This is a genomic window from Cytobacillus purgationiresistens, from assembly GCF_030813235.1.
Lineage (GTDB): Bacteria > Bacillota > Bacilli > Bacillales > Cytobacillaceae > Cytobacillus > Cytobacillus purgationiresistens.
This window is the reverse complement of sequence record NZ_JAUSUB010000020.1, coordinates 57,672-102,960: the sequence shown is the minus strand read 5'-3', so window position 1 is coordinate 102,960 and position 45,289 is coordinate 57,672. Positions and strand designations below refer to the sequence as shown.

The window sequence follows — 45,289 nt, the reverse complement described above, 5'->3', positions numbered from 1 at the left end:
CGAAGGTTGGCTAGTTTCCTGCGCTTATTTTCTTCGTAAACTGCTAAATTGAGTTCTATTCGTTCTAACCAAAACTGTAAAGTTAAACAAGTTAGATAGTAATATGGAGAAAAACTGCGTATTTTAGAGATAAGTGTTTGTTTATTGAGGGAGGTTAGTTCAACAAGGGATTTACCCATATTTGTATAATGTTATTTGTTACAAACAATTTTAGGGGGGTAACTTGAACAAAAACACAATAGGATGGTTGTTTTTAGAGCTTGCAGGTTGCTTCGGCTTATTATTTATTGCGATGGTAAGGCAAGGTTACGGCTTATTAAATAGTCAATTACACGGGAATTTGTAGTTGAATTTTATGGGGATAAAAATCGCTGACGGGATTACAACAACCACAAGATGGAACCAGTATGGAATATATTTTTATCTATGGAGTTTAGTACCATTAACATTTACTATTTTCTGTTATAGCAAATTTTCAAAACTCGTACCAACTATTTCAAACTAATATAATTTGAATAGCTGTCTTTTAGGACGGCTTTTTATCTATTGTTTAGATTGTGAAAGAATGTTCTTAAACTAACGGGTGCGTTAGCTGAAGATCGGAGCTGTCTTTAAGGCAGCTTCTTCTTTATGCAACTAACGGGGCAGGTTAGCATTTCTGTAGAGCGTTAAATATTAACTTTGATAAAAAAAGAGCCCCTCAGTATGATGAGAGTACACACAAACACAACACTCATCTTAAGGAGGAAGCTCTACTATGAAGTATAAAATGCAACAAAAACAAAATCAACTCATTGAACGAATTTCTGATCGACATCTCGTTGTTGGCGTGGATATTGCCCAACAATTTCACGTTGCTCGAGCTGTAAATTATCGAGGAATCGTGGTAGGTGATCCTCTTACTTTTGAAAATAACGAAGAAGGCTTTAACAGATTTCTAGAATGGATTAATAAACTAAAAGGTAAAAACAGCTTAGACACAACTATTGTCGGTATGGAACCTACAGGTCATTACTGGATTAATCTATCGAAATGGTTATCTAACGAAAAGATTGATGTCGTAACAGTCAATCCTCACCTTGTAAAAAGAAATAAAGAAAATCGAGATAACACTCAGTCCAAAAGTGATAAAAAAGACGCTCTCGTGATTGCGGATATGGTCAAGAATGGATACTATTCTTTTGTTCATGTGGCTTCAGAGTCTTTCGAAAAACTTCGAGTTCTTATGTCCAACCGTGATGTAATCGTAAGACGTCTCGTTAGTTCTATTAATCAATTAAATCGATGGGTAGATGTTGTCTTTCCTGAGCTACGACAAGTGTTTAAAGATGTGAAAGGAAAAGGGGCAATCGCAACTCTACGTTTGTTTCCGACACCAATCGAGTTACGATCGATGCAACCTCAAGATATTGTAGCCAAATGGAAATCGGTAATGAAGCGTCAGCCTGGGTTGAAAAAAGCTTATCAACTTATAAATTAGCTAAACGCTCTATCGGATCCCACCAAGCACATGCTTATTCCGAAACGAAAAAGAGACGTTTCTGCCATTGAAGATAAGGTATTAGCTATGTATGCACGCGGGATGTCCCAACGTGATATTTCCTCCACGATTAAAGAGATCTATGGATTTTCTATTTCCCATGACACGATGATTTCGGATATGACTGATCAAATTCTACTCGACCTAGAAGAATGGCAATCCAGGTCCGTGTTACGCCTTCTTATTTGTGGATTGTATGTTCACTACGATTCGTAATCAATATGAGACGAAGAAATATGCCGTGTACACCATTTTAGGATATACAATGGATGGGAAGAAAGAAATCCTTGGGTTATGGTTAAATGAAACAGAGAGTACCCATATGTGGATGCAAATATTTGATGAAATCAAAGCCCGTGGGGTAGAAGACATCTTTTTCTTATCCTCTGATGGAGTATCTGGTCTAGCAGAAGAAGCACGCACGACCTTTCCCCATGTGATTGTACAACGGTGTATTGTACACTTAATTAGAAATTCAATTAAATATGTCCTAACGAAAGAATATAAAGCATTTACTGCTTCGTTAAAAAAGTGTATGGAGCTCCAAGTCAAAAGGCTAGCCAAAGTGCATTCGATTCATTTTGCCAACAGTGGTCAGCCTATCCTGGGGCAGTAGACGTATGGATTCGAAATAGGAATCATGTAGAACAGCTTTTTGATTATGGGAGTGCGATAAGAAAAATTATGTATACGACTAATGCAGTGGAAAGCATTCATGCCAGCTTTCGAAAAGTAACCAAAAAAGGAGTATTCCCCCATGAGAATGCCCTATTCAAGTTACTCTATTTACGTATTCAAGAACTAGAAACGAAATGGGAAGGTGGACATATTCAAAATTGGTCAATGGTCATGAATCAATTCTTACTCCACGAAAAGCTGAAAGAACGTGCCCTTACCTACCTAGAATAATTTACACACTTAATTTTAGAAACCCTCTTTTATAGTTTTCCTAAACTTTTATTAATTTTAATTTGTTTTTTCATTTCTTCTTGCTGTTCTTTAGTTAAAATTTTTTGCCCCGTAAAGTGTTTTAAAAGATCTTTACTGCTTACTTTAGGATTTATATTGTAAACGCTCGCTTCATTCAAATCTTTATCTAGAACAGAACCAGTTTTTAACCCTTTTACTATTCCTTTTGCAATATCTTTCGTAACATTTACTTTTTTATTTTCATTTTCTTTACTGTTCATAATCTCTTCTTCTTTATAATTACTACTACATATCAAGTATTTTTTAACCAATTAACCTACCATGCTAAAACTTATTCTCAATTTTAAACATTCCTTTAGTTTTTGTATTTATCTAAGAAAATGCTGTAGAATGCTTATATTAACTCAGACAAAATACGGTCACAAAGAGACATTGTATGAACGTTGTCACGTCCATTGGACGTTGGTTTTCTTTTATTTTTGCAACAGTCTATAAAATGAGTCATTTCTCCAACAAAGCCACGTAAATAAAGATCTCTGTAAGTTCCAGACATAGGGGATGCAGATGGAGTAAATACAGTGTCAGCCTCTTCAAGAGATTTCCATGGCAAATCACTAAATGTTTGTGATTTATGGATAGTAAGTGAATTCACTTCATCTGCAAAAGCAAATCCATTATCAAATGTAACAAGAATGTTTTCACTTTCACGAGACCAAGCTGTCATTCCTGTAAAGTAAAGGCTACCAACAACACCATTTTCAAACTTTAGTGAGATGCTGTGAGAAATAAACCCATTATCACTATTCTTAAAACCTGATACGTATAAAACTTCTCCAAATAGGTAGCGTACTAAATCAACGATATGTATCGCAGCAAACTTGATAAACTGCTCATCATCTTTACAAAATGGCGTGCTGTCTGCTGCAAATCTTGCTTGAAACGAACGGGCATTTCCAAGACTACCATTTTCAATAATTTCTTTTAACTTAGTATAACAAGGAGCATAACGTTTCATAAATCCAACCATTACCGTCACTCCAGCTCCATCAGCAGCATCTGCAATTTCACCAGCTTCATCAGCACTCATTCCAAGAGGCTTATCCACAAATACATTCTTTCCAGCCTTGATACAATCCATCACGAGAGAGGGCTGATCTTCAGGCTGAGCGACTACAACAACACCATCGCACTCTTCATACTGTAACATTTTTTTATAGTCGTCATAGGGCGTCCCTTCGCTTCCAAAACGCTGAAGGGCAGCTTTAGAACGCTCAATATTCCTTGTAGCAACAGCCTGTATTGCTGCACCTGCTTCAATAGCAGAAGGATAAATATTAGTAGATGCATGAAATCCAGCACCTATAAAACAGAGATTAGCTTTTTTCATTTTCATCGCTCCTTTTCTCTAAAGACATTTACGATTAGAACTGCAATTGTATCATAATGTTAGCCCTTTAATAAGTAGGCAGATTATATTGCAAAGGTTATATGAGTACCATCACAGTCTTGTTCATCCAGTGCACTAACTGCTACTAATCGAATCGTCTGGATAGACTTTGGCAGAAGATTAATCACGTACGCACATGAGGAGATGGAGTACAATTTACGGTAAGGTAGAAAGGCTCCCTTCTACTCGACTAATTTAATAAAAAGGAAAGCACATATTACCTGAACTAATATGTGCTCTCCTTATTTCATAATGAAAGATATAGATATTATTTTTAGCTCTTGGTTAGCCAGCTGACTTATATAGTGATTCAATCAGCTTCTATATTCCCGAAGATTTATTATTGCACCAGAACCGTATAATTGATAAAAGAAATTATAAAAACATGACATGTGTCCTTTTTTATCTTTTGAAAGGGCTTTAAAATTCTCAATAGAAGGTGATTCGATGAGCAAAGGTATATTAGAACAATTCATTGACAAACATGATTGGTTTCGAGATATGTTTAGAAACATGCCAGAGGATATTCGCTTGCACTGGAAAGTCAGAAATTACAATATTGGAGACCAGGTGTGCGGGCAGGACACGGAGGTGACGCATTTTTATATTTTGGTTACAGGCGAATTAGCCGTGGAACGACAATTGTCCGATGGCAAAGCGTATACTTTGTCGACAATGCAGCCAGGGTTTGTGGTTGGTGACATTGAGATTTCTCTGAACACGCCTTTCATCAATCGGGTATACGCCTTTCAACAATCTACCTTACTACTTATTGAAACTAAAATTTATAAAAATTGGGTTATGAACGATCCGTACTTTTTGAGAAGAATCAATTACCAGTTAGCAAAGAAGCTATATGTAGTTGGTCAAAAAATGATTTCAAGTAACTTTCACACAGTTCGTAAAAAAATCCTTGTCTATTTCTACGAATTTATCCAGTCTTTCTGTTCCACAGTACAAGACTCCTACGTCCTAGTTGCTTCTCGTGAAGATATTGCCAAACATTTAGGTGTGTCGGTCAGAAGTATAAACAGGGTCATTAAAGATTTGAAAGACGAAAAAATTGTTAGCGTAAGACATAAACGTCTCATTTTTAATGAGTATAGTGTGAAACAGATAGCACAAGAATTAGCTGAATAGGTTTCAACATTAAACTGCAGTCATATGCTTTAACCTATATGATACTTGTGATTTAGGAAGTTTAAAATAGAGACGGTGATGATGAGTAACCGGTCACAGAGCATCAGTTGTAACCCAAACTAAGCTTAGATGGTTGCTCAAAAATAAATTAGATATCTAAAGGAGAGAGAATTTACATGAATAAAGAAATTACGACTACTGAAATGATTTCCGCAGGTGAAAAATCGATTCATTGGACTGAAATGCACATGAACTTGCTACAAGACATAAAAGAAAGCTTTCTTAAGACAAAACCTTTACAAGGTTTAACAATTGGCATGTGCCTACATGTGGAACCAAAAACAGCTGTTTTGTGTAAAACTCTGAAAGCCGGAGGTGCCAATGTCGTAATAACTGGCAGTCCGGGAACCACAAAGGACGATGTGGCGGCAGTATTGATGGACGAAGGTATCAAGGTTTACGGTCAAAGAAACGATGGCCGCGAGGAACATTTACAAAATATTCATAGCGTATTGAAACACCAGCCGCAGATTTTAATGGACAATGGTGCTGACTTAACAAGAGAGTATATTAAGAATTATAATGCAGAAGGATTGATCGGCTGCACAGAGGAAACTACGACGGGAGCAAATCTGTTGAGAGAAGATTTGAAGGGGGAATTTCCGGTTCCCATCATTGTTATTAACGATAGTCCATTAAAGCAAGTTATTGAGAACGAACATGGCGTTGGTCAAACGATAGTCCAAGGCTTTATGCGGACGACTAATTTAATCGTTCCAACAAAGCGATTCGTGGTTGTAGGATATGGAACTTGCGGTCGGGGTATCGCTAGATATTTACGAAACCTTGGAGCCCAAGTTATAGTGGTCGATCAGAATCCTATTGCTGGTTTAGAGGCCGCACTGGATGGCTTCAGAGTTGCCCGTTTGGAGGATACATTGGAATATGGACAAGTGTTTATCACCGTTACGGGACGTCCTAACATTATTCTAAAAGAACATATCAAGAAGATGAACGACGGTGTCATTCTTGCTAATGCAGGTCATTTCTCATGGGAGATTGATTTGGAATATTTAGAGAGTAAAGCTGATTCCATTGAGAGATTAAGCCCTGATATCGAACAGTTTACGATGAAGGACGGTCGTCGACTTATGTTGCTCACGAAGGGTGAGATGTTGAATCTTGCTCAGGCTGGAGGCGGTGGAAATCCGGTGGAAACGATGGATTTGGGCTTTGCTTTACAGGCGTCTTCTGTATTGTATTTGGTGAAGCAACACGCCCAAATGGTAACGGGACCGCAGCCAGTTCCTCACGAGGTGAACATCGAAGTGGCTAGCAACATGCTAAAGCAGTTAAATCTTCCAGAGTGAAAAAAGGCATATATTCACTTTACGATATCAACTTAAATCAATTGTATGAAAAAGACGTGTAATCTATTATGTTTAATATAATTTGAGTACTTATTGAAAGCATATCCGTAAAGGGTGAGTAGAGTAAGATCTCCTTTTGTTTCGCATCCTACTATTTCTTCGCCGAGAAAGTAACGAAGAAATGAACGTTCATCAATAATTGATGCGTTATAGTTGAATAAATCATTCAAAAATAGGCAGAAACATTGACTATCATTACTTTTGCTTAAATAGTCAATGTTTCCGTCCTGTTAAAATTTATAAACGGACAAGTGGGGATGAGAAGTGAAAGTAATATTTTGGTTACAGGACTATTGTTAGTGTTCGGATTACGTTTATAGTTTGTAAAGATAAAAAAGAAATTAAAATCAGACCCATTGCGAGTATGTTGATCCTTCAGTTAGTCTTGGGATTTTTATTAATGAATACACAGATAGGAATTACGATTGTAAGCTATATCGCTAAAGCGTTTACAAATTTAATGGGCATGACGCTCGTCTTTTTTTATAAAAATCTCCTAATAGTACCATGTTTTGATACCATTCTATCATATACTTAAGGTATCAAAAATAAAGGTGTGAAAGAATTATGAAACAGTACTCTAATGCTGAAGAATTAATTGAATCAATCGATAGAGCCTATAAGAAATTTATTGAAGAATTTAAGGGGATTCCTGAAGAGTTGAGAGGTAAACATATCTCTGAAGTGGATAAATCTCCTTCTGAAATACTTTCTTATCAACTGGGGTGGATTAACTTGTTGTTGTCATGGGAAAAAGACGAACAATGTGGACTTGATGTACAAACGCCCACTCCAGACTACAAATGGAATAACTTAGGTGGACTATATCAATCTTTTTATGAGCAATACGGTATTTTAACCTTAAAACAGCAGGAGGAAGAATTGACAAAGTTAGTCCAAATGTTAGTCGATTGGATAAATGAACTTTCTGAAGCAGAATTATTCCAACCAGAACAAAGAAAATGGGCCACAACAAAAGCAATGTGGCCTGTTTGGAAATGGGTGCATATCAATACAGTTGCTCCATTTACGAATTTTAGAACTAAAATACGCAAATGGAAAAAAATAGTTTTATAAGTGATTTAAGAAAAGTAAGTATCCAGACAGTTAGACAAAAGACAATAAAGCCTATTTCTTATAAATTAAAAGAAATAGACTTTATTTATTTGAATTTTCTTAGTGTGCAAAATTCACGCTTTGTTGAAAGAACCTTGGACCCCTATTAGTGTTAGTTTAAGAATTAAAGTTGGTTTCAATCAATCTTTATTTTGAATCTACAAGTATGGGTAGAGTCACAAAGTAGGAAATAAAACTACCATATATGTTAGCCGATACCGAATACTGGTTAAATGTCAGCACATAGTTGACAAATCTGAGAAGAAAACTGACTTCCACGAGACATGGCAGATGCGACAAATGTCAGCGTACTCTCGAGTAAGTCGGATGCATTCTGCTACTATTTTGACATCCTCTTGTTTTAAACATGCATCATAACAATGATTACACTCTGTTAAACAAGCAAGACATTCTTCAATACACTTTTTAAAATTGTTCATGCATTTTCATATTCCTCCTAAGTTATGGTACAATCATATCGTACCCCAGTTACGTATACTTAAACATTTAATTTATAAAATATTTTTAAGAAATGAAGGTGACGCTTGTATGAACAACGCTGAAGAAATAAAGGTAACACAGAGATCAACAAAAGAAAAAGATCAGTTAATTACCCGATTAAAACGGATAGAGGGTCAAGTACGTGGTATTCAAAGTATGATTGAAAATGAGCGATATTGTGTGGATATTCTTACCCAAATCTCTGCTATCAATGCAGCCATGAATAAAGTAGGCCTTCATTTATTGGAAAAGCATACACAGCATTGTGTATCTGATGCGATAAAGGATGGGGATGGAGAAGAAGCGATTCAAGAATTAATGGAAGTTTTTAAACGGTTTTCTAAGTCCACATAGCATAAAGCCAGACATTGTATGCTGGCTTTATATTTTAGGTGTTGACATACCCAACATAGGTATAGTATAGTGAATTTATGTTAACGAGCCGATATGTTAGGCAGTTAATTCTACTTCGAAAGGGGGTATAAGATTGGGAGACAATAATAATTTCTGATGAAACATGTTGTAGCAAACAAGAAAAAGAAAGTGGAAACTATCCAAGTGACTTACAAGACAAACTCATTAAGGGATGAACAGAATTGAGGGTCAAATTAAAGGAAAAAAATATGATGACGAGAAAAACTTATTGTGATGATATTTTACACCAAATCTCAGCAGCTCAAGCAGCATTAGAGTCATATTAACACTTGCGTGATTGAACGGTTGAGACAAGATGATCCTGACATTGTAAAAGAGTTTTTAACCACCGTTTCTAAAATAACAAAATAAATTTAAAAGTTTTCATTTAATACCATACCAGGGTATAGTAATATAATAAATATAGAAAGACTAAGAAAATCAATTAAGGAGGAATTATTTATGCAACAAGTAACACTTAATGTACAAGGAATGTCTTGTGGACATTGCATTAATTCAATTGAAGGAAATGTGGGTAAATTAAATGGCGTTGAATCCGTCAAGGTACATCTTGATGAAGGGAAAGTCGATGTTACATTTGATTCAAATACAGTAAGCTTGAAAGAAATTACAGATGTTATTGAAGATCAGGGGTATGATGTAGAGCAACCTACAAAAGGTCAAAGTTGCCATTAAAGAAAACTGTAAAAAGATCGTGCTGATTTTCAGCACGATCTATTTCGGAAAAACACATACCCCACTATAGTATAGAAGTTAGGAGTGAGGAAACATGAGTCAAAAGGAAGTAACCCTTCAAATAACAGGAATGACCTGTGCTGCCTGTGCAACAAAGATTGAAAAAGGGCTGAAAAAGATTGAAGGGGTAGAAGATGCAAACGTTAATTTGGCACTTGAGAAAACAAAAATTAAATATGACCCAGATAAAACAGACGTAACGAAATTTAAGGAGAAAGTCCAATCCTTGGGGTATGGCGTTGTAAGCGATAAGGTCGAGTTTGATATCACAGGGATGACTTGTGCTGCTTGTGCAACAAAAATTGAAAAACGTTTAAATAAGCTAGATGGAGTTGAAAAAGCAGGTGTTAACTTTGCAATAGAAACTGTTCTTGTGGAATATAATCCTGATCAAGTCTCTATCCCTGATATGAAAGAGGCAATTAAAAAGCTAGGCTATACACTTGAACAAAAGAAAGAAAATGCAGGGGAAAAGGTTGACCATCGACAAAAAGAAATCGAAAAGCAACAAGGAAAGTTTCTTTTCTCTGCCATTTTATCATTCCCGTTATTGTGGGCAATGGTTAGTCACTTTGAATTTACGTCTTTCATTTGGTTACCTGACATGTTTATGAATCCTTGGGTACAATTCGCCCTCGCTACACCTGTTCAATTTATAGTAGGTAGACAATTCTATGTTGGAGCTTATAAGGCGTTAAGAAATAAGAGTGCAAACATGGATGTACTCGTTGCATTAGGTACATCAGCTGCTTATTTCTATAGTCTATATCTAAGTATTATGTCGATTGGTTCAAACGCTCATATGGTCGAGCTCTATTATGAAACTAGTGCTGTTCTTATTACCTTAATTATATTAGGTAAACTGTTCGAAGCGAAGGCAAAAGGCCGATCGTCTGAGGCAATTAAGAAATTAATGGGATTACAGGCGAAAAATGCGACGGTAGCTCGTGATGGCCAAGAGATGATCATTCCGATCGAAGAAGTCTTGGAAGGCGATATTGTTTTTGTGAAACCAGGTGAAAAAGTACCAGTAGATGGTGAAATTGTTGAAGGCAGGTCAGCGCTTGATGAATCTATGTTGACAGGGGAAAGTATTCCAGTCGATAAAACCATTGGAGACCATGTGATTGGATCAACCATTAATAAAAATGGTTTCCTAAAAATTAAAGCAACAAAAGTTGGAAAAGATACAGCTTTAGCTCAAATTATTAAGGTAGTTGAAGAAGCACAAGGTTCTAAAGCGCCGATCCAGCGTTTAGCTGACGTGATTTCAGGTATTTTCGTACCGATTGTAGTGAGTATAGCAATCGTAACCTTCCTTGTGTGGTATTTTGCCGTAAGTCCTGGAGAGTTTGCGGAGGCCCTTGAAAAATTCATTGCCGTATTAGTCATTGCTTGCCCTTGTGCACTTGGTCTTGCTACACCAACTTCCATTATGGCTGGCTCAGGTCGTGCAGCTGAATTTGGGATTTTATTTAAAGGCGGAGAGCACCTTGAAACGACTCACCGTTTAGATACGATTATTCTTGATAAAACAGGCACGGTTACAAATGGTAAACCATCTTTAACAGATGTTATTTTAGCAGAAGGTATGGATGAAACGGAATTTCTTGTGCTTGTTGGTACGTCAGAGAGAAACTCAGAACACCCACTTGCCGAAGCGATCGTTGAAGGGATTAAGGAAAAAGGAATTGAGCTAGGGTCATCGGATACATTTGAAGCCATTCCTGGTTTCGGAATCCAATCGACGGTGAATGGTAAACAATTATTCATCGGTACACGCAGACTCATGGCGAAACATAACATCGATGTGCAAAATGAATTAGCAAAAATGGAGAACTTGGAGAAGCAAGGGAAAACAGCCATGTTAGTGGCCATTGACGGCCGCTATGCGGGTATTGTTGCCGTAGCCGATACGATCAAGGAAACATCAAAAGAAGCCATTGCCCGTTTGCACAACATGGGCTTAGACGTAGTGATGATCACAGGGGATAACACCCAAACGGCTCAAGCGATTGCGGATCAAGTTGGCATTAAGCAGGTCATTGCAGAGGTTTTACCAGAAGGTAAGGCGGAAGAAGTGAAAAAGCTTCAGCAAGCTGGCAAAAAAGTGGCCATGGTAGGGGATGGAATTAATGATGCCCCAGCACTGGCAACAGCTGATATTGGGATGGCGATTGGTACAGGTACCGATGTGGCAATGGAAGCTGCAGATATTACTCTCATTCGAGGTGATTTAACAAGTATTGCAGACGCGATTTTCATGAGTAAGAAGACGATCACGAATATTAAGCAAAATCTTTTCTGGGCTCTTGCGTATAACAGTTTGGGTGTCCCAATAGCTGCAGTAGGTTTCTTAGCTCCATGGTTAGCCGGTGCAGCGATGGCGTTTAGTTCTGTATCGGTTGTTCTCAACGCCCTAAGACTACAGAGGATTAAGTTAAAGGCTTAAATGCAGAAAGGAGGAGGCACATATGAAACGAAGTATGATGATTTGGGCCATTTCGGCTATCGTGTACCTTGGGGTAGTCATCGCGGGTTACAGTGTGTATGCAAATATGAATCCAAAAACAGATGAGCAAACAAATAATGCAGCTAACGATCAGGAAGGAAAAAACATGAATAATCAAAATGGTCATTCTATGAACATGAAGGGGATGGATCACTCCTCTATGGATATGAGCCACGAATCCATTACAGAATTAAAAAGTAGTCTTGGGAAAAATGAATTAAATTTTCCAAAGGTACTAAAACCGGATCACGAGGATAACAATTCCATTTCATTTACCGTTCGAGCGCAGCATGGCACTTCCGAATTATTTGAAGGAATTGAAACAAAAACATATGGCTATAATGGGGACTTTTTAGGTCCAGTGATTCGAGTGGAAAAGGGAAAGAAGGTAACTATTCATCTAGTTAACGATTTAAAAGAAGATACTACTTTCCATTGGCATGGTCTTGAAGTACCTGGTAACGAAGACGGTGGTCCACATAAGGTGTTGAAACCTGGCGAATCTGAAACAATTAACTTTACCGTTAAACAGGATGCAGCTACACTCTGGTTTCATCCACACCCTATGCATGAAACTGGAAAACAAGTATTTAAAGGCTTAGCAGGGCTGCTTTATATCGATGATAAGAATAGTGAAAAATTAGATATTCCAAAAACTTATGGAGAAGATGATTTTCCAATTATTCTTCAAGATAAAACATTTACTGATGATAAACAACTTGATTATGACAAAGTAATGAATGAAGATGGGACAACAGGAGACACTCTTTTGATCAATGGGGGTGTCGATCCAAAACTAACAGTCGATCGTAAAAAAGTTCGCTTACGTATTTTAAATGGTTCCAATATGAGAAGTTACACTCTACACTTTGATAATGAAATGGAATTTCATCAAATCGCAAGTGATGGTGGTTTCTTGAATAAGCCAAACAGAACAAAAGAGATTGAAATTGCACCTGCTGAACGGGCCGAAATTCTTGTGGATTTAACAAAAGTGAAGGGAAATGTAGTTACACTTGTTAATGAAGAAAATACAACGATTTTGCCAATTCATTTGAAAGAATCTCTAGATAGTTCCCAAACAACCAATGAAGCAAAAACATTAAATAATCTTACCCTTACTGATGAAATAAAAAATAAAAAGGTAAAAAAAACAATCAAATTGGCTGGCATGGGCGAAGATGTGACAATTAATGATAAGAAGTTTGATGCAAATCGAATCGATTTTTCTCAAAAACAAAACGAAACAGAAGTATGGGAAATTGAAAATATAAAAGATTCAATGGGAGTCATGAATCATCCATTCCACATTCACGGTACACAATTCCAAGTTATATCAATTGATGGAAAGGAGCCTCCTGACAATTTATTAGGTTTAAAAGATACCATTTCCCTAAAACCTGGACAAAAAGCAAAAATTGCTGTTAAGTTCACTGAAAAAGGAGTTTACATGTTCCATTGTCATATTCTAGAACATGAAGATAATGGTATGATGGGTCAAATTAAGGTGGATTAATAGTCTTATTGTGGATTTAAAATAAAGTTAAATAATTGATATAGGGGTAATACCAGGGTAGCACCAACAAAGCTTTTGGTTTTTATCGTTTTGAAATTATAGCTGCATTTTTAATGGGATAACAATATTTTTCAATTACAGGATTTATCGTTTAAGAAGCTTATATCACACAACTATCAACATAGTCATCACCAGCACCATGGTACAAGCACGGTTAGCGAGGTTACACCATAGGTATCCTATGATAAAGGAGAACTCACCATTGAGTTAAAAGATAAAAATAATCATGTTCCAGAACTGGAAGTTTCCCATGAAAAATACATGCATTTTATTGTCGTCAGTTCAGAATAAAAGAGTACCATCATTTACATCCAGAGAAAAAGGGCGATGGAATCTACCAACAGAAGGTAAGTTTAGTTGGTAATTCTTATATATCGTTCGTTGACATCAAACCAAAAGGTCTTCAATATTCAGTAATACCTATTGAATTCCATGTTGGTGAAACGAATCATGAATACAATGATAACAATCTCGTTGCCGAACGGATTTTACAAAGACCATCAATGGTCAAACGGTTGAATTAACTACTGAATCCTTGGAGGTCAACAAAGAGATAACTCTTAATTTTGATGTGAAGGATGCAAAAACTGAGCCACATTTAGGCGCCTTAGGCAATGTTGTTATTTTATATGAAGATGGGGGAAAATATATCCATGTTCACCCAGTTGCGGATGATAAAACTGTGTTTGAAACTCAATTTGATAAGCCAGATATTTATAAGCTTTGGGCTGAATTTAAGTTTGGAGAACAAGTAAATGCCTATCCATTTGTTATAGAGGTAAAATAATCAAATGATAAAACCAAGTAAGGGAAAATTGGCTGAGACCATGTATATTAGTGAAAGGTGATTATTTATGGGGAAATTCCAACTTGAGCTCTATACCAGACCTACTTGCTCCGATTGCCAGGCAGGGAAAGAGTTTCTTTACAAGAATGACATATCATATATTGACTATGATTTAACCAAACACCAGTCTAAGGAAGATGAGCTAATCAAAATAACAGGTACAAGAATTGTCCCAGCTTTTGTGTTTAAAAATAAATCCTTGTTAGGATGGATGAATAAACCAAAAGTCCTGATTGGATTTGAACAAAATATAGATGAAATAAGGAAGATATTAAATATAGATAGCTGATATTATATATAACCTGCTGCTGAATGAGTCAGCTGGTGTATATTCAACCATTTTTATACCATCCCATAGTATCGTATTATTAATCAATAGCAAATAGAAAGGAGTTCATTTAATTGTCCAAATATACAATTGTTGATAAAGAAACTTGTATTGCGTGTGGGGCTTGTGGGGCAGCGGCTCCTGATATATACGATTATGATGATGAAGGAATTGCGTTTGTTGTATTAGATGATAATCAAGGAGTGATTGAAGTTCCTGAAATCTTATATGAAGATATGATGGATGCACTTGAAGGATGTCCCACAGATTCGATTAAGGTTGCAGACAGCCCATTCGACGGTGATCCTCTTAAATACGAGTAGAGCGTTTAATTAAGATTTTCTAAACGAATGAAAAAAGATGACTAGGATGTGAAACTTGGAATGAATCAAAAAGAAAAAATGGTTAAACTAGCTGTTAACGGTGGAATATCATTCGGTGCAAAATTAAATGCCAAACAATTGGCTGTAATCTCTGAGTATATGAATGATGATGATGAACTGGAGTTTACAACTTTTCAACAACTTTACATTGAGGTGCTTGAAAGTAAAGTGGAATTAGTCAAAGAAAAATTTAAGGAAGTGGGATTGTCCTGTTACCCGGTAGGGAATTTCGTTAAGAGCCTAAGAACCTGCAATTTTTGTAAAGGTGCAGAAGAAGAGGGTATGCCGGTTGCAATTGAGCTAAATAAACGAATAGCCGGAAAACCAGTTCCTTTTACGGTTCGGCCAGCCTATACCGGATGTCCAATTGGATGTGGTGAACCTCTAGTCAATGATATCGGAGTAATGAAAGTAAGAAACGGATATGATTTATATATTGGTGGAAAAGCAAAAGGAATGGATGCCCAAACGGGTACCTTATTGATGGAGCAGCTAATTCCTGAACAACTTTATGAGGTTGTCGAAAAAATCATTGATATTTATGCTGAACACGGCAAGAAGAGAGAACCATTTTTAAAATTTATTAATCGTATTGGATTAGATAACCTTAAAAATCAAATAGCCGGATAAATAAATGATGGCAAAACATAACCGTTTCTTTCGGATAGCTTAATTTGAGAGTTATCCCCAACACCATTTAAGGATTTTGCAGAAGCTGTAACGGGAATGTTATTAATCTAGAATGTTAACTTTCTATCCTGATTTCATTTCATAAGATTTGAAACCAGGATGTTTCTTCAAGAACAATGAGGACTAAGAAGTTCAAAATGATGATGAATCATATGCAGAATGGAGCAAGCTAATAGGCAGCCTCAATGGTGTATAGTAATTTATAGAGAAGCCGGAATGTTGAATTCATTCTTTTTGAAAAGTTAATAACCTCCTTCTTATCAATAAGGTACACTCTATTGATAATATTTTGGCTCCTTTATATATTAGCTTGATAGACTCTCAATAACACCTATCAAAAATACATATTAAAAGAGGACGAAATATGATCTATGGATATGCCAGGGTAAGTACACAAGATCAAAACCTTTATATTTCTATTAAGGGATATCTTGGAAAGGTTCTTTGTGTTTAAGTAAAGCGTAAATCCAATGTAAAAGCTTATTGACACAAGCGATTATGGACACTCTATAAGGTTTTCCTTCCTCACGATTCTTGTCATAGAAGGCCCTTAATTTCTTTTTCTAGGAATAAGTTCTATTAGATCCTCTTGTTTTTCTAGCGTCTCTAATCCCACATCTGACGGCTACAAATAAGGCGTGTCGCAGACGACTGGAACCTCTTTTGGTAATCCGATTCTGAGTACCTTTAAAGGTACCCGATTCGAATACACTAGGATCGACGCCCGCAAAAGCTACTAACTTCTTAGGGTTAGTAAACCGATCTATTTCAACTATTTCGGAAACAATCGTGGCAGCGATTTTCCCTCCGATTCCAGGTATAGATTGGATAATAGTATATTCCTCAACACTTTTAGCCATGGCATCTATTTCTGACTCCAATTGAGATAGATGCTTTTTGATTCTTTTAGAATGTTAATAAGCATTGTTAAGCTAATTAGATGGCTTTGATAGGTGTTTTGTTGGAATGGATTTCTTGAAGCAGCTAAGATTAACTGTTTAGCTTTATCATTTGCCCAGGCCTGTGAACGACTTTTGTAGAATTCTTTAATTTTCTGGCTAAGAACTGCATCTCCTGCTTCCAAAACATCGTGTGATATAGGGAAAGACTCTAAGACATTTAAAGAAACATCCGAATATAAATCCCCGAATAACCCTACATACTGAGGGAAAACTTGGTCTACAATGGTTTGAAACTTTAACTTAGATGTCCATTTCTTTGAGAAAAAGAATTATGTACTAATCATTATCAACCCTCTGATATCGTATCGTGCGAAAAGCTCTACTTTACGTAAGGTAAAAACAGATATTATTGATGCTCATCACCTTTGTGATTTGTTTTATAAAGATGAACTAGAACCCATGAAACAAAGAGGTATACAGCTATTAAACTTACGTATTCTCACTAGGCAAAATGAGAATTTAACAAGTATGTATGTACAATGAAGTTTGTATGCAGTCTCAAACTCCAAGATGATTCTTGGGGTCTTTTTGTAGATTTATGATCATTCAAATCGATGGGAAAAAGAATGGATGAAGGGTAAATAATAATACGCAAACAAAAGAAGAAAAGCGGAGAGGCCAAACAAATGATAAAGAAAAGAGACAGCACACATTGAACTATACCCCGGATAACGGACACTTTTTTATGTGTGTCCGTTATCCGGGGTATAGTTCATATGGAGGGTTTCTTTTTTATTTTATGTGAATATTCTATTAGCATATAGTTTTTATTAGTTGTGGTGAATTTTCCCTTATCGGGAATATCCGTATCCTTCAGTATTATATAATTGTTGAAAATGTAAATATATAAAGGCAAATTTGGATACACTACTTAAAATAAGTTCTAAAAAGGAATGTATAGAATGGTTTGGAATATTGATCGTAAATTTAAAAAACCTATTTATAAACAAATAGCTGATTATATTGAAAATGGTATTGCTGATGGTACATTTCCGTCGGATAAAAAACTCCCCTCTGAAAGAGACTTAGCTAAAGAACTAAATGTTAATAGAAGTACTGTTGTAGCAGCTTATGACGAACTAGAATCAAATGGCCTTATACAACGAAATCGGGGGAGTGGTACTACCATAAGTAAAGATATATGGGGAATAACTAAAAAGAGGATCCCTAGTTGGAACAGGTATATTGAGGCAGGTTCCTTTTTACCTAATTTACCTGTTTCTCAAAGAATACGCAAAGAGATGGAAAAGCAAAAAATAATTAATCTAGCGAGTGGTGAGCTATCCGAAGACCTTTTCCCAATTAAAGTACTAAGAGAGATTACCAATACACAGTCTTTTATTGGAAGACTAGGATATGATCACCCTCAAGGAAGTGAAGCATTAAGAACTTCTATTACAAAGCATGTTAAGGAGTTTCGAAATATTATAACGAGCCCTTCGTCTATTCTAATTACTTCTGGTGCTCAGCAAGCTTTACACCTGATTGTTCAATGCTTACTAAGACCTGGTGATTCAGTAGTGATAGACGATCCATCATATCATTATAACCTCCCAATATTCAGGTCCACAGGGCTAAAAACATATTTTTTGAAGGTAGATAAAGATGGAATTAACCCTGATGACCTTGTGAGTTTACACAAGAAACATCGAATTAAAATTATCTTTTTAACTCCAGTTTTTCAAAATCCTACGGGTATTTTAATGCACAAAAATCGCAGAAAAAAGCTTCTTGAAATATCATCTGAACTAGGAATCCCAATTATTGAAGATGATCCATACAGTTTAACCTCCTTTTCCGGGGAAAAAGTTTCAACTCTGAAATCTATGGATCTAAATGGGAACGTATTATATATTAGCTCTTTATCCAAAATCGTAGCGTCAGGATTGCGTATAGGTTGGATTATAGGACCTAGAGCAGTAATTGAAAGGTTGGCGGATGCAAAACAACAAGTTGATTTTGGACATGCAAGTTTCACACAATGGATAGCAAATGACTTTCTAGAATCGGAGGCTTTTCTTTCACACATTAAGGATTTGGTAATAAAACTAGAAAGTCGTAGAAATCAAATTGTAAAAAGTCTTCAATATCATTTAAAGGATCAGGTTGATTTTTTTACTCCACAAGGTGGAATCCACATATGGTGCAGAATAAATAAAGAATTTAATGAAATACAATTACTTGAAGAGGCAATTAAAAGAGGGGTTATATACATTCCAGGTTCAACTATGGGTTCAGAGCAAGGCCGTGTCCGTTTCACATTTGCGAGGGAGAAGGAAGAAGTGATTAACGAAGGCATAAAAAGATTTGCAGAAGCTCTACAAGTGTTGTGATTATAAAAGATACATTCGAGTCATGAATTTATTCATGACTTTTTTTTGTGGAAAGTGGATGGGTTAAAAAGTGTTAAAATGGATGATTATAAAATTTTCAAATCGATTATTATAAAAGTGTGCTTTCGAACTCCTGATTACACTTGTAGCATATCAATGAACTAACACCTTTCATGTGAATAGATTCACAATTAATTTTTCACTAGGAGCTATTTGCCTAGTAAACAGCACAAGTTCTTAATATGTTTTGGTCAGATAATAAATTAAAACTGATGGGAGAGTGAGGAGTGAACAGGATGAATCAAAACCAAATAAAGCATCGTGCTGTATTGGGAAAAATAAAGCTTTACATTCCTGGTAAGCCAGTGGAAGACGTGCAAAGGGAATTAGGAGCGGCAGCAAAGTAAAAAAATTAGCTTCTAACGAAACTCCCCTAGTCTAGGCTTCATCGGCTATCATACAAGCTATCAAGGAATGCATGGTTAGTCTTAACCGTTATTCGGATGCTGAATGCTACTGACCTGAAAAGCACGATTGAATAGCAAAAATCACTATCTTCTAATAATGTTATTATAACCAATGGTGCAGATGAATTAATTACTTTGATATCAGAAACATACCTTGAGGCAAGTGACGAGATTATTGTTCCTTTACCATCACTTAGTGAGTATGATTTATGTGCATATTTAATGGGAGCGAGGGTACCCCTTAATGGCCAATTCCAATTCGAAATAGGTGATATCCTGTCGGTTACTGAAAAGACCAAATTTAATATATATTTGTTTACCAAATAATCCAACAGGGAATTACTTATCTTAAAAAATTGAGAGGATTTTTCCACTCCCCCCAAATCATATCCTGGTTGTCTTTAATGGTCTATAAATTCATTATGCAAACAAAGAGGACTATACAGACGGTTTAGGGTTTATTCGAGCAGGATACCTGATTTTAGTTATAAAAATTTTTTCGAAAATATATGGTCTCGCAGGAATAAGAGTAGGTTTCGAAGCAGCATCGGATCCATGATACAGAGTATCAAACGTGTGAAGGATCCATTTAATGTAAATAGTCTTCACAGGTAGCAGCATCTGTCCTTCAGGAACGAGAGCATGCGATGCGAGTTAATAATGCGGGAATAGAACAAATCTAAAATGAAACGAATTAGGTATATCCTATACAGAAAGCATGTTTAATTTCATCCTAATGGAATTTGGACAACAGTCAAGGAATTGTTACGATTTTCTAATGTCTCAAATTCAAATTATAGGGCAAAAGCTGATTTTATGTTCATGTTTCTTCGTCTTAGACATGCAAGAGCTAATTCAAATTGAAACTGCTTTTAATAAACGAAATTCGCAGAATATATCATTCCATCAACATCTTACACTTCTATAGTAGAGCTAAGCAATTATCTTCTAAAGGGAGAAAATCCATAAAGCCGGCCAGAGTTAAGGAGCTGGCTGTATCCAAATGTTCCTGTTGATGACTATCTATGTTTTTATCCAATAAATAAACTTCGAGAAGGTGAAGATAACTGGTATATGCTACCGCCTGATGAACGTAATCAAATGATGAAAAGTCATAGTTTGATTGGTCGGAAATACGTCGGTAAAGTTAAACAAGTCATCTTGGGATTGGTTGGGTTTGACGATTTCGAATGGGGCGTAGCACTATTTGCAAACAATCCTGTTCATTTTAAAAAACTTGTTTATGAAATGCGCTTTGATGAAGTGAGTGCCCGATTTGGCGAGTTTGGTTCCTATTTTATAGGCAGGAATCTATCCTAAGGAACTTGTTCAAGGGTCTGAAGAACAGGAGTTAAAATCTATACGTGTTATAAAAGAACATTCTCCTGTCCGTTAAAGATACTTACATTGGAGTTGTATTCTATTTTGCCAATGAAAAAATCGATAGCTTACAAGATGATAAATTCCCACTTTTTTTGAAAAATCCACAGGAATATCTCATTAATATATATAAATTTAAAGGAGAGAAAACAATGGAATTCACTAAAATGATAGATCATACTTTACTTTCGCAAGTTACTAAGGATAAAGAAATTTTAAAATTATGTGATGAGGCAAGGCAGTATGGATTTGCCTCAGTGTGTGTAAATCCTACATGGGTGCGTCTCTCAGCAAAGCAATTACAAAGTTCGGGGGTCAATGTTTGTACTGTCATAGGTTTTCCATTAGGTGCGAATACACCTGAAACAAAAGCATTTGAAACTAAAAATGCGATTGTAAATGGTGCATTAGAGGTGGACACAGTTATTAATATAGGTGCTTTAAGGGATAAAAATGACCTTCTAGTAGAGCAGGACATTCGCAGTGTAGTAGAAGCAGCCAAAGGAAAGGCTTTAGTAAAGGTAATAATTGAGACAAGTCTTTTAACGGAAGATGAAAAGGTTCGAGCATGTGAGTTATCAGTCAAAGCCGGTGCAGATTTTGTCAAGACTTCAACAGGTTTTTCGTTATACGGAGCAACAGTTGAGGATGTAGCCTTGATGAGAAAGACGGTTGGCCAAACTGTTGGAGTTAAAGCATCCGGAGGTGTCCGTAATGTTGCTGATATAAAAGCTATGATAGAAGCAGGGGCATCAAGAATTGGTACTAGTTCTGCAGTTAAAATCTTTAAAAACAACGGCAACGCATCAACTTATTAACACTGACTTATTTTCTAGAAAGTATATTAGGCTTCAACAAAGGAGGCTTTGAAATGGGAAATACGAGTTTTACTGTCAAGGTTGCTGTTATACAAGCTGCATCTGTATTTATGGATAAGGATGCAGCGTTAAAAAAAGCTATAAGCCTCATTAAAAAAGCTGGTAATAGGGGCGCAAAAATAGCCGTTTTTCCAGAGGCATTTATTCCAGCCTATCCAAGAGGCTTTTCATTCGGAACTATAATAGGAAGCAGAACAGAGGAGGGAAGAAGAGATTGGTATCGCTACTGGGATAATTCAATTTCGGTACCGGACAAGAGACAGATGTACTTGGTGAAGCAGCCCGTAAAGCAGGTTTATACCTTGTTATTGGTGTAAGCGAGCAGGATAGCTAATTTAGCGGAGGCACTTTGTATTGCTCTCTTTTATTTTTTGGGCCTGATGGTAAGCCCTAGGAAAACATCGCAAAATAAAACCGACTGCTGCAGAACGGATTATCTGGGTCGGAGGAGATAGGAGTACATTACCTGTGTTTGATACTCCCTATGGAAAAATAGGAGCCCTTATTTGCTGGGAAAACTATATTCCGTTAGCAAGAGTAGCAATGTATGCTCAAGGTGTCCAACTTTATATTGCTCCCACAGCTGATGATAGGGAGTCATGGCAGTCAACCATCCGTCATATAGCCATGGAAGGCAGGTGCTTTGTTTTATCCTCTAATCAATATGTAACAAAGGATATGTATCTTGAGGATTTAGCTTGTTATGATGATCTTTCATCAGCCCCCGAACTGATGACTAGTGGAGGAAGTGCCATTGTTGGGCCTCTTGGTGAGTATGTAGCTGAACCAGTTTGGGGAAAAGAAGAGATAATAATTGCTGACTTAGATATGAAACAAATAGTACGAAGTCAATTTGACTTTGATCCGGTTGGACATTATTCCAGACCTGATGTATTTAAACTGAATGTAAACAGGGAAATGCAGCAAAGCATTGAGTGGAAAACTAACTTATATTTAATACAAAAGCTGGTTTCTTCATCGGGAGGGAATCGACTTTCTAACTATTTTGTAGCAGTTTATATGAGGAAGGAAGAGAGTACTGTGATATGACCTTTTTTAATTGTTTGACTTTCCTTCATTTTGGAGTCCATTTTTTCCACTTTTCTATTTATCACTCTAATAGCATTATCTTCTAGAAAAGAAAGTGGATGCTTGTCATAAATATAGTGTGAACAATAGGATGGTATGGATATGGTATGGATGGAAAGAGAGGTTATGTTTCCAAAAATAAGAGCTGATACAATTGCCACTATATATGCACGAGGTTATTTATTAGGCATATTGGTATTAGCCTTATGGATTCGAATCGTTTTTCGTTCCTTTATTAATACAATAGGATTATCTGTCGCAACGGATGTCAAAATAAATCTACATATTCTGTTATTGGATCATTTGACAACACGCCCTGTCATTTTCAATAAAAAGATACAATATGGTGAAACCGTACATCTGTGATCGTTTTATTGGCTAAAAGCAAATCATTCACATCAATTTTTTCATCCTGTTCAAAGTGGGGGTGCTCCAAATTGACATACCACCCCACAGCTAAATCTACATCCTTGTCCACCGTTACTACATTTCTCTCGTTTACAACTGAATAAGTCCCAAATAAAGATTGACCAAAAAAGTTGGTTAATTCCTCATAAATGATTGTGATGTCGGCAAGTCCCATCATCCATTATCCTTCAAAATAAATCAAAAAACTTCTTACAAACATATGGATGGCCTGACAAGCATTGGTTACACTTCCGGCCCTATTACAACATGTTCTCCTCGCTCTAAAGTCGTTACTCCATCACCAACTTTTCTACAACACTTGAACCCTCATGAACTAAAATAGCAGGAAGGGGAACCAGATATTCTTAATCTTGAGCAACCATATCAGTATGACAAATACCAGAAGCAACAATCTGAATAAGTATTTCATCTGCTTTTGGTTCATCAAGATGAATCTTGGTTTTATTTGAACGGATATTCATTTTGCCTGTGTAAATTCATCGACAATCCATGGATTACCGAAACGGCCGATTCCACTGCCTTTCATACCGCCAAATGGAATATTAGATAAGCAGTTAACCGTTTGGTCATCTACATGTGTCATACCTGCTTCAATTTCTACTGCCACTTCTTCACCAAGTGCTAAATCACTTGTGAAGACAGCAGAACTTAAACCATATTCAGTATCAATGGCAATTTGAATCGCTTCTTCATCAGTAGACGCTTTAATGAGTGACACAACTGGTGAATAGAATTCTCTTCGTGCTAAACTACTTGCATTATCGACATTACGGAAGATGAATGGTGGTAGAATATTGCCTTCACGTTTACCCTCTAATAACACTTCCACACCATCCGCTTTTGCTTCTTCGATAAAGCCTAATACTTTTTCCATTTGTGCATGGTTAATACGAGGGCCAATGACTGTGGATGAATCTTGTGGATTACCATATGTTATTTGTTTTGCACGTTCTACAAACTTACTAGCGAATTCTTCATATAAATCTTCATGAACGATGATACGGTTAATACTAATACAAATTTGACCTTGGTGTAAGTATTTACCCATGATTGCTGCATTCACTGCCTGGTCAACGTCTGCATTCTTTCAAGAATAGGTTATTTCCACCTAATTCTAATGCAGTACGTTTCAACAATTCACCAGCAACTTTCCCAATATGTTTACCAACACCAGTTAAGCATGTGAAGCTAATTAGTTTTGAATGCGGATTAGTAATCATTGTATCTCCGATTTCAGGTATATCAGTAAGAATTTGAATACACCTCCTGGAACGCCAGCTTCTTCAAATGCTTTTGCAATAACAGAGCCGCCAAGATAACAGTTTGAAGATCCGCTTTATGCACAATAGTGTTCCCTAATGCTAATGCTGGCACAATAGTACGCATAGATAAATATAGTGGGAAATTGAAAGGCGAAATAGATGCAATGACACCAAGTGGTATGCGAAATACTTTATTCATTTTATCAGGAATAGCTGACTCAACTGTTTTCACTGTGCCTACTTTGTCAACTGTTTTTAATGATTCTTCTAAATCAGCAATAACAAAGCTAACTTCTACATTACCTTTTAGTACGCTACTACCAGTTTCTCAAACTAATACATCAACAATTTCTTGCTGGTGCTCTTTAAAGTAGCGATTACTTTTTCAATAACAGGTTTACGAAGTTCGGCATTTTTTGCCCATTCTTTTTGTGCTTCACTTGCTGCTTCGAATGCAGAATCTAATTGTGCTTTTGAAGCAATTGAAATATTGGAAACTTTAGTATCATCGAATGAGTTTAAACCGTTATATATACGACCAGTTTCCCCTTCAACCCACTCACCATTAACATAACTTTTATTTAATAAAAAATATTGATTCATAGAATATCCCTTCAGATATTAAAAAAAAGATACTTTCAGTCAGTAAAAGCCAATGTCTTTTCTGTCTGTTACTGTATTTCTGGTGCAAACACCTTTTGTGAATTTCCCAGATATTTCTCGTAATCTATGCCATTTAAAACTTTTATAAATGAGCTATTGAGCTACCTTTATATTAGAAGATATAGTAGTTGAGGGGACCATCTAATTTATTGTATTTTTAACCATCCAATTGTAAAAGCCCAAAAAATATATCAATCTAAATTTATTTGGTGTAGATTTAAGTGCACAGTTATTCTATTAAATGGCCAGTTTAAGGAAAACAAGATTACTAAACGAGGTCGAAAAAAGTAAAGAGCATTATTATTCAGGGCATCTATGATTCTAGTAGCAAAAAATATAGCTCTTAAAGCTCTCCATCATAATACACAACAAGACTTGAAAAACCCGTAAAAAGTTTGTGTTTCAGGAAGAAAAAATTCTCATATACATTCATTTATCAATGAAAAAGTAGCAACTTAAATCTATTAAAACACCTTAACTAAATGGATTTGGACGTTTGTATTGACACAATCAGCAAAGGATTAGCGGCAACGCAACTAACGTAAGGACATAAGATTCATTGAGCAATGACCGACATCCACCTTATGGAAAGGTTGAACGAAGGAATTTTGGAGCGTAGACTCTGAGAGACTTGGGAGGGTAGAACTCCATAAGATATGTGGGCATCATTTGTAAATAAGGTATAATTGGATGGTTAAAAAAATGAGTAATTGGATGGATGATAAAGATCAAAAACTATTACAATAAAATTGTAGCCTCTAATCCAGAGATTACAAAATGGAAATAAAAAATACCTTTATTTATATTTATATAATAATTTTCAGGAGGATGAAAAATGAAAAAGAGAATTGTATTTATAATTGTATTGACTTTTTTGATGATTTCTGTATTTTCAATAAATATATTGAATGATACTAGTTACGATGAAAGTTTAATTGAGTTTGATATAAAACCGGTTCAAGAAGTATTGTTACCAGAGCGAGCTATTCTTATTGATGCAAATATTACAAAGGATAATGAAGAGTTAAAAGATGCAGATGAAGTCTACTTTGAAATTAAGGGAAAAGGAAGTAATAATCATACAGAAGCTAGTGCTATTAACTTGAAGAATGGTACTTATCGAATCCAAACCATGTTTCCAAAAAGTGGTGAATATTATTTGAGGGCTACAGTAAAAGATGGTGATTTAATAAAGACTTCATCTGAAATTAAAATAAATGTTGATAAGGCGTAATTAAACCTCTAACATCACTTGAAATTTAATCATTTTTGTTAAATACACTTTATATAAATTAGTATCTTTTTAATTTATTTAGCAAAAAATACGGTTTTCCTTTATTGAACTATACCCCGGATAACGGACACACATAAAGAAGTGTCCCTTATCCGGGGTTTTTTATGTTTCAATAGATGTAATGAGTATAGACGGAGGGTTTTTATGAGTAAGAATATATATACTGAATTTCAGATTAAAGAACTTGAAAAGAATCCCAATATTATAAATGCTTCAGAGCGTTCTATTTCCTATAATCCTGAATTTACAACTAAAGCTGTTAAGGCATATAAAAAGGGAAAATTCTGCTTACTGACATTACCTATCTTTATTATGGAAAAGGTCAAAAAACGTATTTGTCATGCGTAAAAGATGCGGCTACAAAAGAAATAGTTACGTATCATTTATCAACGTCATTAGAAATGAATATCGTTTATGAAACTTTAAACAAGCTAAGGCAGGCTGTGAATTACGAGTTCCATCCGAGTGCAATTCTGCATTCTGATCAAGGATTCCATTACACCCATCCGCTTTTTCAAAACAAAGTGATGGAACTTGGGCTAACCCAATCCATGTCCAGGAAGGGAAACTGTTGGGATAATGCGCCGATGGAAAGTTTTTTTGGCCACTTTAAGGATTTAGCAGAATATAAAACATGTACTAATTTAACGGATGTGAAGGAAGAAGTTGATCGAGTTACAGAAGAATACAATGTGTGTCGTTACCAATGGGGACTAAAGAAAATGGCCCCGGTTCAATACCGGGACCACCTATTAGCTGTTTAGGCACTTTTTTATACTGTCCGAAGAATGGAGCATAGTTCACATAGCGGTGTCTCTTTTCTCTGGATATATATTGTTTAAGCAGCTGAAGTTTGAACTAGCAAATTTACCTCAAGTTCTCAGGGTTAAGAGGTTCTAGTTCAGGCACAACGAAGCGGCCGTCTTTACGAATGAGCGTATCATCGAAATAAATCTCGCCGCCGCCGTAATCTGGACGCTGAATGTTGACTAAATCCCAGTGAATATTAGATTTATTGCCATTGTAGGCTTCATCGTAGCATTGTCCTGGTGTAAAGTGGAAGCTGCCGTCGATTTTTTCATCGAATAAGATATCTTGCATTGGATGAAGAATGAATGGATTGACACCAATGGCAAATTCGCCAATAAAGCGAGCTCCTTCATCTGTGTCAAAAATCTTATTGATTCTGTCAGTATCATTGGCAGTTGCTTCAACAATTTTACCATCTTTGAACGTAAGCTTAACATTTTCAAATGTGAAGCCATTGTATGGAGATGGCGTGTTATATGAAATAACACCATTAACTGAATCGCGAACTGGAGCTGTATACACTTCTCCATCTGGTATATTCATTTGACCAGAACATTTGATTGACGGAATATCCTTTATAGAGAATGATAAATCAGTGCCTGGTCCAGTCAAACGAACTTTATCTGTTTTATTCATAAGCTCTGCAAGGTTATCCATTGCTTTGTCCATTTTTCCATAATCAAGATTACAAACATTAAAATAGAAATCTTCAAATGCTTCCGTGCTCATTTTTGCAAGCTGTGCCATAGATGAATTTGGATATCTTAAGACTACCCATTTCGTTTTTGGTACGCGAATTTCTCTATGTACTTTTTGTCCGATAGTTGAACCATGGATTCTCATTTTATCATCGGGAACATCCGCATGCTCATTAATATTATCACCTGAACGCAGGCCGATGTAGGCATCCATATGGCTCATCACATTTGCTTCAAATTCCGCTGCCAGGTTGAATTGTTCTTCCTGTGCACCTAGTAGCAATGCGCGATCCACTTGATGATCTTTAAGAAGGACAAACGGCTGGCCGCCAGCTGCATAAGCTTCTTTTACAAGCGCGGTTACAAGCTCTTTTTGCAGGCCAAAGTTTTCAATTAGTACTTTTTCGCCTTTTTGCAGACGAATGGAATAATTAATCAAATTTTTTGCAAGTTGTTCAATACGAGGATCTTTCATCTTTTATCCCTCCGAAAAACAGATTCATATATACTTATATATTGTAACCTAAATATTTCGTTTTGTTTATTCATTTAAAAAGTCTTTTAAATTGTGGTAATATTTACGTAGAAATTAAAGGCTTGGCATCTGGCAGTTTTTTTTTAGAAGGTTTAGAAAAGATGTATATTGGGAAAAGAATAAGTAATCAATTCTTATTCATATCTTCATGTCAGAATTGTATTCAGCCCACATATCGGAAAGCCGTTCTCTTTAATTTTAATCAACTGGAGGTGTACCCAAAGTATGCAGATCATTTTATATTTGAGTGTAGCGGTTATAGCTATTGCATTCCTTATTTTAGTTATTTATTTAGCGAAAACATTAACATCCTTACAAGTCACATTAAACAGTGTTTCTAACACATTAGTGGGTCTTGAGAGACAACTAGATGGCGTGACAAGAGAAACAACCGAGTTATTACATAAGACAAACACACTTGCAGAAGACATTCAGCATAAATCTGAAAGTCTCAACAATGTTGTCTATGCTGTAAAAGAGGTTGGAGACTCTGTTCGTACATTTAACGGGTCCATTCAAAATATTACATCATCTGTTAATACACAGATTGAACTAAATAAAGATAAGGTTGCACAGGTTGTGCAATGGGGCAATGTCCTGTTTGAATTAAGGGACAAGTATAAAAAGCGTAAGGAAGAACCAGTTCAAACGTATTCAGCTGATAAAAGTTTTCCGACAAAGAGAAGAGAAAGATCCAGATCTTAAATAAATGGAGGTAGAGTAAAATGGGAAATCAGGATCGTAATCAAACAGATGCAAAGCAAGTAAATAAGAATGATGACAGCATTAATACAAAGGATTTTTTAATTGGGGCATTAATTGGCGGTATTGTCGGTGCTGGTACAGCGCTATTGCTCGCACCTAAATCTGGTAAAGAACTAATTAGTGATATTAATGATCAAGCTTCAAACTTAAAGGATAAATCAAGTCATCTGCGTGATACTGCGATGGAGAAAGGAAATGAATTTGTTCATGCAGCAAAGGAAAAAACAAATGAAATTTCTCAAACCGTTTCTAAGCAATCTACCGAAATTATTGATAAGATTAAACAGATAACAGCCCAAGAAGACGCAGCAGAAAGTCATGAAAAATCTTCAATGGAAGATGATGAAATGGTCCTAGCAGGCGGTCATACTGTAACCAATGAAAATGATGTCCAAGTGAAGCTAGAGGAAACTAAAAAAGCTTTCGATGAGACTGAGCAAAAAGTAAATCAATAGGTAAAAAGAGCGAACTATTTGTTTTCAAGACGGTGAAGTGATACGATTACTTCACCGTTTTATTTTTTGAATTTTAATTTCAAGGAGGAACTGGACAATGGAAAGACTAACAAGCAATGAAGCATTTGAGAAGGCATTAGAAGACAATAGCAAAATGTTATTATTAAAGCATAGTAATACATGCCCAATCAGTGGAGACGCTCATGAAGAATATGAAAAATATACGAATGAAAACGGGGATGTTAAAGCATTTTATCTAATCGTTCAAGAAGATCGTCCATTATCAAATGAAATTGCAGAGAAGTATGATATTAAGCATGAATCACCACAAGCGTTTTTATTTAATAATAAAGAGGTTGCTTGGCATACATCACACAGAAAAATTACATATGATTCACTTGCTACAGCAGTTGCTGAAAGTAAATAAAAAAACATCCTAACTGGATGTTTTTTTATTTTTAGTAATCACTACTTTTTTTATAGGCCAAACGATCTCCAGGACGTCACCATCTTTAATTTGGTCATGAAAGTTAGATTCTTCTCCATTTTTTAATAATGTAAATCGCCCGCTGGAGCCATGGGGAATATCGACTTTAATATGTTTGAAAATATCTTGAAAGATGAAAGGTGCATTTATTGTTTGCTCATACGTAATATGATCGCCCTCATTAATCGAGTCATACTCTTTTAAAATCTCTCGCTCACGTTTAAATATAGAAATGGTCTTTGTCAGCTGTAGACTTTGTCCATTATAGGTAACAAACATGGTTTTTATATACGGAAGCTGTTTATAGTGTGCTAAAAGTCGTATGGTAAGTGGTTCCTTCTTTTGAATTGAAAATTGGTCAAGATGTTCGAAGGGAAAATGCGTCTTTATCTCATTGCCATTTCGAAATAGTTTGCCTGCTGCTGGCGGAATGACTGTTTCTTTGTTATTTAAAATGATTTTTAACGGTTTTAGGTCATTTAGAAAAGAATCGAGCTTTAAAAAACGAAACAAATCCTCGATAGTCGATGGGATTTTGCATAGTATTTTATCACGATCCTCAATGAGGCTCTCCATAGACGATTGCTGTCCATTCTGAATCACAGAGGCAGTAATTGTATATGATTTCCCGTTAATCTGTACTTGCCTCATAGCTACCTCATCAACTAAATCCTTGATTCGGACTTCAGCTTTTTTGCCATCTTTTCCTTTTATGACAGCCAGATGATCCCCATTCTTCACTTCATCATCAAGCTGGCAGATTTGTTTATCCAGCGTTAGAGTTGGAGAGGTGCCGTGACTTCCAGGGATAGTAATATTGTTCCCGTTTAAGGAGATAATCATAGCAAGGCCTGGTTTACCATAAAGCTTGCTTATTTTAATACCTGCAGCTAATAAACAGTCGCCTACAGTTAATTTATTGATTTCAAAAAGACGAAGGGGCTGCTCATTTACATAAACTGTCCGATATTGAACAGGAGATTTATGTGCAGCAATGGCTATCCCTATCGGTGTAACAAGCTCAGGTCCTGTAGATACGCTCTCGGAAATGGATAAAGATTGAATCGCATCAATCCCACGGATAGCGACTCTATTTTCTGGTAATTGCAGGGTAGCTGCTATCCTTTTCGTCAGTTCAGGTGTTTGGCTTCCTCCACCAACCAGCATAACTGCTTTAGGGGCTCTCTGATTATTTAAGCTTAAGATCTCCTCACAAATAGCTGTTGTTAAGCGGTCTAAGGCTGGTGAAATATCTGAAATGATCTCTTCTTTCGGCAGTTCTGTTTCAAACCCAAGAATATCTGCCACTGTAATATAATCTTTAGTGTTAAGATCTTTTTTTGCTTGCTCTGCTAAAGGGAAATCTAATAATAAACATTGTTGTACAGCTTCAGTAATTTCATCTCCAGCAATGGGTACCATGCCATAGGCAACTACAGTTCCAAGGTCAGTGATGGCTATATCTGACGTTCCTGCCCCAATGTCGACAAGAGCAACATTGAGCTTTCGCATCGACGGAGGAATGAGCACATTGATTGCAGCGATTGGTTCAAGCGTTAAAGCTTCCATTTCCAGTCCTGAACGATGAAGGGCAGCAATGAGTGACTCGATGACAATCTTGGGTAAAAACGTTGTAATAATGTCAACAGAAGCCTCTTTTCCTTTCTGGTCAATTAAATTACCTATTTCTTGACCATCCAGATGAAAAAAAAGGATAGAGTACCCGACACAATAATAATGGTTACTTTTTTCGATTGCATTTTTCTCTGCTACGCTAGCTTGAGCTTGTTGAACAGCACTTAATTCTAAATGAAGGATATCCTGCTTACTCATAAGCGGCTTTCCACTAATGTCAATGGACGCAGATGCTCTTTCTGTCTTTAATGCTCTTCCTGCTGCAGCAACACTGACCTTTTTTAGTGGACCATGCTTCTCTTCAAGCTTTTCTTTTATGTTTGAAATCACACGTGAAACTGCAACAATGTCGTGGATTTGACCATCAAGCATGGCCCGCTCAGAATGCTCTTGTGCAAGGATATCAATCACATTAAATTGCTCATGGTTTTTCTCAAGAATAATGCCAACGACCGATCGTGTACCAATATCTAATGCAAAGATTTTTTTTGGTTGATTCAAGGGCTACACCTTCTCCTAATAGGTACTTAAATGCTTTATCGCTTAAAAGCGTTTAATTAATAAAGAAAAATATAGTGACATGAGAGCTTATTTCATATATAATAACTCTAATTATAGAAAATGTATCATAAATTTTGAGGCCGATAAAGATGAATGTGTCTGAATAGAGGTAGAATATAAAGTTTTCAATCACCTTTGGGCAAGTCATGCATCATATTATTCTAACGGCTAGTTTATATTCGAGAGGATGGGACTGTTATGGGTAAAGAACTAGAGCAATTGCGTAACCGTGTGGATAAAATTAACCTTCAATTATTAGCTTTGATTAATGAAAGAGCTGAGCTTGTTCAGGAAATTGGAAGGGTTAAGGAAACACAAGGTGTTTATCGTTATGATCCTGTCCGTGAACGAAATATGCTTGATTTAATCAAGGAGCATAATAATGGTCCTTTCGAAAACTCTACAATTGAGCACATGTTCAAGGAGATCTTCAAAGCGGGCTTAGAGCTCCAAAAAGATGATCATCGCAAAGCATTGCTTGTTTCACGCAAGAAAAAATCAGAGAATACAATCGTAGATGTGAAGGGTGAAAAAATAGGTGACGGCAAATCTCATTTAGTATTTGGCCCTTGTGCAGTTGAGTCCTACGAGCAAGTAGCTACAGTAGCAGAAGCAGTTAAAGGGAAAGGGCTTAAGCTCCTTCGCGGAGGAGCATTTAAGCCAAGAACCTCTCCATATGATTTCCAAGGCTTGGGTCTTGAAGGGTTAAAGATCCTTAAAAGAGTCGCCGATGAATACGACTTGGCAGTTATCTCAGAAATTGTCAGCCCGAATGATATTGAAATGGCTGTAGACTACCTCGATGTTATTCAAATTGGTGCAAGAAACATGCAAAACTTTGAACTATTAAAGGCAGCGGGTTCAGTTAATAAACCAATCCTGCTAAAACGAGGTATGGCAGCAACAATTGAAGAGTTCATTAACGCGGCAGAATATATCATGGCACAAGGTAATGGGCAGATTATATTATGTGAGCGCGGAATTAGAACATATGAAAGAGCAACAAGAAATACTCTAGATATTTCAGCTGTTCCTATTCTTAAACAAGAAACGCACTTACCAGTATTTGTTGATGTAACTCACTCAACAGGCAGAAGAGATCTATTGCTTCCAGCAGCGAAAGCAGCATTAGCCATCGGAGCAGATGGTGTAATGGCAGAAGTACATCCAGACCCTGCAGTGGCATTATCAGACTCTGCACAACAAATGGACTTGAATCAATTTGATCACTTTATGAAAGAGCTAAGTACATCAGCATTTGCAAGAGTATAATATTGCCATTAGAAGCCTTCTGCATTTGTCAGAAGGCTTCTTTGTGCTTATATCGATTGGTGTTTACTTAAGAAGGTTCTAGGCTCTAGCAAGCCTCCTCCGCATTTCGTTTAGTCTAGCTGCGGCTCCTAGTCCCTCGAGGTCTTAAGCCAAAATGGCTCGGAGGTTAAAAGGCAAACCTCCAATCCATTTTGGCTTAAGCTTGTCGGGGCTGAACAGTCGCCTCCGCTTTTCTTTATTAATATTGACTTTTTTGCGAAAATTTATGGCTTGACATTGCGGCAATCCTCGCTCTGTCGTATGATAATACATAATTAGAAATGTGTTCTTAGCATCGCAATGATGTTACATAAGAGTTAGCTTTGGAAGCATGTTATTAAATAAGGTACTGGAACTTTATAAGGGAGTGTTATAAATGAATATAACGATATATGATGTTGCAAGAGAAGCAAATGTTTCAATGGCTACTGTTTCACGGGTGGTTAACGGGAATCCTAATGTAAAGCCGACTACCAGAAAAAAGGTTTTAGAAGTGATCGACAAACTAGGCTATCGTCCCAATGCTGTAGCAAGAGGACTTGCTAGTAAGAAGACTACAACAGTTGGTGTCATTATTCCTGATATTTCTAATACTCTTTTTGCAGAGCTGGCTAGAGGAATAGAAGACATTGCAACGATGTATAAATATAATATTATCTTGAGCAACTCTGATCAGAATATGGATAAGGAGCTGCACCTGTTGAACACGATGCTTGGGAAGCAAGTGGACGGTATCGTATTTATGGGCGGAAATATTGTAGAAGAGCATGTGGCTGAATTTGAAAAGTCACCTGTGCCTATTGTCCTGGCTGGTTCGATCGAAAAGTCAGAAACGATACCATCGGTCAACATTAATTATGAACAAGCGGCTTTTGATGCAACCACGGCATTTATAGAGAAGGGCCATAAGGATATTGCAATTGTAATTGGACCATTGTTAGAGCCGATCAATCAAGAGAAAAAGTTAGTGGGCTATAAGAGAGCGCTTGAGGCTGCAGAGATTCCTTTTAAAGAAGAATTAGTGATTGAAGGCGATTATACATATGATTCCGGCATAGAGTCATTTGAAAGATTGTTGGAGGCAGATCCACAGCCAACAGCAATCTATGCAGGGTCAGATGAAATGGCGCTTGGTATTATTCATGGTGCAGTGGATAAAGGTTACTCTGTTCCAGGTGATTTTCAAGTTATAAGCTCAGATAGTACAAGGTTAGCGTTAATGGTTCGACCGCAGCTTACTTCAGTTATACAGCCGCTGTATGATATTGGAGCGGTTGCGATGAGGCTTTTAACAAAGTATATGAATAAAGAAGAGGTAACAGACCATATTGTAGTACTTCCGCACCGTATTGAAGAACGAGACTCAACAAAGTAAAATATTGACCGATAGAAATGATAAGAGAAAACGGTTGTAATCCATAGAGAGAGAATAGGAGTCACTATGACTGTAAACAGGAAAAAGTGGATTTGTCTTCAATTATATGAAGGCGGATTTCACTTTTTCTTAATGAGCAGGGAGCGGGAGAGAGGAAATGAGAAAGCTAGATAGTTTAACACCCATTGGATTGGTCATTGGTGTATGTATGATTATTTTTGGTGTGGTATCAACGGGAGGATGGTCGGGTATCTCCTCATTTTTTGACCCAGCCTCTGTCTTCATCGTAATCGGCGGAGTCATTGCGGGCTTGCTTGTAAGTTTTCCATTCAAGGGTATTGCACATGTATTCACTGTTATTAAGCAGGGCTTTACTCATCAGGAGAGGTCAATCCATCATCTTATTCAAACATTCGTCAAGCTGTCTGAGCGCGCAAGGAGAGAAGGCTTGTTGTCATTGGAGATGGAAATAGGAAATGAATCTGATCCTTTTATTCGCAAAGGCATCTTGCTTGCTGTTGACGGTATGGAGCCACAAATGATCAATGATATTATGGATGCGGATATTATTGCAATGGAGGAGCGTCATAGAAAAGGGCGTGTCATCTTGGAGAAAGCCGGAGAATACGCACCTTCCTGGGGGATGATAGGAACGTTAATTGGTCTGGTATTGATGTTGAAAAATCTAGAGGATCCATCTAGCCTAGGACCTAGTATGGCCATTGCATTATTAACAACTCTATATGGTTCACTATTAGCGAACTTATTTTTTATTCCCTTGGCTGCAAAGCTTGAGACTCAGACGGAAGAGGAAGTCTTTTATAAACAAGTAATCATAGAAGGGGTAATTGGCGTCCAATCAGGTCAAAATCCTTCAATATTAAGACAAAAATTAAGTGCATTCATTTCAGATAAAGAGCGTAAGGAAGCAGAAGAGATGGAAGATGAGGCCTTGAATAATGAGGCGTAGGAAAAGACCTTCAAATGATAAAAAGGGTGCACCCATTTGGATGGTTACATACTCTGATTTAGTAACTTTAATACTTGTGTTCTTTATTTTGCTATTTTCGATGTCGCAAATAGATATGATTAAATTTAAAGCACTTTCAGAATCTTTTAGTGATAATCCGATTTTTGACTCCAACCCATCCATTATTCCGCTTGATGAACCAACAGATGCAGAGAAGAAAAACGAAAATGAATCGAATGATAATCAGAAGCATTCACTTGAATCATTGTTGTCAGAGGTACAAGGATTTTTAGAGGCGAATGGTATGGAGGATGTCATTGTTGCAAATAAGACAGAACGGGGAGTGGTACTCGTTTTGCAAGAGCAAGTTCTGTTTGATACGGGAGAAGCGAATTTAATCGAAGGCTCATTTTCTTTTCTAGATAAGCTAGGGGAAATGCTTGCGGGAATGGCGAATCTGATTAAAGTCGAAGGCCATACCGATAATCGCCCGATATCGACAGTTCGTTATCCCTCTAATTGGGAATTATCTGCTGCACGATCAAGCAGCGTGATAAGATATCTGATTGAAAACCATGAAATAGACAGCATACGCTTCACGGCAATTGGCTTTGGAGATACCCGACCGATTGTGCCGAATGATCATCCCTCTAATTGGGAAAAGAATCGCAGAGTGGAAATCATTATATCTGATCCTGAATATATTGAAGAAACGAATGAAGCCAAAGAAAGTGACTAATGGGTTATGCCATTAGTCACTTTCTTTGTTATTTGGATTCTGATTTATTTCGAAGCGGATATAGCGCTTTTTCTAGCGTTTTAAGATTTTTCTCTGAAATTTCACCTTTTCTTGGAATAGGTGCGTAGAGACCATCTAGATCCTCCCAATTCGTTGGTAAGGCTACAGGGGCTTTTTCCTTCCAAGCTCCGATCCACTCCTGTGGTAAAGCGCCATAACAATTTGAGTTTTCAGTCATCTCCAGCCATATATGGGCCCAGGCTCTGGGGACGACTCTCCATAGGTCGTAACCACCGCCGCCAACTGCAATCCACTTGCCGTCGCAATATTGATGTGCCAGTTCATGAGCGAGCCTTGGGATCTCCTTGTATATTTTCATTGTTGCAGATAAATGAGTAAGCGGATCAAGAAAATGTGCGTCAGCTCCATTTTGTGTGAAGATGACATCCGGCTTGAAAAATTCAGCTACCTCTCTGAAAGAAGCATCATATGCTTCAAGCCAAGATTCGTCCTCAGTAAAGGCATCGACAGGGATATTAAAGGTATACCCATATCCTTGCCCATGACCTCTCTCATTTACATTTCCTGTCCCGGGGAAAAGGTATCTTCCTGTCTCATGGATGGAAAGTGTACACACATTAGGATCATCATAGAAAGCCCACTGGACACCGTCTCCGTGATGGGCATCGGTGTCCACATATAGCACTCTTGCATTATATTTTTCTCGTAAATGCTTGATCGCGACCGAGCTGTCATTATAAATGCAAAAGCCGGATGCCTTCCCTCTAAACCCGTGATGGAGCCCTCCGCCAAGATGAAGGGCATGTGATGCTTTCCCCTCCATCACTTGATCGACGGCAGTGAGTGCACCGCCAACAAGGAGGGCACTTGCTTCATGCATATGAGGAAAGATAGGAGTATCTTCTGTGCCCAGTCCATAGTTTTCCGCCGTCTCCTCAGGTAATTCTCCTCTTCCAGCAAGCTTTACCGCTTGTATATAGCTGGGATCATGGACAAGCTGTAATTCTTCATCAGTAGCTGCCCTTGGAGGAATGATTTGTTCATCATTTATTGCACTGAACGACTTTAGTAAATCCAGCGTTAATTTAAGCCTGATTTGGTTAAAGGGATGATCTGCATTAAATCGATAATTTAACAATTCATTTGAATATAGAAATACTGCATTCTTCATGGTGATCACTTCCTCGGATCAATGGGCCAGAGAACATGATGTCCTGCCTCCCGAAGGTCATCGATAAGGCCAAGGGGATTCATCGTTTGAACTCTAAGCACAATAATTTTATAATTGATATCCTCTTTATCAGGGTAGACAAGGACGCTTTGAATGTTTGCTTTTCGATTGCGGATCACAGAGCTGACATCGAAGAGCTTTCCCGACTTATTTGGTACTTTTACTTCAATTTGTGACCCTGGCTGATGTGCACCAGTAAGTTCAACAAGTGTATGAAGAAGGTCGGTTTGTGTGACGATACCGACAAGCTTTTGGTTATTTAAAATAGGGAGGCAACCAATGCGATGTTCATATAATGTTGCAGCAATTTCTTCGACGAAATCAAGTGGGTGCCCCGTAATAATATCTGTTTTCATCACCAATTTTAAAGGATTGGTTACTCCTTCTTTGAATTTATCTGTTTCAAATATCGATGGTGTGGCATCTCTTAGATCACGATCGGTTACTAATCCAATTAAACTTTCGTTACTATCTACGATAGGTAAATGTCTTATTCTTTTTTCTCGCATAAGTTTTAATGCATCTGCAATGGTATTATTTTCAGATAAGACGGCTACTTCCTTTTTCATGATTTCTTCAACGATCATAAAAAGTCCCCCTTTTGTCTAAAAAACTAGTACATGAATCGATTCATAAATCTTAATTGATCGAAACGCTGTATGGAGTCCTGGTCGATTCGAGTGCCGATTCGAGCCATTAAACAGTTTGCTGGATGTGAACTGATTTCAGGGTCATCTGTAGCGTACCAAACGAGTCCGCCTGCGTTCATCATTTTTTCCATTATTTTCCTGTATTCCCACACATTAAGACCTGTTCCTTTTAAATCCCAATGCCAATAGTACTCTGTAGTGATAATAATATAATCGTCCATCGCATCGTCCATCATCGAGACTCTTAATAGATTTTTTCCTGTGCCGGAACCGCGGAAGTCCGGAATGACTTCAATCGCACCAAGCTCGATTAAATTTTCCATTTTGCCTTCCGACCATCTTTCTAATGGATCGGGATACAGATAGGTTACATAGCCTACGATTGTGTCTCTCTCCCTAGCAATGATGATGCGTCCATCAGGTAAATCAGCAATCTCAACTAAGGCCTTCTTCTGCTGCTCCGGCGGCCTGAAGGCTACTAAGTCTTTATGAAATTCATAGTCTTTTAAAAGATTCCCGCTGATCGGTCCTTCAATAATTAAATTTCCGTTCGGTGTCTTTAATTCTTTTGCATTATAAGTTTTATGATGATTCAATTCACTCCACCGCCTAAAAACATTTTCAATGTAACTCTATTATACATAATATCTTAAAGCGCTTTCATATCAATTCCTATTAATTTATCATATATTTTATGACAATTTGAAATTATTTGGTTATTGATATAAAATGATGAATTAAATAGAGAGTCTTTTATTAAGAGGAAATATTTTAAAAATTGTGAAAAAAATATATTTATACTATAATAATAGTAAACATGTAAAAAGGGGGATAATGGAAATGAAATTGGAAGCGCTGCCAGCAATACAAGGGAAACATAACCTGAAAAACTATGAAGAGTTATATGGGAATTTTGATTGGAGCGAAACGAAAAAGCAATTTTCATGGTATGAAACGGGTAAGATGAATATGGCTCATGAGGCCATTGATCGCCATGCCGAATCCTTTAGAAAAAATAAAGTAGCACTATATTATCGCGATGGCGAGAGAGATGAAAAGTATACCTTTAAAGAAATGAAGGAGCTCTCTAACAAAGCGGGTAATGTATTAAAAACCTACGGTGACGTTGAAAAAGGAGATCGGGTATTTATCTTTATGCCTCGTTCCCCTGAGCTATATTTTGCAGTATTGGGGGCCATCAAGTTAGGGGCGATTGTAGGTCCTTTATTTGAGGCTTTCATGGAGGGCGCTGTCAAGGATCGCCTGGAGGACAGCGAAGCAAAAGTATTAATTACAACACCTGAATTGATCGGCCGTGTACCTGTGGATCAGCTGCCTAACTTAAAACATATTTTTGTCGTTGGTGAGGGAGTGGAAGAAAAGGGATCGATTGTCGATTTTAATAAACATATGGAAGATGCTAGCAAGAGCTTATCTGTAGAATGGGTTGAACCAACAGATGGTCTCATTCTTCACTACACATCTGGCTCAACAGGCAAGCCAAAAGGGGTATTACATGTTCACAATGCAATGATTCAACATTATCAAACAGCAAAATGGGTGTTGGATTTCCAAGAAGAAGATGTTTATTGGTGCACAGCAGATCCAGGCTGGGTAACAGGAACATCTTATGGAATCTTTGGCCCGTGGCTTACAGGAACATCCAACTTAATCGTTGGAGGAAGATTTAATCCAGAATACTGGTATAAAATGATCGCGGATTATGGCGTCACAGTTTGGTATAGTGCGCCAACTGCTTTTCGGATGCTCATGGGTGCCGGTGATGAGGTTGTGAAGAAATTTGACCTAAGTTCACTGCGACATGTATTAAGTGTTGGCGAGCCGTTAAATCCTGAAGTAGTTAAATGGGGCGTCAAGGTATTTAATAAACGCATCCATGATACATGGTGGATGACAGAGACCGGTGCACAGCTCATCTGTAACTATCCATGTATGGAAATAAAGCCAGGTTCAATGGGCAAACCAATCCCAGGAGTACAAGCTGCGATTGTAGATGATCAAGGCAATGAAGTGCCTCCAAATAGAATGGGTAATCTAGCAATTAAAAAGGGTTGGCCGTCTATGATGCACACGATTTGGAATAACCAGCAAAAGTATGAATCTTATTTTATGCCGGGTGATTGGTATGTATCTGGTGATTCAGCTTATATGGATGAAGATGGTTACTTCTGGTTCCAAGGTCGTGTAGACGATGTAATTATGACTTCAGGAGAACGCGTTGGACCATTTGAAGTGGAAAGCAAGCTACTTGAACATCCAGCAGTTGCTGAGGCTGGAGTCATCGGCAAGCCTGACCCAGTCCGTGGAGAAATCATCAAAGCATTTGTCGCATTAATCGATGGATACGAGCCATCCGATGAATTAATAGAGGATATCCGTCAATTTGTTAAAAAAGGTCTTGCTGCTCATGCAGCGCCACGCGAAATCGAATTCCGCGACAAGCTACCTAAAACAAGAAGCGGTAAAATCATGCGTCGCGTATTGAAAGCTTGGGAGCTTAACTTGCCGACTGGCGATTTATCCACGATGGAAGATTAAAACTTCATATGTATTAAGCCTGCATATTGTGCAGGCTTTTTATTTTTATCTATATATAAACAGACATATGAGAAGCGTTAAAGCAATTATTAATTTAGAACTAGATTATAATGAGATTCATCTGGCGTAGTGAAAAGGCTGTTCAATCATAGATCAACCCATTCGCACTGATTTTTCCTGTAATGCAATTAAGCATAGAGGTTAGGTGCCCAAACGCATTAGTACTTATCGAATAGGGAATCTAACGAAGAGTTAGCTACCCAAACGCATTAGATACCCATCAAATAGTGAACCCAATAGAGAGTTAGTATCCTAAACATATTAGATTCTCATCAAATAGAAAGCGAGTCTAATGTTTATAAAAAAAAAGCGCCTAAACCGGCGCTTTTGAAATATTACTCATCGTTATCTTCATCTGAAGGTGGATTTTCTTCTTTTTTATCATCTTTAGGTTCTTCTGGTTTAGGCTTATTTGTTGGTTTATCATCTTTAGGTTTTTCTTCTTTTTTTGGTTTATCCTCAGTCTTTGGCTTTTCCTCAGTGTTCTGGTCTTTATCCTTTGCCTCTACTTCTTTTTTGCCCAGCTCAATTACATTTGAAGAAGAGGACTCTTTACCTGCGATATCAACCGCTGTGACATGATACTTACCATTTGCTGCTTTAAAGCTGAGGCTATCGCCAGCTTTCACACTGCCAACTTTTTTACCATCTTTATAAACACGATAGCCGATGACATCACTTTCAGGGTGTTTGCCCCAGCTAATCGAGCTTCCTGATTCTTTTATGCCCGGTGCGCCAGGTACTTTGCCATTTTCCGATAGTTTATCAGCAGCGACAAGGACATTTGCCCAGCGATCTCTTTTCGGAATTAAATCACTTGGATTGGCTTTAATGCCAAATAATTGTTCGATATAATCGGGATCTAAGACCATGCCAGGTTCCGAGAACTCTTCTGGTGTAGATTCCAAGGCAAGGTATTTCTTTTCACCAATTCTTACTAAGCGTCCTGTTCCTAAGCTCTTATCGACTTGTGTAGGGACGAATTTCGCATTAAATAAATCTGTATCTACTAGACCTGCTTTCGAGCAGGCTTCTGAAGGAAGCAAGCCAGAGATGGCACAGAATGAACGACTTACAATGCCATCTGGTCGTTTGAAGCTTTCACTCGGATCGACTAATTTAGGATTGATATCATATGCTGCATTCATGAGATCTGCCCATAAGTAGTTCGTTCTTAAACTATAGTTTAAGCCGCCTGTTTTTAATGATTTTGGTGTATCATATCCGGTCCAAATACCGAATGTAACATTTGGATTTGAAGCTACAAACCATGAATCTTCAAAGTTATTACCTGTACCGGTTTTTCCAGCCCAATCTGAGCCGAATTTTAACCTGCTTTTAACTGATGTAGCTGTACCGCTGTTGAGTACGCCACGCATCATATCTAAAGTTAAATATGCAGTTTGCGGACTGAACACATCATTAGGCTCTACTTTATGCTCAAAGATTGGATTGCCTTCTTTATCTGTGATTTTTTCAATCATATACGCATCAACGAATTTACCGCCATTTGCAAAGGTCGTATAGGCATTGGTATTTTCTTCAACCGAAACGCCATGTTCCAATGATCCAATGGAAGCAGCGAGATTTGTATAGTCTACATCAACTAAAGAAGTAAAGCCCATTTTTTCTAGGTAAGTAGCTGGGCGTTGTCCGACAATATCTTTATAAAGTTTAACAGCTGGAACATTATATGACATTTCCAGTGCATATCTAGCTGAAACAAGCCCGTTATAGGTCATTGTATAATTGTAAGGCCATGGACGATTTAATCCTGGATGTAAATATAATGGTACATCGGGTAGGATGGTACCAGGTTGAGCTTTACCCATTTCCATTGCTGGTGCATAAATAAGCAGCGGTTTCATTGTAGAACCATTCGGTCTTATAGATCTAGTTGCATGGTTCGTCGCTTCACTTTTATGGTCTCTTCCGCCAACAAAACTAATAATTTTTCCGGTGCTATTCTCGATTAAAACAGCACCAACCTGTACTTGCTCAGTTACTTCCTGTTCTTTGCCATCGACAACTTTCATCTGCGGTTTATCAGGTCCGTAGTTCGGATAATCATCCTTCACTTTTTGCATGGCATCATAGATTTTTTTATCGATGGTTGTATGGATTTTATAGCCTTTTTGTCTAATTGCACGATCCGCAAGGGTTTTATATTCTTGCTTAAGCTCGTCATCAGCCTCTAAATCTTTTTCTTCATATCCATCTTGTTCAGCTAAAATCCCCATCATAATATCTTTGGCTCTTTCTTCAACCTCAACTGTTAAGTAAGGGTATTTCTCCAAAGGATCGGCATCTTTTTTCGTTTTAAAATCTGCAACGATATCATGGTTGATGGCGCTATCATATTGCTCTTTATCGATCTGTCCATCCGAGTGCATTCTATTCAATACAGTTTTCATTCTGTTAACGCCAGGCTGTATGCCTGCCTCATCCTTCAAGCCCCCGCCTTGCATGAATGGAGTATATCCGAATGGGCTTTGGGGAAGGCCGGCAATGAATGCCGCTTGCGGCAGACTCAGATCCTTGGCCTCGACACCAAAGATGCCTTTGGCCGCAGCTTGAATGCCGGCAATGTTTCTTCCCTCTGCATTCCTGCCAAAAGTCGAAACATTTAAGTAAGCTTCTAATATTTCCTCCTTCTCGAAGAACTGTTCAAGTCGAAGGGCAAGTAAAATTTCCTTTGCCTTACGGTCAAAGGATACTTCATTCGTCAAAATTTGGTTTTTAATCAGCTGCTGGGTCAGTGTGCTTCCCCCAGATTGATTGGCTGAATTTGTTACTTCTTGGAAAAGTGCACGCAAAATAGCCTTAGGCACAACTCCATCATGTTCATAAAAATACTCATCTTCTGTAGCGATGACGGCATTTTTAACATGATCCGATACGTTTTCAAGCTTTATTTCTTCTCGGTCAAGGTCTGTCCGCAGTTTCCCGAGGTACACATCATCAGCAAAGTATAGCTGTGAGGTTTCCTCATAGTTGTATATATCCTTATGCATTTTGTCGTAAGAGCGTATCGGTTCATCCTTAACGAGCGACGCAAAGTAGCCTGCACCGGCAGCTCCTGCAAAAGCAGTTCCAAGGACAGCGGTAATCATGAGTAGTAACAATAAGTTCCAGATAACTTGATATGTAATACTGGCCCCTTTTGTCGCCTTTTTATTAGTTAAAAAACCGAAGGCAGGTTTTACTTTATCGAATAGCTTCCTGAAGGTTTCTTTCATTCACATCAATCCCCCTAAAATCACATACATTATAGCACATCAATCTCTGCAATATGACAAGGTTCGCTATTAAGTTTGAATTTTCCTTTTTTTAATAAAAAATCATAGGAAGGACGTCCTTGTTTGTTGTGATTGGTATGGGGAATAGGTAGGATAAAATATATACTCCATTAGAAAATTCAACCTTATATTGACACGAGTAATATCAATATGATAAAAATGCTTTAATGAAACTTTTAATAATATGCTTTGATGGGAACCTAGTAGTACTTCTATCCCTGTTTAAGAAAGCTGACGGTCGCTGCGAGTCAGTACAAATAGAAGGATGAAATACCTCCCTGAGCATTCGCTGTCAACCTTGCATTTTAGTTATAGCAGCGGACGGTAAATCCGTTATCAGTAATGAGTGGAGGATTAGTTTATCCTCAATTTGGGTGGTACCGCGCACAATATGAATCATGCGTCCCTGCAATTTGCAGGGGCGCTTTTTATTATGGTTCGAATTTAAGGAGGACTTTGAAAATGAATTTATTGGAAGACTTGCAGTGGCGAGGAATCATTTATCAGCAAACGGATGAGGAAGGATTAAAAGATACATTAAAGAAGGAAATGATTTCTTTATACTGCGGAATGGACCCGACTGGTGACAGTATGCATATTGGGCATCTTCTCCCGTTTTTAACGTTAAGGAGGTTCCAAAACGCTGGACACCGTCCAATCGTTTTAGTTGGAGGAGCGACAGGATTAATCGGAGATCCAAAAGCAACAGAAGAAAGAACGCTGCAAACGCTTGAAAAGGTGCAAGAAAATGTAGAGGGACT

Annotated in this window: 37 protein-coding genes, 8 pseudogenes and 1 other annotated feature (1 of these 46 running past the window's edge); of the genes and pseudogenes, 33 read left to right on the top strand and 12 right to left on the bottom strand. The window is 37.3% G+C overall.

Annotated features, from left to right (window positions below):
* Window positions 1-757 precede the first annotated feature (757 nt).
* Both J2S17_RS19710 and J2S17_RS19705 read left to right on the top strand, forming a co-directional pair.
* A pseudogene (locus tag J2S17_RS19710) lies at window positions 758-1,509 on the top strand (IS110 family transposase); the annotation flags it as partial.
* Window positions 1,510-1,513: 4 nt separating this feature from the next.
* Window positions 1,514-2,449, top strand: a pseudogene (locus tag J2S17_RS19705) (IS256 family transposase); the annotation flags it as partial.
* Window positions 2,450-2,478: 29 nt separating this feature from the next.
* On the opposite strand, the gene J2S17_RS19700 reads toward J2S17_RS19705, so the two are convergent.
* Window positions 2,479-2,730, bottom strand: a complete 252-nt coding sequence (locus J2S17_RS19700; RefSeq protein WP_307477478.1) for a hypothetical protein — start codon at window positions 2,728-2,730, stop codon at window positions 2,479-2,481.
* Between the two features lie 134 nt (window positions 2,731-2,864).
* Window positions 2,865-3,857 (bottom strand): Gfo/Idh/MocA family protein, encoded by a 993-nt coding sequence (locus tag J2S17_RS19695; protein WP_307477477.1) that lies wholly within the window; start codon window positions 3,855-3,857, stop codon window positions 2,865-2,867.
* A gap of 507 nt (window positions 3,858-4,364) precedes the next feature.
* Between J2S17_RS19695 and J2S17_RS19690 the strand changes: the two genes are divergently transcribed.
* The 4 genes from J2S17_RS19690 to J2S17_RS19675 all read left to right on the top strand — a co-directional run bounded on the left by J2S17_RS19690 (window position 4,365) and on the right by J2S17_RS19675 (window position 7,564).
* On the top strand, window positions 4,365-5,057 hold the full coding sequence (locus J2S17_RS19690; RefSeq protein WP_307477476.1) for a Crp/Fnr family transcriptional regulator: 693 nt from the start codon (window positions 4,365-4,367) through the stop codon (window positions 5,055-5,057).
* A 176-nt stretch (window positions 5,058-5,233) separates the two neighbouring features.
* The gene (locus J2S17_RS19685; protein WP_307477475.1) at window positions 5,234-6,427 is read left to right on the top strand and encodes an adenosylhomocysteinase; all 1,194 of its coding nucleotides are present in this window, start codon (window positions 5,234-5,236) and stop codon (window positions 6,425-6,427) included.
* Between the two features lie 352 nt (window positions 6,428-6,779).
* Window positions 6,780-7,025 carry a Na+ dependent nucleoside transporter N-terminal domain-containing protein gene (locus J2S17_RS19680; RefSeq protein WP_307477482.1) on the top strand — a complete coding sequence of 82 codons (246 nt, stop codon included), beginning with the start codon at window positions 6,780-6,782 and terminating at the stop codon, window positions 7,023-7,025.
* Window positions 7,026-7,054: 29 nt separating this feature from the next.
* Entirely contained in the window at window positions 7,055-7,564 is a 510-nt protein-coding gene (locus J2S17_RS19675; protein ID WP_307477474.1) for a ClbS/DfsB family four-helix bundle protein, read from the top strand.
* Window positions 7,565-7,839: 275 nt separating this feature from the next.
* On the opposite strand, the gene J2S17_RS29100 is transcribed toward J2S17_RS19675, so the two are convergent.
* Window positions 7,840-8,043, bottom strand: coding sequence for a four-helix bundle copper-binding protein (locus J2S17_RS29100; RefSeq protein WP_503128670.1), 204 nt, complete (start codon window positions 8,041-8,043; stop codon window positions 7,840-7,842).
* 109 nt (window positions 8,044-8,152) lie between these two features.
* Between J2S17_RS29100 and J2S17_RS19670 the strand changes: the two genes are divergently transcribed.
* From J2S17_RS19670 to J2S17_RS19630, 9 genes are all read left to right on the top strand, one after another.
* Window positions 8,153-8,458, top strand: coding sequence for a metal-sensing transcriptional repressor (locus J2S17_RS19670; protein ID WP_307477473.1), 306 nt, complete (start codon window positions 8,153-8,155; stop codon window positions 8,456-8,458).
* Window positions 8,459-8,727: 269 nt separating this feature from the next.
* Complete coding sequence (locus tag J2S17_RS19665) at window positions 8,728-8,805, top strand: metal-sensing transcriptional repressor (protein WP_307477481.1); 78 nt, start codon at window positions 8,728-8,730, stop codon at window positions 8,803-8,805.
* A gap of 175 nt (window positions 8,806-8,980) precedes the next feature.
* The gene (gene copZ, locus J2S17_RS19660) at window positions 8,981-9,214 is read left to right on the top strand and encodes a copper chaperone CopZ (protein ID WP_307477472.1); all 234 of its coding nucleotides are present in this window, start codon (window positions 8,981-8,983) and stop codon (window positions 9,212-9,214) included.
* A gap of 94 nt (window positions 9,215-9,308) precedes the next feature.
* A complete protein-coding gene (locus J2S17_RS19655) occupies window positions 9,309-11,726 on the top strand; it encodes a heavy metal translocating P-type ATPase (protein WP_307477471.1) in 2,418 nt (805 codons plus the stop codon).
* 22 nt (window positions 11,727-11,748) lie between these two features.
* On the top strand, window positions 11,749-13,302 hold the full coding sequence (locus J2S17_RS19650; RefSeq protein WP_307477470.1) for a multicopper oxidase family protein: 1,554 nt from the start codon (window positions 11,749-11,751) through the stop codon (window positions 13,300-13,302).
* 595 nt (window positions 13,303-13,897) lie between these two features.
* Window positions 13,898-14,149, top strand: coding sequence for a DUF8832 domain-containing protein (locus J2S17_RS19645; protein WP_503128669.1), 252 nt, complete (start codon window positions 13,898-13,900; stop codon window positions 14,147-14,149).
* 67 nt (window positions 14,150-14,216) lie between these two features.
* Window positions 14,217-14,498 (top strand): glutaredoxin family protein, encoded by a 282-nt coding sequence (locus J2S17_RS19640; protein WP_307477468.1) that lies wholly within the window; start codon window positions 14,217-14,219, stop codon window positions 14,496-14,498.
* A 113-nt stretch (window positions 14,499-14,611) separates the two neighbouring features.
* Window positions 14,612-14,860 carry a ferredoxin gene (locus J2S17_RS19635; protein WP_307477467.1) on the top strand — a complete coding sequence of 83 codons (249 nt, stop codon included), beginning with the start codon at window positions 14,612-14,614 and terminating at the stop codon, window positions 14,858-14,860.
* Between the two features lie 60 nt (window positions 14,861-14,920).
* On the top strand, window positions 14,921-15,550 hold the full coding sequence (locus tag J2S17_RS19630; protein WP_307477466.1) for a nitrite reductase: 630 nt from the start codon (window positions 14,921-14,923) through the stop codon (window positions 15,548-15,550).
* A 479-nt stretch (window positions 15,551-16,029) separates the two neighbouring features.
* On the opposite strand, the pseudogene J2S17_RS19625 reads toward J2S17_RS19630, so the two are convergent.
* Window positions 16,030-16,817: pseudogene (locus tag J2S17_RS19625) on the bottom strand (IS110 family RNA-guided transposase); the annotation flags it as partial.
* A 1-nt stretch (window position 16,818) separates the two neighbouring features.
* On the opposite strand from J2S17_RS19625, the pseudogene J2S17_RS19620 reads away from it, so the two are divergent.
* The 6 genes and pseudogenes from J2S17_RS19620 to J2S17_RS19595 form a co-directional block, all read left to right on the top strand.
* Window positions 16,819-17,052: pseudogene (locus J2S17_RS19620) on the top strand (IS110 family transposase); the annotation flags it as partial.
* A gap of 422 nt (window positions 17,053-17,474) precedes the next feature.
* Complete coding sequence (gene pdxR / locus J2S17_RS19615; protein WP_307477465.1) at window positions 17,475-18,905, top strand: MocR-like pyridoxine biosynthesis transcription factor PdxR; 1,431 nt, start codon at window positions 17,475-17,477, stop codon at window positions 18,903-18,905.
* A gap of 1,271 nt (window positions 18,906-20,176) precedes the next feature.
* Window positions 20,177-20,692: pseudogene (gene hemQ / locus J2S17_RS19610) on the top strand (hydrogen peroxide-dependent heme synthase); the annotation flags it as partial.
* 212 nt (window positions 20,693-20,904) lie between these two features.
* Window positions 20,905-21,570, top strand: a complete 666-nt coding sequence (gene deoC / locus J2S17_RS19605) for a deoxyribose-phosphate aldolase (protein WP_307477464.1) — start codon at window positions 20,905-20,907, stop codon at window positions 21,568-21,570.
* A 53-nt stretch (window positions 21,571-21,623) separates the two neighbouring features.
* Window positions 21,624-22,569: pseudogene (locus J2S17_RS19600) on the top strand (carbon-nitrogen hydrolase family protein); the annotation flags it as partial.
* A gap of 252 nt (window positions 22,570-22,821) precedes the next feature.
* Window positions 22,822-23,085, top strand: a complete 264-nt coding sequence (locus J2S17_RS19595) for a hypothetical protein (RefSeq protein WP_307477463.1) — start codon at window positions 22,822-22,824, stop codon at window positions 23,083-23,085.
* Here J2S17_RS19595 and J2S17_RS19590 read toward each other — a convergent pair.
* Both J2S17_RS19590 and J2S17_RS19585 read right to left on the bottom strand, forming a co-directional pair.
* Window positions 23,045-23,302, bottom strand: a complete 258-nt coding sequence (locus J2S17_RS19590; protein WP_307477462.1) for a hypothetical protein — start codon at window positions 23,300-23,302, stop codon at window positions 23,045-23,047. The genes J2S17_RS19595 and J2S17_RS19590 overlap by 41 nt on opposite strands.
* Window positions 23,303-23,605: 303 nt before the next feature.
* Window positions 23,606-25,013, bottom strand: a pseudogene (locus tag J2S17_RS19585) (aldehyde dehydrogenase family protein).
* 895 nt (window positions 25,014-25,908) lie between these two features.
* Here J2S17_RS19585 and J2S17_RS19580 point away from each other — a divergent pair.
* The 3 genes and pseudogenes from J2S17_RS19580 to J2S17_RS19575 all read left to right on the top strand — a co-directional run.
* On the top strand, window positions 25,909-26,307 hold the full coding sequence (locus J2S17_RS19580; RefSeq protein WP_307477461.1) for a FixH family protein: 399 nt from the start codon (window positions 25,909-25,911) through the stop codon (window positions 26,305-26,307).
* 204 nt (window positions 26,308-26,511) lie between these two features.
* Window positions 26,512-26,715: a hypothetical protein gene (locus J2S17_RS28945; RefSeq protein ID WP_370875077.1), complete on the top strand. Its 204-nt coding sequence runs from the start codon at window positions 26,512-26,514 to the stop codon at window positions 26,713-26,715.
* Window positions 26,643-27,131, top strand: a pseudogene (locus J2S17_RS19575) (IS3 family transposase); the annotation flags it as partial. The gene J2S17_RS28945 and the pseudogene J2S17_RS19575, both read left to right, overlap by 73 nt.
* Before the next feature lie 103 nt (window positions 27,132-27,234).
* Here the strand turns inward: J2S17_RS19575 and J2S17_RS19570 are convergent.
* A complete protein-coding gene (locus J2S17_RS19570; protein WP_307477460.1) occupies window positions 27,235-28,350 on the bottom strand; it encodes an aminopeptidase in 1,116 nt (371 codons plus the stop codon).
* Window positions 28,351-28,635: 285 nt separating this feature from the next.
* Between J2S17_RS19570 and J2S17_RS19565 the strand changes: the two genes are divergently transcribed.
* The 3 genes from J2S17_RS19565 (at window position 28,636) to ytxJ (ending at window position 30,057) form a co-directional block, all read left to right on the top strand.
* A complete protein-coding gene (locus J2S17_RS19565; RefSeq protein ID WP_307477459.1) occupies window positions 28,636-29,115 on the top strand; it encodes a DUF948 domain-containing protein in 480 nt (159 codons plus the stop codon).
* Window positions 29,116-29,135: 20 nt separating this feature from the next.
* Entirely contained in the window at window positions 29,136-29,630 is a 495-nt protein-coding gene (locus J2S17_RS19560) for a YtxH domain-containing protein (RefSeq protein ID WP_307477458.1), read from the top strand.
* Window positions 29,631-29,727: 97 nt separating this feature from the next.
* Entirely contained in the window at window positions 29,728-30,057 is a 330-nt protein-coding gene (gene ytxJ, locus J2S17_RS19555; protein WP_307477457.1) for a bacillithiol system redox-active protein YtxJ, read from the top strand.
* A gap of 9 nt (window positions 30,058-30,066) precedes the next feature.
* Here the strand turns inward: ytxJ and J2S17_RS19550 are convergent, their stop codons facing one another.
* Window positions 30,067-32,253: a cell division protein FtsA gene (locus J2S17_RS19550; RefSeq protein ID WP_307477456.1), complete on the bottom strand. Its 2,187-nt coding sequence runs from the start codon at window positions 32,251-32,253 to the stop codon at window positions 30,067-30,069.
* Between the two features lie 258 nt (window positions 32,254-32,511).
* Between J2S17_RS19550 and J2S17_RS19545 the strand changes: the two genes are divergently transcribed.
* From J2S17_RS19545 to motS, 4 genes are all read left to right on the top strand, one after another.
* On the top strand, window positions 32,512-33,585 hold the full coding sequence (locus J2S17_RS19545) for a bifunctional 3-deoxy-7-phosphoheptulonate synthase/chorismate mutase (protein ID WP_307477455.1): 1,074 nt from the start codon (window positions 32,512-32,514) through the stop codon (window positions 33,583-33,585).
* A gap of 415 nt (window positions 33,586-34,000) precedes the next feature.
* The gene (gene ccpA, locus J2S17_RS19540) at window positions 34,001-34,999 is read left to right on the top strand and encodes a catabolite control protein A (protein ID WP_307477454.1); all 999 of its coding nucleotides are present in this window, start codon (window positions 34,001-34,003) and stop codon (window positions 34,997-34,999) included.
* Between the two features lie 157 nt (window positions 35,000-35,156).
* The gene (gene motP / locus J2S17_RS19535; protein WP_307477453.1) at window positions 35,157-35,969 is read left to right on the top strand and encodes a flagellar motor protein MotP; all 813 of its coding nucleotides are present in this window, start codon (window positions 35,157-35,159) and stop codon (window positions 35,967-35,969) included.
* Window positions 35,959-36,708: a flagellar motor protein MotS gene (gene motS / locus J2S17_RS19530; protein WP_307477452.1), complete on the top strand. Its 750-nt coding sequence runs from the start codon at window positions 35,959-35,961 to the stop codon at window positions 36,706-36,708. The genes motP and motS overlap by 11 nt, the downstream gene beginning before the upstream one ends.
* A gap of 28 nt (window positions 36,709-36,736) precedes the next feature.
* Here the strand turns inward: motS and J2S17_RS19525 are convergent, their stop codons facing one another.
* From J2S17_RS19525 to J2S17_RS19515, 3 genes are read right to left on the bottom strand one after another with little or no spacing between them, the layout of a single operon-like run.
* Window positions 36,737-37,900 (bottom strand): acetoin utilization protein AcuC, encoded by a 1,164-nt coding sequence (locus J2S17_RS19525; protein ID WP_307477451.1) that lies wholly within the window; start codon window positions 37,898-37,900, stop codon window positions 36,737-36,739.
* Between the two features lie 5 nt (window positions 37,901-37,905).
* Window positions 37,906-38,547, bottom strand: coding sequence for an acetoin utilization AcuB family protein (locus tag J2S17_RS19520; protein ID WP_307477450.1), 642 nt, complete (start codon window positions 38,545-38,547; stop codon window positions 37,906-37,908).
* Between the two features lie 26 nt (window positions 38,548-38,573).
* The gene (locus J2S17_RS19515) at window positions 38,574-39,206 is read right to left on the bottom strand and encodes a GNAT family N-acetyltransferase (RefSeq protein WP_307477449.1); all 633 of its coding nucleotides are present in this window, start codon (window positions 39,204-39,206) and stop codon (window positions 38,574-38,576) included.
* Between the two features lie 244 nt (window positions 39,207-39,450).
* Between J2S17_RS19515 and acsA the strand changes: the two genes are divergently transcribed.
* Window positions 39,451-41,169 (top strand): acetate--CoA ligase, encoded by a 1,719-nt coding sequence (gene acsA, locus J2S17_RS19510; protein WP_307477448.1) that lies wholly within the window; start codon window positions 39,451-39,453, stop codon window positions 41,167-41,169.
* Window positions 41,170-41,564: 395 nt separating this feature from the next.
* Here the strand turns inward: acsA and J2S17_RS19505 are convergent, their stop codons facing one another.
* Window positions 41,565-44,468, bottom strand: a complete 2,904-nt coding sequence (locus tag J2S17_RS19505; RefSeq protein WP_307477447.1) for a transglycosylase domain-containing protein — start codon at window positions 44,466-44,468, stop codon at window positions 41,565-41,567.
* A gap of 240 nt (window positions 44,469-44,708) precedes the next feature.
* Window positions 44,709-44,939: a binding site (T-box leader), on the top strand.
* A 51-nt stretch (window positions 44,940-44,990) separates the two neighbouring features.
* Here J2S17_RS19505 and tyrS point away from each other — a divergent pair.
* Window positions 44,991-45,289 carry the 5' portion of a tyrosine--tRNA ligase gene (tyrS, locus tag J2S17_RS19500; RefSeq protein ID WP_307477446.1) on the top strand. It continues 958 nt past the right edge of the window, so the window shows 299 of its 1,257 coding nt (coding positions 1-299); the start codon lies at window positions 44,991-44,993; its stop codon lies off the right edge, out of view.

Bases quoted from the DNA above. Each gene is read 5' to 3' on its own strand.
- ytxJ (WP_307477457.1), top strand. From the start codon at position 29,728: ATGGAAAGACTAACAAGCAATGAAGCATTTGAGAAGGCATTAGAAGAC.
- J2S17_RS19565 (WP_307477459.1), top strand. From the start codon at position 28,636: ATGCAGATCATTTTATATTTGAGTGTAGCGGTTATAGCTATTGCATTC.
- acsA (WP_307477448.1), top strand. From the start codon at position 39,451: ATGAAATTGGAAGCGCTGCCAGCAATACAAGGGAAACATAACCTGAAA.
- J2S17_RS19675 (WP_307477474.1), top strand. From the start codon at position 7,055: ATGAAACAGTACTCTAATGCTGAAGAATTAATTGAATCAATCGATAGA.
- J2S17_RS19695 (WP_307477477.1), bottom strand. From the start codon at position 3,857: ATGAAAAAAGCTAATCTCTGTTTTATAGGTGCTGGATTTCATGCATCT.
- J2S17_RS19520 (WP_307477450.1), bottom strand. From the start codon at position 38,547: ATGATCGTTGAAGAAATCATGAAAAAGGAAGTAGCCGTCTTATCTGAA.
- pdxR (WP_307477465.1), top strand. From the start codon at position 17,475: ATGGTTTGGAATATTGATCGTAAATTTAAAAAACCTATTTATAAACAA.
- copZ (WP_307477472.1), top strand. From the start codon at position 8,981: ATGCAACAAGTAACACTTAATGTACAAGGAATGTCTTGTGGACATTGC.
- J2S17_RS19630 (WP_307477466.1), top strand. From the start codon at position 14,921: ATGAATCAAAAAGAAAAAATGGTTAAACTAGCTGTTAACGGTGGAATA.
- J2S17_RS19690 (WP_307477476.1), top strand. From the start codon at position 4,365: ATGAGCAAAGGTATATTAGAACAATTCATTGACAAACATGATTGGTTT.
- deoC (WP_307477464.1), top strand. From the start codon at position 20,905: ATGGAATTCACTAAAATGATAGATCATACTTTACTTTCGCAAGTTACT.
- motP (WP_307477453.1), top strand. From the start codon at position 35,157: ATGAGAAAGCTAGATAGTTTAACACCCATTGGATTGGTCATTGGTGTA.
- J2S17_RS19640 (WP_307477468.1), top strand. From the start codon at position 14,217: ATGGGGAAATTCCAACTTGAGCTCTATACCAGACCTACTTGCTCCGAT.
- J2S17_RS19545 (WP_307477455.1), top strand. From the start codon at position 32,512: ATGGGTAAAGAACTAGAGCAATTGCGTAACCGTGTGGATAAAATTAAC.
- ccpA (WP_307477454.1), top strand. From the start codon at position 34,001: ATGAATATAACGATATATGATGTTGCAAGAGAAGCAAATGTTTCAATG.
- J2S17_RS19505 (WP_307477447.1), bottom strand. From the start codon at position 44,468: ATGAAAGAAACCTTCAGGAAGCTATTCGATAAAGTAAAACCTGCCTTC.
- J2S17_RS29100 (WP_503128670.1), bottom strand. From the start codon at position 8,043: ATGAACAATTTTAAAAAGTGTATTGAAGAATGTCTTGCTTGTTTAACA.
- J2S17_RS19595 (WP_307477463.1), top strand. From the start codon at position 22,822: ATGGTATGGATGGAAAGAGAGGTTATGTTTCCAAAAATAAGAGCTGAT.
- motS (WP_307477452.1), top strand. From the start codon at position 35,959: ATGAGGCGTAGGAAAAGACCTTCAAATGATAAAAAGGGTGCACCCATT.
- J2S17_RS19650 (WP_307477470.1), top strand. From the start codon at position 11,749: ATGAAACGAAGTATGATGATTTGGGCCATTTCGGCTATCGTGTACCTT.
- J2S17_RS28945 (WP_370875077.1), top strand. From the start codon at position 26,512: ATGAGTAAGAATATATATACTGAATTTCAGATTAAAGAACTTGAAAAG.
- J2S17_RS19670 (WP_307477473.1), top strand. From the start codon at position 8,153: ATGAACAACGCTGAAGAAATAAAGGTAACACAGAGATCAACAAAAGAA.
- J2S17_RS19580 (WP_307477461.1), top strand. From the start codon at position 25,909: ATGAAAAAGAGAATTGTATTTATAATTGTATTGACTTTTTTGATGATT.
- J2S17_RS19560 (WP_307477458.1), top strand. From the start codon at position 29,136: ATGGGAAATCAGGATCGTAATCAAACAGATGCAAAGCAAGTAAATAAG.
- J2S17_RS19665 (WP_307477481.1), top strand. From the start codon at position 8,728: ATGATGACGAGAAAAACTTATTGTGATGATATTTTACACCAAATCTCA.
- J2S17_RS19655 (WP_307477471.1), top strand. From the start codon at position 9,309: ATGAGTCAAAAGGAAGTAACCCTTCAAATAACAGGAATGACCTGTGCT.
- J2S17_RS19685 (WP_307477475.1), top strand. From the start codon at position 5,234: ATGAATAAAGAAATTACGACTACTGAAATGATTTCCGCAGGTGAAAAA.
- J2S17_RS19570 (WP_307477460.1), bottom strand. From the start codon at position 28,350: ATGAAAGATCCTCGTATTGAACAACTTGCAAAAAATTTGATTAATTAT.
- J2S17_RS19590 (WP_307477462.1), bottom strand. From the start codon at position 23,302: ATGGGACTTGCCGACATCACAATCATTTATGAGGAATTAACCAACTTT.
- J2S17_RS19700 (WP_307477478.1), bottom strand. From the start codon at position 2,730: ATGAACAGTAAAGAAAATGAAAATAAAAAAGTAAATGTTACGAAAGAT.
- J2S17_RS19525 (WP_307477451.1), bottom strand. From the start codon at position 37,900: ATGAAGAATGCAGTATTTCTATATTCAAATGAATTGTTAAATTATCGA.